47 protein-coding genes and 1 pseudogene (2 of these 48 cut by a window edge) are annotated in these 57,671 nt (G+C 64.8%); 24 read left to right on the forward strand and 24 right to left on the reverse strand.

The features are described 5' to 3' along the window. Window positions 1-605 carry the end of an MFS transporter gene (locus AWB67_RS02055; protein ID WP_087654583.1) on the forward strand. 610 nt of this gene lie to the left of the window's left edge, so 605 of the gene's 1,215 nt are visible here — the last part of the coding sequence; its start codon lies beyond the left edge, outside the window; the stop codon is at window positions 603-605. Between the two features lie 474 nt (window positions 606-1,079). Beyond that, window positions 1,080-1,379 (forward strand): RNA chaperone Hfq, encoded by a 300-nt coding sequence (gene hfq, locus AWB67_RS02060; RefSeq protein WP_087654584.1) that lies wholly within the window; start codon window positions 1,080-1,082, stop codon window positions 1,377-1,379. A gap of 49 nt (window positions 1,380-1,428) precedes the next feature. On the opposite strand, the gene AWB67_RS02065 is transcribed toward hfq, so the two are convergent. The 4 genes and pseudogenes from AWB67_RS02065 to aspT (AWB67_RS02080) form a co-directional block, all read right to left on the reverse strand. Beyond that, a complete protein-coding gene (locus AWB67_RS02065; RefSeq protein ID WP_087654585.1) occupies window positions 1,429-1,692 on the reverse strand; it encodes a hypothetical protein in 264 nt (87 codons plus the stop codon). Between the two features lie 156 nt (window positions 1,693-1,848). Next, window positions 1,849-2,694, reverse strand: coding sequence for an aldo/keto reductase (locus AWB67_RS02070; protein ID WP_087654586.1), 846 nt, complete (start codon window positions 2,692-2,694; stop codon window positions 1,849-1,851). Between the two features lie 67 nt (window positions 2,695-2,761). After that, window positions 2,762-4,444 (reverse strand): aspartate-alanine antiporter, encoded by a 1,683-nt coding sequence (gene aspT, locus AWB67_RS02075; protein WP_087654587.1) that lies wholly within the window; start codon window positions 4,442-4,444, stop codon window positions 2,762-2,764. Between the two features lie 111 nt (window positions 4,445-4,555). Beyond that, a pseudogene (gene aspT / locus AWB67_RS02080) lies at window positions 4,556-6,232 on the reverse strand (aspartate-alanine antiporter). A gap of 561 nt (window positions 6,233-6,793) precedes the next feature. On the opposite strand from aspT (AWB67_RS02080), the gene AWB67_RS02085 reads away from it, so the two are divergent. Continuing rightward, window positions 6,794-7,804 carry a LysR family transcriptional regulator gene (locus AWB67_RS02085; protein ID WP_087654588.1) on the forward strand — a complete coding sequence of 337 codons (1,011 nt, stop codon included), beginning with the start codon at window positions 6,794-6,796 and terminating at the stop codon, window positions 7,802-7,804. A 217-nt stretch (window positions 7,805-8,021) separates the two neighbouring features. Here the strand turns inward: AWB67_RS02085 and AWB67_RS02090 are convergent, their stop codons facing one another. Then, a complete protein-coding gene (locus AWB67_RS02090; RefSeq protein ID WP_087654589.1) occupies window positions 8,022-8,528 on the reverse strand; it encodes a plasmid fertility inhibition factor family protein in 507 nt (168 codons plus the stop codon). Between the two features lie 162 nt (window positions 8,529-8,690). On the opposite strand from AWB67_RS02090, the gene AWB67_RS02095 reads away from it, so the two are divergent. Genes AWB67_RS02095 through pdeM form a run of 4 tightly spaced genes read left to right on the forward strand, consistent with a single transcriptional unit; the run spans window position 8,691 to window position 14,635 of the window. Beyond that, complete coding sequence (locus tag AWB67_RS02095) at window positions 8,691-9,743, forward strand: ligase-associated DNA damage response exonuclease (RefSeq protein WP_087654590.1); 1,053 nt, start codon at window positions 8,691-8,693, stop codon at window positions 9,741-9,743. After that, a complete protein-coding gene (locus tag AWB67_RS02100) occupies window positions 9,740-11,407 on the forward strand; it encodes an ATP-dependent DNA ligase (RefSeq protein WP_087654591.1) in 1,668 nt (555 codons plus the stop codon). The genes AWB67_RS02095 and AWB67_RS02100 overlap by 4 nt, the downstream gene beginning before the upstream one ends. After that, entirely contained in the window at window positions 11,391-13,976 is a 2,586-nt protein-coding gene (locus AWB67_RS02105) for a ligase-associated DNA damage response DEXH box helicase (protein WP_087654592.1), read from the forward strand. Before AWB67_RS02100 ends, AWB67_RS02105 begins: the two co-directional genes overlap by 17 nt. Beyond that, window positions 13,973-14,635: a ligase-associated DNA damage response endonuclease PdeM gene (pdeM, locus tag AWB67_RS02110; protein ID WP_087654593.1), complete on the forward strand. Its 663-nt coding sequence runs from the start codon at window positions 13,973-13,975 to the stop codon at window positions 14,633-14,635. The genes AWB67_RS02105 and pdeM overlap by 4 nt, the downstream gene beginning before the upstream one ends. Before the next feature lie 10 nt (window positions 14,636-14,645). Here pdeM and AWB67_RS02115 read toward each other — a convergent pair whose 3' ends face one another. Next, complete coding sequence (locus tag AWB67_RS02115; protein ID WP_087654594.1) at window positions 14,646-15,080, reverse strand: hypothetical protein; 435 nt, start codon at window positions 15,078-15,080, stop codon at window positions 14,646-14,648. Between the two features lie 333 nt (window positions 15,081-15,413). Between AWB67_RS02115 and AWB67_RS02120 the strand changes: the two genes are divergently transcribed. Together AWB67_RS02120 and AWB67_RS02125 are read left to right on the forward strand one after the other, a co-directional pair. Next, the gene (locus tag AWB67_RS02120; protein ID WP_087654595.1) at window positions 15,414-16,586 is read left to right on the forward strand and encodes an MFS transporter; all 1,173 of its coding nucleotides are present in this window, start codon (window positions 15,414-15,416) and stop codon (window positions 16,584-16,586) included. 118 nt (window positions 16,587-16,704) lie between these two features. Beyond that, complete coding sequence (locus tag AWB67_RS02125) at window positions 16,705-17,883, forward strand: MFS transporter (RefSeq protein WP_087654596.1); 1,179 nt, start codon at window positions 16,705-16,707, stop codon at window positions 17,881-17,883. A gap of 355 nt (window positions 17,884-18,238) precedes the next feature. Here the strand turns inward: AWB67_RS02125 and fahA are convergent, their stop codons facing one another. Together fahA and hmgA are read right to left on the reverse strand one after the other, a co-directional pair. Further along, window positions 18,239-19,543: a fumarylacetoacetase gene (gene fahA / locus AWB67_RS02130; protein ID WP_200822151.1), complete on the reverse strand. Its 1,305-nt coding sequence runs from the start codon at window positions 19,541-19,543 to the stop codon at window positions 18,239-18,241. Beyond that, a complete protein-coding gene (gene hmgA / locus AWB67_RS02135; protein WP_087654598.1) occupies window positions 19,540-20,877 on the reverse strand; it encodes a homogentisate 1,2-dioxygenase in 1,338 nt (445 codons plus the stop codon). Before hmgA ends, fahA begins: the two co-directional genes overlap by 4 nt. A gap of 231 nt (window positions 20,878-21,108) precedes the next feature. Here hmgA and AWB67_RS02140 point away from each other — a divergent pair, with 231 nt between their 5' ends. The 7 genes from AWB67_RS02140 to AWB67_RS02170 all read left to right on the forward strand — a co-directional run bounded on the left by AWB67_RS02140 (window position 21,109) and on the right by AWB67_RS02170 (window position 28,621). Next, window positions 21,109-21,930, forward strand: coding sequence for an EAL domain-containing protein (locus AWB67_RS02140; protein WP_087654599.1), 822 nt, complete (start codon window positions 21,109-21,111; stop codon window positions 21,928-21,930). A gap of 243 nt (window positions 21,931-22,173) precedes the next feature. Next, on the forward strand, window positions 22,174-23,565 hold the full coding sequence (gene dalD / locus AWB67_RS02145) for a D-arabinitol 4-dehydrogenase (protein ID WP_087654802.1): 1,392 nt from the start codon (window positions 22,174-22,176) through the stop codon (window positions 23,563-23,565). A gap of 108 nt (window positions 23,566-23,673) precedes the next feature. Continuing rightward, on the forward strand, window positions 23,674-25,155 hold the full coding sequence (gene xylB / locus AWB67_RS02150) for a xylulokinase (protein ID WP_087654803.1): 1,482 nt from the start codon (window positions 23,674-23,676) through the stop codon (window positions 25,153-25,155). Between the two features lie 129 nt (window positions 25,156-25,284). Next, complete coding sequence (locus AWB67_RS02155) at window positions 25,285-26,232, forward strand: sugar-binding transcriptional regulator (protein ID WP_087654600.1); 948 nt, start codon at window positions 25,285-25,287, stop codon at window positions 26,230-26,232. Window positions 26,233-26,403: 171 nt separating this feature from the next. Next, window positions 26,404-27,936 carry a catalase gene (locus AWB67_RS02160; protein WP_087654804.1) on the forward strand — a complete coding sequence of 511 codons (1,533 nt, stop codon included), beginning with the start codon at window positions 26,404-26,406 and terminating at the stop codon, window positions 27,934-27,936. A 1-nt stretch (window position 27,937) separates the two neighbouring features. After that, complete coding sequence (locus tag AWB67_RS02165; RefSeq protein ID WP_087654601.1) at window positions 27,938-28,153, forward strand: hypothetical protein; 216 nt, start codon at window positions 27,938-27,940, stop codon at window positions 28,151-28,153. An 18-nt stretch (window positions 28,154-28,171) separates the two neighbouring features. Continuing rightward, window positions 28,172-28,621: an ankyrin repeat domain-containing protein gene (locus AWB67_RS02170; protein ID WP_087654602.1), complete on the forward strand. Its 450-nt coding sequence runs from the start codon at window positions 28,172-28,174 to the stop codon at window positions 28,619-28,621. 31 nt (window positions 28,622-28,652) lie between these two features. Here the strand turns inward: AWB67_RS02170 and AWB67_RS02175 are convergent, their stop codons facing one another. The 6 genes from AWB67_RS02175 to AWB67_RS02200 all read right to left on the reverse strand — a co-directional run bounded on the left by AWB67_RS02175 (window position 28,653) and on the right by AWB67_RS02200 (window position 34,725). Further along, the gene (locus AWB67_RS02175) at window positions 28,653-29,774 is read right to left on the reverse strand and encodes an ABC transporter ATP-binding protein (RefSeq protein WP_087654603.1); all 1,122 of its coding nucleotides are present in this window, start codon (window positions 29,772-29,774) and stop codon (window positions 28,653-28,655) included. A 51-nt stretch (window positions 29,775-29,825) separates the two neighbouring features. Further along, window positions 29,826-30,494 carry an HAD family hydrolase gene (locus AWB67_RS02180; protein WP_087654805.1) on the reverse strand — a complete coding sequence of 223 codons (669 nt, stop codon included), beginning with the start codon at window positions 30,492-30,494 and terminating at the stop codon, window positions 29,826-29,828. A gap of 64 nt (window positions 30,495-30,558) precedes the next feature. Then, window positions 30,559-31,407, reverse strand: a complete 849-nt coding sequence (locus AWB67_RS02185) for a carbohydrate ABC transporter permease (RefSeq protein WP_087654604.1) — start codon at window positions 31,405-31,407, stop codon at window positions 30,559-30,561. Next, complete coding sequence (locus AWB67_RS02190) at window positions 31,404-32,339, reverse strand: carbohydrate ABC transporter permease (protein ID WP_087654605.1); 936 nt, start codon at window positions 32,337-32,339, stop codon at window positions 31,404-31,406. The genes AWB67_RS02185 and AWB67_RS02190 overlap by 4 nt, the downstream gene beginning before the upstream one ends. Before the next feature lie 94 nt (window positions 32,340-32,433). Continuing rightward, the gene (locus tag AWB67_RS02195) at window positions 32,434-33,792 is read right to left on the reverse strand and encodes an ABC transporter substrate-binding protein (RefSeq protein ID WP_087654606.1); all 1,359 of its coding nucleotides are present in this window, start codon (window positions 33,790-33,792) and stop codon (window positions 32,434-32,436) included. A 159-nt stretch (window positions 33,793-33,951) separates the two neighbouring features. Then, window positions 33,952-34,725, reverse strand: coding sequence for an L-iditol 2-dehydrogenase (locus AWB67_RS02200; RefSeq protein WP_087654607.1), 774 nt, complete (start codon window positions 34,723-34,725; stop codon window positions 33,952-33,954). 301 nt (window positions 34,726-35,026) lie between these two features. On the opposite strand from AWB67_RS02200, the gene AWB67_RS02205 reads away from it, so the two are divergent. From AWB67_RS02205 to AWB67_RS02220, 4 genes are read left to right on the forward strand one after another with little or no spacing between them, the layout of a single operon-like run. Beyond that, a complete protein-coding gene (locus AWB67_RS02205; protein ID WP_087654608.1) occupies window positions 35,027-35,485 on the forward strand; it encodes a Fur family transcriptional regulator in 459 nt (152 codons plus the stop codon). Window positions 35,486-35,528: 43 nt separating this feature from the next. Beyond that, window positions 35,529-36,413: a metal ABC transporter solute-binding protein gene (locus AWB67_RS02210; protein WP_087654609.1), complete on the forward strand. Its 885-nt coding sequence runs from the start codon at window positions 35,529-35,531 to the stop codon at window positions 36,411-36,413. Further along, window positions 36,401-37,315 carry a metal ABC transporter ATP-binding protein gene (locus tag AWB67_RS02215; protein ID WP_200822152.1) on the forward strand — a complete coding sequence of 305 codons (915 nt, stop codon included), beginning with the start codon at window positions 36,401-36,403 and terminating at the stop codon, window positions 37,313-37,315. Before AWB67_RS02210 ends, AWB67_RS02215 begins: the two co-directional genes overlap by 13 nt. Further along, window positions 37,308-38,090, forward strand: coding sequence for a metal ABC transporter permease (locus AWB67_RS02220; RefSeq protein WP_087654611.1), 783 nt, complete (start codon window positions 37,308-37,310; stop codon window positions 38,088-38,090). The genes AWB67_RS02215 and AWB67_RS02220 overlap by 8 nt, the downstream gene beginning before the upstream one ends. A 20-nt stretch (window positions 38,091-38,110) precedes the next feature. Here AWB67_RS02220 and AWB67_RS02225 read toward each other — a convergent pair whose 3' ends face one another. The 5 genes from AWB67_RS02225 to AWB67_RS02245 form a co-directional block, all read right to left on the reverse strand. Beyond that, window positions 38,111-39,196 (reverse strand): IS630 family transposase, encoded by a 1,086-nt coding sequence (locus AWB67_RS02225; protein ID WP_087654612.1) that lies wholly within the window; start codon window positions 39,194-39,196, stop codon window positions 38,111-38,113. A 69-nt stretch (window positions 39,197-39,265) separates the two neighbouring features. Further along, window positions 39,266-40,114: an S-formylglutathione hydrolase gene (fghA, locus tag AWB67_RS02230; protein WP_087654613.1), complete on the reverse strand. Its 849-nt coding sequence runs from the start codon at window positions 40,112-40,114 to the stop codon at window positions 39,266-39,268. A 14-nt stretch (window positions 40,115-40,128) separates the two neighbouring features. Further along, a complete protein-coding gene (locus AWB67_RS02235; protein ID WP_087654614.1) occupies window positions 40,129-41,235 on the reverse strand; it encodes an S-(hydroxymethyl)glutathione dehydrogenase/class III alcohol dehydrogenase in 1,107 nt (368 codons plus the stop codon). Window positions 41,236-41,271: 36 nt separating this feature from the next. After that, window positions 41,272-42,504 carry an AGE family epimerase/isomerase gene (locus AWB67_RS02240; RefSeq protein WP_087654615.1) on the reverse strand — a complete coding sequence of 411 codons (1,233 nt, stop codon included), beginning with the start codon at window positions 42,502-42,504 and terminating at the stop codon, window positions 41,272-41,274. An 80-nt stretch (window positions 42,505-42,584) separates the two neighbouring features. Beyond that, the gene (locus AWB67_RS02245) at window positions 42,585-43,997 is read right to left on the reverse strand and encodes a xylulokinase (protein ID WP_087654616.1); all 1,413 of its coding nucleotides are present in this window, start codon (window positions 43,995-43,997) and stop codon (window positions 42,585-42,587) included. Window positions 43,998-44,332: 335 nt separating this feature from the next. On the opposite strand from AWB67_RS02245, the gene AWB67_RS02250 reads away from it, so the two are divergent. The 3 genes from AWB67_RS02250 (at window position 44,333) to AWB67_RS02260 (ending at window position 49,026) form a co-directional block, all read left to right on the forward strand. Continuing rightward, window positions 44,333-45,706, forward strand: a complete 1,374-nt coding sequence (locus AWB67_RS02250) for a nucleobase:cation symporter-2 family protein (protein WP_087654617.1) — start codon at window positions 44,333-44,335, stop codon at window positions 45,704-45,706. Window positions 45,707-45,907: 201 nt separating this feature from the next. Beyond that, window positions 45,908-46,702: a hypothetical protein gene (locus AWB67_RS02255; RefSeq protein ID WP_087654618.1), complete on the forward strand. Its 795-nt coding sequence runs from the start codon at window positions 45,908-45,910 to the stop codon at window positions 46,700-46,702. Between the two features lie 215 nt (window positions 46,703-46,917). Continuing rightward, window positions 46,918-49,026 carry a PhoX family protein gene (locus AWB67_RS02260; RefSeq protein WP_087654619.1) on the forward strand — a complete coding sequence of 703 codons (2,109 nt, stop codon included), beginning with the start codon at window positions 46,918-46,920 and terminating at the stop codon, window positions 49,024-49,026. 69 nt (window positions 49,027-49,095) lie between these two features. Here the strand turns inward: AWB67_RS02260 and AWB67_RS02265 are convergent, their stop codons facing one another. Genes AWB67_RS02265 through AWB67_RS02275 form a run of 3 tightly spaced genes read right to left on the reverse strand, consistent with a single transcriptional unit; the run spans window position 49,096 to window position 55,210 of the window. Then, entirely contained in the window at window positions 49,096-50,733 is a 1,638-nt protein-coding gene (locus AWB67_RS02265) for an efflux transporter outer membrane subunit (protein WP_087654620.1), read from the reverse strand. A 1-nt stretch (window position 50,734) separates the two neighbouring features. Next, on the reverse strand, window positions 50,735-53,923 hold the full coding sequence (locus AWB67_RS02270) for an efflux RND transporter permease subunit (RefSeq protein ID WP_087654621.1): 3,189 nt from the start codon (window positions 53,921-53,923) through the stop codon (window positions 50,735-50,737). 15 nt (window positions 53,924-53,938) lie between these two features. Beyond that, the gene (locus tag AWB67_RS02275) at window positions 53,939-55,210 is read right to left on the reverse strand and encodes an efflux RND transporter periplasmic adaptor subunit (RefSeq protein WP_087654622.1); all 1,272 of its coding nucleotides are present in this window, start codon (window positions 55,208-55,210) and stop codon (window positions 53,939-53,941) included. A gap of 442 nt (window positions 55,211-55,652) precedes the next feature. Here AWB67_RS02275 and AWB67_RS02280 point away from each other — a divergent pair, with 442 nt between their 5' ends. Further along, window positions 55,653-56,300 (forward strand): TetR family transcriptional regulator, encoded by a 648-nt coding sequence (locus AWB67_RS02280; protein ID WP_087654623.1) that lies wholly within the window; start codon window positions 55,653-55,655, stop codon window positions 56,298-56,300. Here AWB67_RS02280 and AWB67_RS02285 read toward each other — a convergent pair. After that, window positions 56,283-56,909, reverse strand: coding sequence for a cysteine hydrolase family protein (locus AWB67_RS02285; protein WP_087654624.1), 627 nt, complete (start codon window positions 56,907-56,909; stop codon window positions 56,283-56,285). The genes AWB67_RS02280 and AWB67_RS02285 overlap by 18 nt on opposite strands. 71 nt (window positions 56,910-56,980) lie before the next feature. Further along, on the reverse strand, window positions 56,981-57,671 hold the 3' portion of the coding sequence (locus AWB67_RS02290) for an SRPBCC family protein (RefSeq protein WP_087654625.1). Its footprint extends 131 nt past the window's final position; the window shows 691 of its 822 coding nt (coding positions 132-822); its start codon lies beyond the right edge, outside the window — the gene reads right to left on this strand; its stop codon occupies window positions 56,981-56,983.

The raw sequence follows: 57,671 nt of genomic DNA on the forward strand, positions 1-57,671 counted from the left end.
CGGTCGTGCACGGTGAGCGGCTGTCGTATCGCAGCGTGTTCTTCCGCGTGCTGCCGCACGGCATCGGTCTCGCGCTCGGCTCGGCGGGCTTCGGCGCGATCGCGACCTTCATCACGCTCTTTTACGCCGCGCACAACTGGCCGAACGCAGCGCTCTCGCTCACCGTTTTCGGCACGATGTTCGTCGGCGCGCGGCTGCTGTTCGCGAACACGATCAAGACCTACGGCGGTTTTCGCGTGGCGATCGTGTCGTTCGCGTTCGAATGCGCGGGCTTGCTGATGCTGTGGCTCTCCGCCGATCCCGCATTCGCGCTGGCCGGCGCCGCGCTGACGGGCTTCGGTTTCGCGCTCGTGTTCCCGGCGCTGGGCGTCGAGGCAGTCGGTCTCGTGCCGCCTGCGAGCCGTGGCGCGGCGCTGTCGGCTTATTCGGTATTCCTCGATTTGTCGCTCGGGCTGACCGGGCCGCTCGCGGGCTATCTCGCGGGCGAGTTCAGCTATGGCTCGGTGTTTCTGTTCGCCGCGCTGGCGGCGGCGCTGGCGGTGGCGCTGTCGATCGCGCTTTATATGCGCACCGGACGCGGCGTCGGCGGACCGGCGACGGTTTGATTGCTTGTGACTGACAAAAACGCTCGCTTCGGCGAGCGTTTTTGTTGGAGCGCGCGATTCGCATGTCGAAGCATCGGATTTCTATCCTTCACACGAATAGCGGCAGCGCAAACACGCTGGACAGGGATTTGTATCGATGAAACTATAGACGTGTAGTGGTCGCGTCGAGACCAGCGATTGACGTTTTACGAAACGATGCTTCGAACGAGCGCGCTTGCCCGTCGCGCAACGCGCGCAACGCATTGCTTAGTCAAAAACGAAGTGAACATTTGAGTGATCGCCGGGTCCGAATGTGAAATTCGAACGAGTAGCGCAAGCCGCGCGCACGGCATTGAGATACCCTCTTGTAATTGGCTGGTGAATTGCCCCGTGCGAAGAGGGACCCTATCCGGCGGCGCCGCCGCTTCGGACAGCGCCCACGGCGTTCGCCGGATACGGCATCGACAACAACACATTCAAAACAGGTGAGCGCAAATGGTTCAGAAACCCGACGAACCTCAGTACGATCTGCTCAACGCCGCCCGGGAAGAGCGCGTGCGCGTGGCCGTATTTCTCGTCAATGGCATCCGCTTGGTCGGCTATATCGAATCGTTCGACCGGCATGTCGTGATCCTGCGCGCGCCGACGGGCGTGCAGGTCGTCTACAAGCACGCCATCTCGACAATCCAGCCGGACACCGGCAAGCCGCCGACCAATCGCCGCCACGACACGCCGCATGGCGACGACCGGCCGCCAAGGCGCACGGGCCCCGGCGACGGACATCGACAAGGGTGAATTGCAGGCAAGCGCGCGCTGTCATCCGAGTGACACGCGCGTGTCATGGCTAGTTTGTTTTGACGGTCTCGATCCACGGACGGCGCGACAGTACTTCGCGCAGCACCGCCACCAGTTCCTTTTCGCCCGGATGGAAGCCCCATTTGCTGGTGCCGGCCGCCATCGAAATCATGCTCCACGAGTGCGGCGGAAACCATTCGAACAGCACGGCGCCATTCTCGATGACGCGCAGGCGTGCTGTATCCCGATCGAAATCCGCGCTTACGGTGGTTCCTTTGTGTTGCGTGCTTGCGCGAGTCAGGCGGTTCAGCATCGATCGCTCCTTGGTCTTACCGCGCGCGTCTGCATGGCGGTATTCGCGCCGGAAAGCCAACGGTCGTCGTGAAGACTTTCGGCGCGTACCGTCATCAGACACGCGACGCAAATTCGCGTCGGTGCGCTAAAGGACATAGCGCGAAATGGTGGGTATTTAGAGCATTTCGAGCGAACGTTTGGCTTTCGGCGGCTTGAATTGAGCGTCGATTTTGGCGAGTTCGTCGACGGATAGTTCTAGTTCCGCCGCCGCGCGATTTTGCTTCAGATGCGCCACGTTCGACGCCTTCGGAATCGAGCACACCTGCGGCTGTTGCATCAGCCACGCGAGCGCAATCTGGAACGTCGATACACCGCGCGCCGCCGCGATGTCATCGAGCACGCTCTTCTTCGGCAGACGCGCATGATCAACGGGGCTGTACGCCATTGCGGGCAATCCGCGTTCGCGCAGCCACGGCAGCAGGTCGAATTCCGGTCCGCGGCGCACGACGTTATACAGAACCTGATTCGTCGCACAGGCGTCGCCGCTCGCGAGATCGAAGAGTTCTTCCATGTCGTCGGTGTCGAAGTTGCTCACGCCCCAGTGGCGGATCTTGCCGTCGCGCTTGAGCTTTTCGAAGCCCGCCACCGCGCCTTTCAGGTCTTCGCCGCCACGCCAGTGCAGCAGGTACAGGTCGATCCGGTCGGTTTTCAGGCGCTTCAGGCTGCGCTCGCACGCCGCCTGCACGCCGCGTTCCGTGCCGTTGTGCGGATACACCTTGCTGACGAGAAAGAGGTCGTCGCGCACGGACCCCAGCGCCTCGGCGATCAGCTTCTCGCTTTCGCCGTCGCCATACATTTCGGCGGTATCGATGAGCGTCATGCCGAGTTCGACGCCCGCGCGCAGCGCCGCGATTTCTTCCTGCCGCGCGTTGGGCCGCTCACCCATTTCCCAGGTGCCCTGCCCGAGTTTCGGAATCGCCTCGCCGGTGGGCAAGGTGACGGTTTCAATCGATCGAGTCATCGTGAGTCCTCCGTTGAACGGCTATCGTACTTCGGCCGCAACGGGGCGCATTGGTTCGCTCAAGTCGCTAAACCAGCCCGACGACGAGCGGCCCGAGCAGAGTCAGCAGGACATTGGCGAGCGCATAGGTGATCGCGAAGGGAATCGTCGGCACAGCGTTGCCGGCCTTGTCGAGCACGGCGCCGGACGCGGGATTCGCGCTGCGCGAGCCGGTGAGCGCGCCGGCGAGGATCGCCGCGTTGTCGTAGCGGAGCACGTAGCGGCCGAACAGCATCGTCAGCAGCAGCGGAAAGAGCGTGACGAACACGCCGAGCAGGAAGATCGTCATGCCGCTCTGCTGCACCGTGACGACCGCCTGCAGCCCCGAACTGATCCCGACGACCGCGACGAACGCAGCGAGCCCGAAGTCCTTCAGCAATTGCGACGCCGCCGACAGCATCACGCCGTACATCGGATGCTTGCCGCGCATCCAGCCGAACAGAAGCCCCGCCAGCAGGCATCCACCGCCCGAGCCGAGCGTAAGCGGAACGCCGCCGACATCGACCACGACGAGCCCCATCAGGAGCCCCAGCACGATGCCGACGCCCATGTAGATGAAATCCGTCTTGTTGGTGTACGGCAGCTCGTAGCCGGCGGCATCGACGGCGCGTTTCGTGTGCTGCGGCGAACCGAAGAAGGTGATCACGTCGCCGTGCTGGAGTTCGGTCTCGGGCAGCACCGGCAGCGGCCGGTCGACGCGCCGGATCTCGTGGATGAACACGCCGTGCCGCAAGTCGCAATCGACGGTGGCGCGCACGGCGGCGATCGTCGTATGGTTCATGCCTTTGCGCGCGAACACGCCCTGGCGGCGCTGCATGACGATACTCATGCCGTCGGTGTCGCCGACTTCCTCGCCGAGCTGCGACGCGGCGCCCACCATCACCTCGTGCCGCCCGACGACGAGCACGATATCGCCGGCTTCCAGCGTCAGGTCGGCACGCGGCTCGATCGCCTTGCCCGCGCGGCGGATGCGCTCCATCGTGATGAAATCGGCTTCGGCCGTCTCGACCTGTGCGACGGTGCGCCCTTTCGCGCCGAGCACGCGAAAGGCCCGGCCGACGAGCACCGGCAGCGTGGACACCTGCCCCTCGCCAGGCCCAGACGCGCCCGCGAGGGACTTTTCCGCTTCGAGCGCCGCGTCGCGCAGATTCTGGCCCATGAACTTCGGCAAGATGTTCACGCACACGATGATCGCGCCGAGCGAGCCCAACACGTACGTCACGGCGTAGGCGAACGCGACGTCAGATTGCAACGCCTTCGTCTCGGCGGCCGGAAGACCCAGGCGCGCGATCGCATCGCCCGCGGTGCCGATGATCGCCGATTGCGTGAGCGCGCCGCCCGCCAGCCCTGCCGCGAGGCCCTTGTTCAAGCCGAAGACGCGCGCGCAGACGATCACGGTGATGAGCGCCGACGCGGCAAGGAACACGGCCATCGCGATCTCGCGCAACGTCTTGCGGTTGAGCGAGTTGAAGAACTGCGGGCCCGAGTCGTAGCCGACCGCGTAGATGAAGACGGCGAACATCACGGATTTCACGCCGTTGTCGATCTGCACGCCCGCCTGGCTGATCACGACGGCCGCGAGCAGCGACCCGCCGACGCCGCCCAACTGGAACTTGCCGAAATTGATCTGGCCGATCAGATAGCAGATCGCGAGCGCGAGGAACAGCGCGACTTCGGGAGACTTCTGGAAGATCTGGCGTAGCCAGTCCATCGGGTCCTCGATATATGTCGACCAGTTGGCGCTGTCCGCCAGCGTTTCAGCGCTTACACTGGCCCCATGCGCTTGCTTTGATCCCGTGCAACATAGGTGCGGCAGGGCCGTTCAGCCCATCTTGCTCGCCAGCCCCACCATCAGCGGGCCCATTAGAGGCAGCAGCACGTTCGAAAGCGCATAAGTAATCGTGTAACCGATGACGGGCGTCGAGTTGCCCGTCACCCCGACGAGTGCGCTGATCGCCGGCGTGCTGCACTGCTGCCCGGCAATCGCGCCGAGCAGCATCGGCACTTCGAGCTTGAGCAGCCACCGCCCGATCACGAGCGACACGAGCGCCGGCCCGAGCGTAATCACGATGCCCGCGATCGGCAGCGCGACGCCGTATTCGCGGATCAGCCGGATCGCGTCCGCGCCGGCCGACAGCCCGACCGCCGCGATGAACGTGCAAAGACCGAAGTCCTTCAGAATCTGCGCGGCGGCCGAAGGCAGCGAGCCGATCAGCGGATAGCGCGAACGAATCCAGCCAAACAGCAGCCCCGCGAGCAGACACCCGCCGCCGGTCCCGAGCGTCACGTCGATACCGCCGACGCGCGCGCTCAGCCGCCCGAACGCGATCCCGACCAGCGCGCCGAGCCCGAGGAACACGAAGTCGGTTTTCTGCGTCGCGCGCACGACGTAGCCGAGCTTCGCCGCGCCGCGCGCCACGTCGTCGCGCGCGCCGACGAGCGTCAGCACGTCCCCGCGATGCAGTTGCGTGCCGGGCAGCGCCGGAATCGTGCTGTCGAGGCGCGTGACGGTCGAGATGAACACGCCGCGCGCATCGGCGGGCGCCGCGCGCTCGCGCACTTGCGCGACGGTCAGGCCGTCCACGCCGCGGTGCGTGAGCATGACGTCGAGCTTGTCGGCGTAGGCATCGGCGATATCGGCGCTGAACACTTCCTCGCCGATCTCCGGAATCGCCTGCACCACGGCTTCGCGCCGCCCGCCGATCAGAATGCGGTCGTCCGAGCACGACCGCTGGCTGCGCTTTGATCACCGAGCGGCTGCGCATCACGCGCTGCACGCTGACGTTGTGCCCGTAACGCTTTTCGATGTCGCCAATGCTCTGTCCCGCCGCGACCGTCACCTTCAGCTCGCGTCCGACGAGCGGCTGTGCGGCGAGGCTTTGCCCCTCGCCGAGCGCGCCGTCGCCGCCCAGCTTGCGCCAGATGCGTTCGGCTTCCTCGCGCAGCTTCACGCGCAGGATGAGCGGCGCGAACTGGCTCGTGAACAGCACGATGGTGACGAGCCCGACAGGTAGCTCACGCTGTAGGCGGTGACGATGTTCGCCTGCAGGCACGCGGTATCGGCAGCGGAAAGCCCCAGCCGGCCGATCGCTTCCGACGCCGTGCCGACGACCGCCGATTCCGTCGCGGCGCCCGCGAGCAGGCCCGCCGCGGTGCCGGGGTCGAGCCTGAGCAGCGCCACGGCCCCGAGCACGAGCCCGATCACGACGACCATTTCCACGATGGACAAGAAGCCGTAACGCCAGCCCCGGCCGATGTTGGCGAAGAATTGCGGGCCGCCGGTAAAGCGAAGGGCGAAAATGAAAAGGGCAAAAGCGATATTTTTTAAATCAGGGGACATACGGGCGCCGCTTTGTCCGAGTATAAGCGCGACAATCAGCGTTCCGCACACGCCGCCGAGTTGAATCGGACCGATTTTGAAGGAGCCGAATAAATAGCCGATGGCAAGGCTGGCAAACAATGCGATTTCGGGCTGCGCCGCGAGCAGATGCCAAAGCATTACTTATTCTCGGTGGTGAACGGAACCGACGTCATTGACGGTAAGGTTATTGCTTGTCTCCATAATGGTGCAGATTCGTAAGGCGACTTATCCGTACATGATCGTTTAATGTTATGAGGCACCCTCTCGCGATAAATAAAATCATCTTGAAAATGACCGTCGGGCGTTTTCGCGGCTCGACGGTTATCCTGCGACGCAGAGCCGAATACGTAACAGCACTGCTTTTCAGCTATCTCGCTCGCGTTGAAGTGCACGCTCGTGTTTTTAACGTTCACCTTACCGAACAAGCACGTTCATGATTTGTTAAACGCATAAAATGGTTTTTAGAATAACAATTTCGCTGGTTCAGCCGAGTAACGCAAATACTGACAGGGGTGTCCCCGCGCACTTCGAGAAAAATGTCAAACACGTTTCAAGCCAAAGTTGATAATGTCCCTCGAAAATTAAATATTGTAATTTGACCCGGGTGTCAATATTATTTCCATGCCGACGCGAATAGTAAGAAGTTTGCGCGGCAGTGCCTGAGAGCACGATTTGCACATATATCCGAGGGCCTCAAACATGAATCAGATCCATGCAATGCGCGTATTTGTCCGTGTTTCCGAGACGGAAAGCTTTCGGCGTGCAGCCCAGCAGCTCGATGTCTCCAATGCGCTGGTGACCCGATCCATTGCCATGCTGGAAGCGCATTTGCGCACCCGCCTGATCAACCGCACCACGCGTAATTTTTCTTTAACCGAAGCCGGCACGCGTTATCTGGAGGGCTGCCGGGCACTGCTGGAAGAACTCGATAATCTCGAAACCGCTCTCGCCCACACCGAGGGCGAGCCGAGCGGAACGCTGCGTGTCGTTGCATCGAGTTCGCTGTCGCTGTTGACGCTGACACCGCTCATCGACGGCTTTCGCAAGCTTTATCCGAAGGTCAATGTGCGCCTGACGCTCGCCGAGCGCCACGTCGATCTCGTCGAGGACGGCTTCGACGTCGGCATCGTGACCGCGTTCATGGTGTCCAGCACGGCGCTCGTGGAACGGCCTGTAGGCACCAACGCGCTGATCCCCGTCGCGACCCCGGCCTTCCTAGCCGAGCACGGCACGCCTGGCGCGCCGCCCGAGCTGCAAGGCTATCCGGCGGTCGGCCTGCCAAACGAGATTCGCAGCTCGACGTGGCATTTCCGCCATCGCCACGGCGCCTCCGACCAGGTCACGCTAGCGCCGGTGTACACCGTGAACAACGCGTTGATGGTGCGCTTGGCGACGCTCGCCGGCATGGGCTTCTCGATCCTGCCCGAAGGCATCGTGAGCGCGGATCTCGAAGCAGGCACGCTGGTGCGCGTGCTGCCGGAGTACAGCATCGACGATCCGGACATGAAGGTGTCCGTCGTCTATCCGGGCCGGCAGTACCTGCCCGCTAAGACGCGCCTCTTCATCGACTACACGCTGGAGAAGCTCGGGCCGCAGGTGAAGAACGGCATCGAGCGACCGGACGAGATACTGACGCACGTGCCCAGCATGATGCCGATGTCGAGCGGCAACGGACAGCAGACGCATCACGTCCAGCGCTCCACGCATTAGCCCTGCAAACCGGCGGAACGCGCCTCTTCATCGACTACACGCTGGAGAAGCTCGGGCCGCAGGTGAAGAACGGCATCGAGCGACCGGACGAGATACTGACGCACGTGCCCAGCATGATGCCGATGTCGAGCGGCAACGGACAGCAGACGCATCACGTCCAGCGCTCCACGCATTAGCCCTGCAAACCGGCGGAACGCGCCCGCGTTCCGCTTCTATTCTACGTCTCCCCGTACTCCGCCGAAGCCTCGCCCGCCGCCGCGCACATCTGCCGCAGCAGGTTCGCCTCGCGCTCGTGCACTTCCACCGGCATGCACAGCGCGCCCGCGTGCGCGAGATAACGCGCGCGATGCTGGCCATTGCGAAACGCGACCACGCCCTCGCGATTCACGCCGAGCAAACCCAGCAGACCCTGCCCCCGCCGCGCCGAGATCGTCACGTGGGGCATTTCGGGCACGCGCGGATTGTCAGGATCGAGGAATTCGCGGATGCCTTTCACCTTGCCCGCATGCCAGTCGTTGACGGCTTTGAGCACGTAATCGGTATCGTCGCGATTGGCGCATTCGAGCAGCTTCTTCACATCGACGAGCACGACCTCATGACGTGAGCCGGGATCGTGAAAGACGCGCTTCAGGCGCACGAAATCGTAATGTGCGTGACCTTGCAGCCGCACGATATACACCGTTTCCGCGAGTGTCGGGGCAACCATCGAAGCGTTGTTCGCCATAAGGAAGAGCCTGGCTGCGCGCGCTCGATGCGCACGCTTCACGAGTAAAACTTGTACACCCTAGCGGCCGATCGTGAAAGACTCATGACGGGCACGGTGCGTGCTCTGTTGCAAGAATCAAACTACGCAAGCCGTAGAGCACGTAGAGCAGCCGGAGCGAGGTTGAACACACAAGCCGATCTCATCATCGCGCGTCCGGAAGGGCTGTTTTGCCCGCCGGGCGACTTCTATATCGACCCCTGGCGGCCCGTCGAGCGTGCCGTCATCACGCACGCGCACGCCGATCACGCGCGCTTCGGGCATCGGCATTACCTGGCGGCCGAGCCGGGCATGGGCGTGCTGCTGTCGCGTCTGCCCGGCATCGACTTGCAAGGCGCCGCTTATGGGGAGCGCGTCGTCATCAATGGTGTGACGGTCTCGCTGCATCCGGCGGGGCACGTGCTCGGGTCGGCGCAAGTGCGCGTCGAGCACGGCGGGCGCGTGTGGGTCGCTTCCGGCGACTACAAGATCGAGCCCGATCCGACTTGCGCGCCCTTCGAACCCGTGCGCTGCGATACGTTCATCACGGAGTCCACGTTCGGCTTGCCGATCTATCGATGGGAACCGTCGCAGGTCGTGTTCGACGGCATCGATTCATGGTGGCGGCACAACGCGTCCGAGGGGCGCGCCTCCGTCCTCTTCTGCTATTCGTTCGGCAAGGCGCAGCGCGTTCTCGCGGGCGTCGACAGCGGCATCGGGCCGATCTTCTGCCACGGCGCCGTCGAGCCGCTGAATCGCGCGTACGCGCAGTCCGGCGTCGCGCTGCCGCCGACGCGCCCCGTCTCTGACATCGCCGCCCGTGACAAGGCCGCGTTCAAGGGCGCGCTGATCGTGGCGCCGCCGTCCGCGCAGGGCAGCGCGTGGATGCGCCGCTTCGGCGACTACAGCGACGCGTTCGCGTCGGGCTGGATGCGGCTGCGCGGCACACGGCGGCGTCGCGGGCTGGATCGCGGCTTCGTCCTCTCCGATCACGCCGACTGGCCCGGCTTGCAAACCGCGATCGGCGCGACGGGGGCCGAGCGCGTGATCGTCACGCACGGACAGATCGAGCCGATGGTGCGCTGGCTGCGCGAGCAAGGTCTGGAAGCGGGCGCGTTCACGACCGAATACGGCGACGACGCGATCGAAGCGGATGCGGCGGAAGCGCCCTCAGCAGTTGCGAGCGACGCTCAATGAAACGGTTCGCCGCGCTCTACACCGCGCTCGATGCCACGACGTCGACGAACGACAAGCTCGAAGCGTTGAAGGCCTATTTCTCGGTCGCGGAGCCAGAAGACGCGGCGTGGGCGTCGTACTTTCTGGCAGGTGGCAAGCCGCGCCAGTCGGTCCCGACGCGCATCCTCACGGAACTCGCCCGCGAGCGCGCGGGCCTGCCCGAGTGGCTCTTCGAGGAGTCGTATCAGGCGGTCGGCGATCTCGCCGAAACCATCGCGCACATCCTGCCGCCCGCCGCGCGCGCATCCGAGCTCGGGCTCGCGCAATGGATCGAAGACCGCGTGCTGACGCTGCGCGGCGCGAATCCGGCGGAGTTGCGCGAGCGGCTCCTCGGCTACTGGGACGAACTGAACTGGGGCGAGCGCTTTCTGCTGACGAAGCTGATCGGCGGCGGTTTTCGCGTCGGCGTGGCGCGGCAGCTCGTCGTGCGTGCGCTCGCGGATGTCGCGGGCGTCGATCACAAGCGCATCGCGCAACGCATGGTCGGCTGGACCGACTCGCGGCAGGCGCCGAGCGCCGCGCGTTACTTGCGCCTCGTCGCGCCCGAGAGCACGGGCGACGACGTCGATACGCCGCACGAAAGCGACCTCGGCCTGCCCTATCCGTTCTTTCTAGCGCATCCGTTGCAGATCGATCCGGCGACGCTCGGCGCAACGGCCGACTGGCTCGTCGAATGGAAGTGGGACGGCATTCGCGCGCAGCTCGTGAAGCGCGGCGGCCGCGTGTGGCTGTGGTCGCGCGGCGAGGATCTGATCACCGAGCGCTTTCCTGAACTGGCGTCGCTCGGCGCGGCGCTGCCGGACGGCACCGTGATCGACGGCGAGATTCTCGCGTGGGAGCCCGGCGCCGACGCGCCGCTGCCGTTCGCGCGCCTGCAGCCGCGCATCACGCGCAAGTCGCTGACGAAAAAGGTGCTCGCCGATTCGCCCGCCGCGCTGCTTGCCTACGATCTGCTCGAAGCCGATGGCATCGACCTGCGCACAGAGCCGCTCGCCGAGCGGCGCGCGCGGCTCGATGCGCTGGCGTCGGAGATCGGGCAGACGCTCGCCGTCGATTTGCTGCGCGTGTCGCCGCTGGTTCAGGCTGACGATTGGAACGCGCTCGCCGTCTTGCGCGACGAGAGCCGGGCGCGCGGCGTCGAAGGGTTGATGGTGAAGGAGCGGCATTCGATGTACGGCGTCGGGCGCACGAAGGCGTCGGGGACGTGGTGGAAGTGGAAGATCGACCCGTATTCCGTCGATGCCGTGCTGCTCTACGCGCAGCGCGGCCACGGCCGGCGCGCGAGTCTCTACACGGATTTCACCTTCGCCGTCTGGGACGAAGCCGACGGCGTGCGCACGCTGGTGCCGTTCGCGAAGGCCTACTCGGGCCTGACCGACGAGGAAATGCGCCAGGTCGATGCGATCGTGCGCAAGACGACGCTTGAGAAGTTCGGCCCGGTGCGCAGCGTCACGCCGACGCTCGTCTTCGAAATCGGCTTCGAAGGGATTCAGGCGAGTCCGCGTCATAAATCGGGGATTGCGGTGCGCTTTCCGCGCATGCTGCGCTGGCGCACGGACAAGCAGATCGACGATGCGGACACGCTCGACATGCTCAAGGGATTTCTAGATGAATGCGCCGGATGACGCGAAGCGGCGCGCGCCTCGCCCGCGTCGCGTTCCGAAGACCCGCGAGGCGCAGGCCAAGGCCGACGCCCGCGCCGAGCTGTTCCGCCCCGCGCCCTTCGCCGTCGATCCCGAACAGGCCAGCCAACCGTTCGACGTGCGCCTTAACCACTGGTTCGTCGACCGAGGCTGGCAGCCGTTCGACTTCCAGCGCGAAGTGTGGCGCGAGGTCGCGCACGGATCGAGCGGCCTGCTCCATGCGACGACCGGCGCCGGCAAGACGTGGGCTGTCTGGCTCGGCGCGCTCGCGGCGTTCGCGGAACCGAAGGCGCGCGCGCTGCCCGCGCCGCTCACGGTGCTCTGGATCACGCCGATGCGCGCCCTCGCCGCCGATACCGCCCGCGCGTTGCAGGCGGCCGTCAGCGCGCTCGCCGTGCCGTGGAGCGTCGGCCTGCGCACCGGCGACACGCAATCGTCCGAACGCGCGCGGCAGAATCGCCGGATGCCGTCGGCGCTCGTCACGACGCCCGAGAGCTTCACGCTGATGCTCACGCGCGCTAACGCGCAGGAAGAACTCGCGCACGTGCGGATGGTGGTCGTCGACGAATGGCATGAGTTGCTCGGCAACAAGCGCGGCACGCAGACGCAGCTCGCACTCGCACGCCTCGCGCGCTGGCGTCCCGAAGTGCAGGTCTGGGGCCTCTCGGCGACGCTCGGCAACCTCGCGCTCGCGCACGACGCGCTGCTCGCCTCCGTCAAAACGCCGCGCGTCACCGTGCGCGGCGCGCAGCCGAAGACGCTGATCGTCGATACGCTGATTCCCGACACGATCGAGCGCTTTCCGTGGGGCGGCCATCTCGGCGTACGGCAGGTCGTCCCGGTCGCCGACGAAATCGAGCAGGCGCGCAGTTCGCTCGTCTTCACCAACACGCGCTCGCAGTCGGAAATCTGGTATCGCGCGCTGCTGGAACTGCGCCCCGACTGGGCCGGGCTGATCGCGCTGCATCACGGCTCGCTCGATCAGGAAGTGCGCGAATGGGTCGAACTCAGCTTGAAGAACGGTCAGTTGAAGGCGGTCGTCTGCACGTCGAGCCTCGATCTCGGCGTCGATTTCCTGCCGGTCGAGCGCGTGTTCCAGATCGGCTCGCCCAAAGGCGTCGCGCGCCTGATGCAGCGCGCCGGGCGCTCCGGCCACGCGCCCGGCCGCGCCTCCCGCGTGACGATCGTCCCGACGCACGCGCTCGAACTCGTCGAGGCGGCGGCGGCGCGCTGGGCGGTCGAGGAGAAGCGCATCGAAGGCCGCGAGATGCCGTACAAGCCGCTCGACGTGCTCGTTCAACACCTCGTGACGGTGGCGATCGGCGGCGGTTTCCGGGCGCCCGAACTCTTCGACGAAGTCCGCACGGCGTACGCCTATCGCGACCTGACGCAGCAGGAATTCGACTGGGCGCTCGCGTTCGTCGAGCGCGGCGGGAGCTCGCTCGCGGCGTATCCGGATTACCACCGCGTCGCGCTCGGGGACGACGGCATCTACCGCGTGCCGCGCGAGGACCTGATCCGGCGGCATCGGAACAACGTCGGGACGATCGTCGCGAACGCGACGATCAACGTCGCGTACATGACAGGCGGGCGCATCGGCGCGATGGAGGAATCGTTCATCTCGCGCCTGAAACCCGGCGACGTCTTTACCTTCGGCGGCCGTGCGCTTGAACTCATCCGCGTGCGCGACATGACCGCCTACGTGAAGCGCGCGACCTCGTCGCGCGGCGCGATGCCGCAATGGGCCGGCAGCCGCATGCCGCTTTCGTCCGAACTCGCGGGCGCCACGCTGATGATGCTCGCGCGCGCGAACGTCGGCATTTATGACGAGCCGGAGATGCGCGCCGTGCGCCCGCTGCTGGAATTGCAGGCGAAGTGGTCGGCGCTTCCCGAACCCGGCGTGCTGCTGGTCGAAGCGATCCGCTCGCGCGAGGGGCATCATTTCTTCTGCTATCCGTTCGCGGGGCGCACCGCGCATATCGGGCTCGGCTCGCTGATCGGCTGGCGCGTCGCGCGCGACCAGCCGAGCACGTTCTCCATCTCGATGAACGACTACGGCTTCGAACTGCTCTCCGCGCGCCCGTTCGACTGGGAGACGCTGATCGAAAACGGTCTGTTCTCGCCCGAGAACCTGGAGCACGACATCCTTGCGAGCCTCAATTCGTCGGAACTCGCGGCACGGCGTTTTCGCGAGATCGCGCGGGTGTCGGGGCTCGTATATCAGGGGCATCCGGGGCAGCAGAAAAGCGCGCGGCAGTTGCAGGCTTCGAGCGGACTGTTCTACGAAGTCTTTCGCAAGCACGACAGCAGTAACCTCCTGCTCACGCAGGCCGAAGAGGAAGTGATGCTGCAGGAACTGGAACTCGACCGCATCCGCGTGGCGCTACAGAGCATGAGCGCGAGCCGCCTCGCGCTGACGCATCCCAAAAAGCCGACGCCGTTCGCATTTCCGCTCATCATCGGGCGGCTGCGGGAAAAAGTGAGCACGGAGAAGCTCTCGGATCGCGTCGAACGGATGCTGGCCGATCTCGAAAAGGCGGCGCGCACATGACGACGGAGTCGCTGACCGTCGATATCGATGGGCACACGCTGCTGCTCTCGGCCGAGCGCGCGGCGTTCGATCCGCTGCTGGGCGCGCTTTTCATCGCCGACGCGCATTTCGGCAAGGACGCGGTGTTCCGCGCGCGCGGCATTCCGGTGCCGGCCGGATCGACCGGGGAGACGCTCGCGCGGCTCGATGCGCTGATTTCGACGCATCGGCCGGAGTCGGTCGTGTTTCTCGGCGATCTGCTGCACGCGCGCGAATCTCACGCCGATGAGACGCTGAGCGCTTTGTCCGCCTGGCGCGCGCGGCATCGCGAACTGGCGCTGACGCTCGTCGAAGGCAATCACGACAGGCACGCGGGCGCGCTGCCGGATGCGTTCGGCGTGTCGCTCGTGAAGGAGCCTTACGCGCTCGGGCCGTGGGCGCTTTGCCATCATCGGCAAACGGTGGCTGGCGCTTATGCGCTCGCCGGGCACGAGCATCCGGTGTATCGGCTGGCGACGCGCGTTGATCGCGTGCGGCTGCCGTGCTTCCGGTTTGGCGCGCGCTCAGGCGTGCTGCCGGCGTTCGGCAGTTTCACCGGCGGCTTCGAAGTCAACGATAGCGCGCGCGGCGAAGCGATCTACGTCGTCGCGGGCGAGCGCGTGTTCGGCGTGCGGCCGTGATTGCTGCAGTTCAGTGGTAAATCGTCTTCGATGACGTGAGCTTCGTCAGCTTGCCGCGCTGGAACTTGTACCAGCCGTCCGTACTTTTGAGCACGGCTTCGTCCGGCTGCCAGTACACGCCGACGAGTTTCAGCCGTCGCCCGATTTTCTCGACCACCGGCGGATTCCGGCGAAAGTCGTAAAGCACGAGATCGTCGCCCGTCTCGACGATCATCCGCGCGACGGTTTCGCGCGGTCCGGAGGTGTCATCGAAATGACGCAGTCGGCTCGCTTTCACTCGATCGAACTCGCGTCCGTCGATCTGCGCGATCTGTGCGCCATCGTTAGAGACGAACTGCAGCGCGCCACCCGAAGTCGCGATCGGCCCGGCCGCGCTGCTCTGCGCATGCGCCGCACCGCTCAAAATGAGGGCCGCTAATCCAATCCACCATCGACGACCGGCCATAAAACCGCCTCTTTGGGAAAGGACGCCTTCAACCGAAAGACGCGGCATTTCTCCAACACCTTGAATGCGCAACGTTCCCGATTTTGTCGTCTCATAATTAAAAGAACCATTCATAGCGAGGGAATCGGCGGAAAGACTTCTGCATCATCCCGGGCTTTCGAGGTGATAACGCTTCACGCGAAAGCCGTGCCCAGACCAGATGAATTAGGGTTTCCACCAGCACGCGCTGCGACCCTTCGGTACAATTCAAGCCTTCACTCGCCGCTGACGCCTGCGTCATTCACTCCGAAAACGCGCGCCGCAACGAGACTTCCCGCCGCCTCCGCTCCCGCCATGCCCTTGCCTCTTCTCGCTCTCGCTATTGCCGCGTTCGGCATCGGCACGACCGAATTCGTCATCATGGGCCTTCTGCCCAACGTCGCCCGCGACCTCGATGTCTCGATTCCCGCCGCCGGCATGCTCGTCTCCGGCTACGCGCTCGGCGTGACGATCGGCGCGCCGATCCTCGCGATCGTCACCGCAAAAATGCCGCGCAAGAAGGCGCTGATGAGCCTGATCGGTGTGTTCATCGTCGGTAATCTGCTGTGCGCGATCGCGCCGGGCTACTGGATTTTGATGGGCGCGCGCATCGTGACGGCGTTCTGCCACGGCGCGTTCTTCGGCATCGGCTCGGTGGTCGCCGCCGATCTCGTCGCGCCGAACCGCCGCGCACAGGCGATCGCGCTGATGTTTACCGGCCTCACGCTCGCGAACGTGCTCGGCGTGCCGCTCGGCACCGCGCTCGGCCAGGCGGCCGGCTGGCGCGCGACGTTCTGGGTCGTGACGGTGATCGGCCTCGTCGCCGCAGGCGCACTCGCTGTCTGCCTGCCGAAACATATCGAGATGCGCGAAACCAGCATCCTGCGCGAATTCGACGTGCTCAAGAACCCGCAAGTGCTGATGGTGCTCGGCATCAGCGTGCTGGCGTCGGCGAGTCTCTTCTCGGTGTTCACCTACATCACGCCGATCCTCGAGGACGTCACCGGTTTCTCGCCGCACGCGGTCACGCTCGTGCTGCTGCTGTTCGGGCTCGGGCTGACGGTCGGGAGCACGCTCGGCGGCAAGCTCGCCGACTGGAAGGTGCTGCGCTCGCTGCTGTCGTTTTTGCTCGCGATCGTCGTGATCCTCACGATCTTTGCCGCGACGATGCATTCGCCGGTCCCCGCGATGGTCACGATTTTCCTGTGGGGCGTGCTCGCGTTCGCGATCGTGCCGCCGCTGCAGATCCTGATCGTGAACCGCGCGAGCGATGCGCCAAATCTCGCCTCGACGCTCAATCAGGGCGCGTTCAACCTCGGCAACGCGACGGGCGCGTGGCTCGGCGGGATGGCGATTGGTGCGGGTGCGCCGCTTACGTCGCTGCCGTGGGTCGGCGTGCTGATGGCGTGTGGAGCGTTCGGGTTGACGCTGCTGTCGGCGTCGATGGAAAGGCGGTCGCGGCGATCGGCGATTGGGCAGGCGGCTTGACCTGATCTCGCGCCTCGCGCACCCCGGTCGCGACCACGCGATCGAAAAGGCACAATCACGGCTTTCCAGCCACACGCGCTGCTGGCGATACGCTCGCCACTAGCACGCGCGTTCTTCGATGAAACGCATTCTCTCGCGTGATTTTCTTGCACTGATATTGAGCGTAGCGGTGGTCGGGCTCGGCCTCGGCGCGACGCTGCCGCTCACCGCGCTCGCGCTGACGCAAGCCGGCTACGGCACCGACGTCGTCGGCCTGATGACGGCTATGCAGGCGGGCGGTGGCCTCGCCGTCGTGCCGCTCGCGAGCCGTGTCGCGACGCGGTTCGGCGCGCGGGAGACGATCGTCGGCACGGTGCTCTTGGTCGCGGGCGCGACGGTATTGATGCAGTTCACCGTCAACCTGTGGCTCTGGGCCGTGCTGCGCTTTCTGTGCGGGGCGGCGCTGATGCTGCTGTTCACGATCGGCGAAGCATGGGTCACGCAACTCGCCGACGATTCCACGCGGGGACGCGTCGTCGCGATCTACGCGACCAATTTCACGCTGTTCCAGATGGCGGGGCCAGTGCTGGTGAGTTTTATCGGCGACTGGCAGGCAGGGCGCTTTGCTTTATGCGGCGCGATTTTTCTGTTCGCGCTGCCCGCGCTCGCGCTGATCCGCGCCGCGCCGCCTATGCACGAATCGCACGAATCGCAAGACGCGCCCGCAAACTGGCGGCACGTTCTGCCGCGGATGCCGGCGATCATCGTCGGCACCGGGTTTTTTGCGCTGTTCGATACGCTCGCGCTCTCGCTGATGCCGCTTTTCGCGATGTCGCACGGGGTATCGCCGGAGGTGGCGGTACTGTTCGCCTCGGCGCTCCTCCTCGGTGACACGACGATGCAGTTCCCGATCGGCTGGCTCGCCGATCATGTCGGGCGCAGACGCGTGCATATCGGCGCGGCGGTGGTCGTCGTGGCGTTGCTGCCGCTTTTGCCGTGGGCGGCGGCGCGGCCGTGGGTCTGCTGGCCGTTGCTGTATGTGATCGGTGCGGCGGCGGGGAGCATCTACACGCTGTCGCTGGTCGCGTGCGGGGAGCGGTTTCGCGGTGCGGCGCTCGTCTCGGCGACGTCGCTCGTCGGCGGATCGTGGAGTATCGCAAGCTTCGGCGGGCCGATGATCGCGGGCGCGCTGATGCGGCAGAGCGGCCCGAACGCGCTGATCGCGGTGCTGGTGGCGAGCGCCGCTGCGTTTCTGTTCGCGGCGGGGTGGGAAGCGCGCTCGGAGCGCGCTCGAGACACGGTGGCCCGAATGCGCTGATCCCGGGGTGGCGGGATGCATCGCCGCGTATCTACTCGGGGCAGCGCGGGAATGGCGCGCGGAGCGCGCGCGAGACAGGGCGGCCCGCATGCGCTGGCCCCGCCCGAGGTGGCCGGATGCATCGTCGCGCTTTTGCTCGCGGCGGGCTGAGAATCGCGCTCGGAGCGCGCTTGAGACAGAGCGGAATGCGCTGATCCCGGAAAGCGGGAGCGCCGCCGCGCTTCTGCTCGCGGCGGGTCGACGTATGCCCGGCCGCGTTCGGGGCGCGTTGTAAACATTCAAATGTCGGGCGGTTTAACCCATTTGGCGGTTCTTGCCGTCCGGCGAGCTTAATCAGCCGAGCCGCGCCGACCTCTCACTTCGCCGCCGCACGCCGCGCCGCCAGAATTTGCCCGGCGCACTGCCCGAAGCCGATCCGATAGCCGTCGCCCTGGCACCATCCGGCGAGGGTCAATTCATCGCCGTCTTCGATAAACCCGCGCTCGCCGCCCTCGTCCAGGGCAAGCGGCCGCTGTCCGTTCCACGTGCTTTCCAGCAAACTCCCGCAGGAATCCGGCGTCGGACCGCTGATCGTGCCCGAGCCCATCAAGTCGCCCACGCGCGTGTTGCACCCCGCGACCGTGTGATGCGCGAGTTGCTGCGCCATCGACCAGTACATCAGCTTGAAATTGGTCCGCGAAATGCGCGTCGCCTTCGACGCCCCTTCCGGCCGCAACGTCACTTCCAGCTCGATATCGAACGCGTGATCGCCGTCGTGGCGCAGGTACGCGAGCGGCTGCGGTTCCTGCGGCGGCGTCGCGGTGCGAAACGGTTCGAGCGCGTCGAGCGTCACGATCCACGGCGAGATCGTCGTCGCGAAACCCTTTGAATTGAATGGCCCGAGCGGCACGTATTCCCACTGCTGGATGTCGCGCGCGCTCCAGTCATTGAGCAGAACCATCCCGAAAATATGCTGCTCCGCGTCGTTACAGGCAATCGGGTCGCCGAGTGCATTCCCCGCGCCGACGATGAACCCCATCTCCAGTTCGATATCCAGCTTGCGGCACGCGCTGAACACCGGCCGCTCGTCGTTCGGCAGCTTGATCTGGCCGTTCGGACGACGCACCGGCGTACCGCTCACGATCACCGACGACGCCCGCCCGTTGTACCCGATCGGCATCTCCGACCAGTTCGGCAACAGCGCGTTCTTCGGATCGCGGAACATGCAGCCGACGTTCGTCGCGTGCTCCTTTGACGAATAGAAGTCGGTATAGCCGGGAATCTCGACCGGCAGATGCAGCGTCGCGTTCGATTGCGGCACGAGCGCGCGCTGGCGCAAGGCGGCATCGTCGCGCAGCGTGGGGTTGTCGTGCGCGAGCAGGCCGCTCAGCGCAATACGCACCTCGCGCCACGCGTCGCGCCCGAGCGCGATGAAGTCGTTTAGACGCGGCTTGCCGAAGACATCGGGCGTTTTCAAGAGCCCGGCCTGCTCCAGCGCTGCCAGATCGACGATCCATTCGCCGATCGCCACACCCGCGCGCCGCGCCGGGTTCGCGTCGTTGCTGAAGACGCCGAACGGCAGGTTCTGGATCGGGAAGTCGCTCGCCGGGTCGTTGGCGGAATCGATCCAGCTTTTGAGCGACGGGTTCAGGGTCGCCTGGAAGGGTGCGGGCGTGCTCATCGTTGCTCCGGGTTGAAATGTTTGGTGAGGCCTTGCCAGCACTCGTAGTAATGCGCCTGCAATTGCGCGGTTTCGAGCGCGAACTGCGTCGGCTTGATCAGCGTGCGGGTTTCGAACATGAACGCCATCGTGTCGCCGACCTTCGCCGGCTTCGACGTATCGCTCGCCGACGCCTTCTCGAACGTCCCGGCATCCGGACCGTGCCCCGACATGCAGTTGTGCAGGCTCGATCCGCCCGGCACGAAGCCTTCGGCCTTCGCGTCGTATTCGCCATGCACGAGGCCCATGAACTCGCTCGCGACGTTGCGATGGAACCAGGGCGGGCGGAACGTGTCCTCGGCGGCGAGCCAGCGCGGCGGGAAGATCACGAAGTCGATCGTATCGACGCCCGGCGTGTCGCTCACCGACTGCAGCACGAGGAAGATCGACGGATCGGGATGGTCGAAGCTGATCGAGCCGATGGTATTGAAGTGGCGCAGGTCGTACTTGTACGGCGCGTAGTTGCCGTGCCACGCGACGACGTCGAGTGGCGAGTGGCCGATGTCCGCGCGCCAGAGCACGCCGTTCATCTTCGCGACGAGTTCGAACGCGCCTTCGCGGTCCTCGTAGGCAGCTTGCGGCGTGAGGAAATCGCGCGGATTGGCGAGGCCGTTCGAGCCGATCGGGCCGAGATCCGGCAATTGCAGCAGCGCGCCGAAGTTCTCGCAGATATAGCCGCGCGCCTGATCGTCCGGCAGCGCGACGGAAAAGCGCACGCCGCGCGGGATCACCGCGATCTCGAACGGCGCGACGTCGAGCTTGCCCATTTCCGTAGAGATCGAAAGGCGCCCTTCCTGCGGCAGGATCAGCAATTCACCGTCGGCGCTGTAGAAGAAGCGGTCCTTCATCGAGCGGTTCGCCGCGTACAGGTGGATCGCGCATCCCGTCATCGATTCGGCCGCGCCGTTGCCGGCCATCGTCACCCAGCCGTCGACGAAATCGGTCGGCTCGGCGGGCATCGGCAGCGGGTCCCAGCGGAGCTGGTTCGGCGGCGTCGGCGGGACTTCGGCGAAATTCGCGACGAGTTTCGCGCGCGAGGCGTCGCCGGTCACCTGCGTGAACGGCATGTGGACAGCCGCCGGACGAATCCGATACAGCCACGAACGCCGGTTATGCGCGCGCGGCGCGGTGAACGCCGTGCCGGACAACTGCTCGGCGTAGAGGCCGTAAGGCGCGCGCTGCGGCGAGTTGCGGCCAATCGGCAGCGCGCCCGGAAGCGCCTCGGTGGCGAAGTCGTTGGCGAAGCCGGACTGATAGTGAAGGCTCGTGTCCGTATGGGTCTCGAACGTCGGCATGGTGTGATTCCTTCGATTGAATTCGCGGTCGTCGCGCGACGGCGCTTTTCGAGATACGCGACAGGATTTACGAATAGTAAAACCAATTACGTTTAGTTAAATCGTTGTAAACCCTAAGATGTGTATCGACGAGGCATATCAATATGTGAATATTGTGCAAAGCGCGGGATCGCGCGCTGCTACCATCGACGCATGCCGCATCGCGCCAAGCCCCCACGAGCCTTCTAATCCATGATTGCGCCGACTGTCCCCGACCTCGTCTCGAAAGCCGCCGAGCATCCGTTCCTCGGCGCGCACATCGCCCTGGGCGACGGCGAGCACGAGGGCACGGCGCTCGCGAAGTTCCATGGCGTCACGCTCGGGAGCGCCTACGAACCGATCTTCGACGTCGGCACGCACAGCTTTCCTCAGACGCTCACGGCGTCACCGGAAAGCGCCGAGCGTTTCGGCGACGAACTCGGCGTGCAGGCGCTGACGCTCCTGACCGACGGTCCGTCCTACGACCCCTTCGCGCAGATGAACGACGACCGCCAGCTTGTCGAGCTGGACCGGCTGTCGCGGGCGCTGCATGCGTTCAATTTTTTCGGAGCGCAGCGGCCGGGGCTGTTGTTTCTGCGGGTTCACGAGCGGCTGCTCAAAAGCGTGAAGTACGACCACGGACGGCATTTTTCATCGGTGCTGATCGACTTTGGGCTGAATCCGTCGCGGATCGTGATCGAGTTGCCCGCAGCGGCGGTCGCGCATAAGACTTTTCTCGGCTATCTGACGAAGAGCTATCAGCACTATGGCTTCAAGGTCGCGGGCAACCTGCCGAACGCAGGACAGATCATGTCGGTCTCGGAGATGGCGCGGCTCGATTTCATCAAGATGGATGCGGGCGCCGCGCTGCGCGATTCGGTCGTGAAGCATCTCGTCGGCTATGCGAACCGGCTCAGAATTCCCCTCATCTTCGACCACGTCACCGACGAAGCGCAGTTCGACGCGCTCCAGCAGTTCGACGTGCGCTTCGTGCAAGGCCCGGTGTTCGACGCGCATCCGGTCAATTCGCGCTGACATTGTCGTTGTGCGCTGCAGCGTCGACCACTTTCCTTTCCATCAAGCCATAACGTTCCCTCAGCGCGATTCCCTGCCGCATCGCAGCGTATAAGCCGCTGTCACGCGCCTTGACTTTCCACGATCCGGATACGATCATTCGCTCACAACGAGAGCAATTGATCGCGGCTGACACTAATGGCCGCGTCGACGCAAAAACAGCGGACGTCATCGAGCGCACGCTTCCATTCAGAGGACGACAACATGACTAGCGAACGCAATGCGGCCGCCGATGTGATCCTGCACATCGGCGCGGGATCGTTTCATCGTGCGCATCAGGCGTGGTATCTGCACCGGCTGATCGAATCCGGCGACACGCGCTGGTCGCTCTCCGTCGGCAACATTCGCGGCGACATGAACGCGGTGCTCGAAGCGCTTGCCTCGCAGAGCGGCGAGTACACGCTCGAAACGGTGACGCCGCAAGGCGAACGCGCTTACGAGCGCGTCAAGTCGATCACGAAGGTTGTGCCGTGGGCCGCCGATCTCGACGCGCTGGTCGAAGCGGGCGCGGCGCCGGAATGCAAGATCGTGTCGTTCACGGTCACCGAAGGCGGCTATTACCTCGACGAGCACGACAAGCTCGACACGGCCAACCCGGATATCGCAGCCGATCTGAAAGGCGGACGCACGACGATCTACGGTGCGCTCGCCGCGATCCTCGATGCGCGCGCGAAGCAGAACGCAGGCAAAGTCACGCTGCAGAACTGCGACAACCTGCGCAGCAACGGCGACCGCTTCAAGGCCGGCATGCTCGAATTCCTGCAACTACGAGGCGAGTCGGCCGTGCGCGACTGGATGATCGCGAACACGTCGTGTCCGAATTCGATGGTCGATCGCATCACGCCGCGCCCGACGCCCGACGTGCGGGATCGCGTGAAAGCCGCCACCGGTGTCGACGACCAGGCGCCCGTGATGGGCGAGGCGTTCATCCAGTGGGTGATCGAGGATCACTTCTGCGCGGGGAGGCCGGCTTGGGAGAAGGTCGGCGCGGAGCTGGTCGAATCGGTGCTTCCTTACGAGGAGGCCAAGATCCGCATTTTGAACGCGAGCCATAGCTGCATCGCGTGGGCGGGGACGCTCGCCGGTCTGCAATATATCCACGAAGGCACACTCGATCCGGAGATACGCGCGCTCGCCGAGGCTTATGTGACGGAAGACGTGATTCCGTGCCTCACGCCGAGCCCGCTCGATCTCGCGAAGTATCGCGACGTCGTGCTCGACCGCTTCAGCAATCCCTATATTCAGGACACGAACCAGCGCGTCGCCGCCGATGGCTTTTCGAAGCTGCCCGGCTTCATTGCGCCGACCCTCTCGGAATGCTTCGCGCGACAAGTCGATCCGAACGCGACGGCCGTCCTCCCCGCGCTCTTCTTCCGCTTCCTCGAACGCTGGCACGAGGGCAAGCTGCCTTACACCTATCAGGACGGCGTGATGGACCCGGCCGTCGCGCACGGCTTCTTCACGTCGTCCGATCCGCTGAAGGCGTTCGCCAGCGACAAGCTCCTGTGGGGCAGCATGGCCGCGAGCGACGCGCTCGAACGCGTGCTGCGCGCGGCTGTAGCGCGGGTCGACGGGTGGCTCGAAAAGCGCGCCTAAGATTTCGCTCACGAGCGCTCCGTTCTTCTGCTCATGGCGCAAGAGCGGGCGCGGCGCTACATTAGCGGCTCCCGGCTTCCGCCAACGCCTTCGACCAAAGGTTCGTTCATGTATCTGGGTATCGACCTCGGCACATCCGAAGTAAAAGTCCTGCTGCTCGCAAGCGACGGCAGCGTCATCGGCACGGCGGGCACGCCGTTCACCGTCTCGCGGCCGAAGCCGCGCTGGGCGGAACAGAATCCGCTCGACTGGTGGGAAGGCACGCGCACCGCGCTCTTCGCGCTGCGCGCCAAATTCCCCGACGAGTTCGCGCAAGTGCGCGGCATCGGCCTCTCCGGGCAGATGCACGGCGCCGTGCTCCTCGATTCGAGCGACCGCGTGCTGCGCCCCGCGATCCTCTGGAACGACATGCGCAGCGACAAGGAATGCGCCGAACTCACCGAACGCGCGCCGGAGTTGCATCGCATCGCCGGGAATCTGGCGATGCCGGGCTTCACCGCGCCGAAGCTGCTCTGGGTCGCGCACAACGAGCCCGAGATCTTCAAACAGACCGCGTGCGTGCTGCTGCCGAAGGATTATCTGCGGCTGCATCTGACGGGCACCAAGGTCTCCGATCCGTCCGATGCGGCCGGCACGCTCTGGCTGGACGTCGCGCGCCGCGACTGGTCCGACGAACTGCTCGCCGCCTGCGACATGACGCGCGCGCAGATGCCCGCGCTTGCCGAAGGCAGCGAGCCGTCTGGCACGCTTCGACCCGAACTCGCGCGCGAACTGGGATTGCGAGAGGGCGTGGTCGTCGCGGCGGGCGGCGGCGACAACGCGGCGAGCGCGATCGGTATCGGCGCGACCGAACCGGGCGATGGCTTTTTGTCGCTCGGGACGTCGGGCGTGCTGTGCGTCGTCGGCGACCGCTTCCGGCCGAATCCGGCGTCGGCGGTGCATGCGTTCTGCCACGCGATTCCGGATCGCTGGCATCAGATGAGCGTGATTCTGTCGGCGGCGAGCTGCCTGCGCTGGGTCTGCAAGCTCACCTCCACCGACGAACCGACGCTGCTTGCCGAAGTCGCCGAACTCAAGCCCGAATCGACCGCGATCGCCCCGCTCTTCCTGCCGTATCTGAGCGGCGAGCGCACGCCGCACAACGATCCGTTCGCGCAAGGCGTGTTTTTCGGCATGACGCACGCGACCGATCGCGCGCTGCTCGGCTACTCGGTGCTCGAAGGCGTGACGCTCGCGCTCACCGACGGCCTCGACGCGCTGCGCTCGGGCGGCACGGAGGCGCACGCGCTCTCGCTGCTCGGCGGCGGCGCGCGAAGCGCATACTGGGGCCAGATGTTCGCCGACGCTTTCGATACGACCACGCGCACGCACGGCGGCGGTGAAACCGGCGCGGCGCTCGGCGCGGCGCGGCTCGGATGGCTCGCGGCCGGCGGCGATCCCGCGACGGTGCTCGCAAAACCGCCTGTCAAGGACGAATTCATCCCGAATCAGGAGCGTCACGAACTGTTGCGCCAGCGTCTGAAAGGCTTCCGCGAGTTGTATCAGCACGTGCGGCCGCTCTTCGATCCGGCGCGGCCCCGGCTCGCCTGACGCACGCGGCAAGTGTAGGCAAGTTTGGAAATGGCCGCCATTTCAGGGCGGCCGACCGGCAATACAGAGGCACAATAACGAGACAACGCGTGCTACGGCACAGCGAGCGCAACGATAACGACCACCACCGTGCCCAAGTCCAACGAAAAACTCGATCTCGCCACGCGAGCCGCCTGGCTTTACTACGTCGCGGGCAACACCCAGAACGAGATCGCCGAGAAACTCCAGATCTCGCGGCCGGTGGCCCAGCGGCTCGTCGCGTTCGCGGTCGAGAAGAACCTGATCCGCGTGCGCGTCGATCACCGGATCGCCGATTGCCTGGCGCTGGCCGCGCAATTGTCGAAGCGCTACGGGCTGTCGATGTGCGAGGTCGTGCCCATCGACGGAGATACCACCGAGCAGGTCGACCGCAAGCTGGCCGTGGCGGGCGCGCAGGTGATGGAGCGCTTTCTCGTCGACGAGAAGCCGCTCGTCGTGTCGATCAGCAGCGGGCGCACGCTCAAGGCCGTCGTCGCGCAGATCGGGCAACTGGAGCGGCCGCAGCATCGGCTGGTTTCGATGGTCGGCGCGATCGCTCACGACGGGTCGTCGAACCGATATGACGTCGCGCAGCATCTTTCCGAGAAAACGGGCGGCAAGCACTTCATGCTGCCCGCGCCGCTCATGGCCGACAGCGAAGCCGAGCGCGCGCAGTGGTGCAACCACCGGCTGTATCGCATCGTCGATGCGCTCGCGCAGAAGGCCGATGTCGCGTTCGTCGGGATCGGAAACGTGGGGATCAACTGTCCGCTGCACGAGGACGGGTTCATTACGTCGGCCGAGGTGGAGGAGTTGATGCAGGCGGGCGCGGTGGCCGAACTGCTCGGGCTTCCGATCGATGCGGATGGCGCCAGCGTGAATTCGGAGACGGGGGCGCGTGTCACGAGCTTGCGGCTCGACGCGCCGCCGAAGCGCCCGACGATCGGGTTCGCCGGCGGGCAGAGGAAGCGCGAGGCGCTGATCGCGACGTTGAAGGGCAAGTGGCTGTCGGGCCTCGTCACCGACGAGTTGTGCGCGCGGGCCGCGCTCGAAGCGTAAAGCCATTTCTCGCCGCCGGATGCTCTTCCGGCGCATGGACCCCGCCCTGCTCGCGGCGGTCTATCTCAATGAAATAGTCTCCACCCCCCGCCTTAATAGTCTTACTTAATTAGACATCCTCATTCGTGTGATGGAATCATCCTAATCCCCAATAATAAGGATTCCGAAATGATGAGGATGCGGACAAAACTCTCCCAACTCGCCTGCGCGGTTGCCTTCTCGGCAGCAGCCTGTGGCTCGCTCAGCGCCGCCACCATTACGCGGGACAACGGCTCGCCAGTCGGCGACAATCAGAATTCACAAACGGCCGGCCCGAGCGGCCCCGTTCTCCTGCAGGATTCCCAACTGATCGAGAAGCTCCAGCGCTTCGACCGCGAACGCATTTCCGAGCGCGTCGTGCACGCACGCGGCACGAATGCATTCGGTTCGTTCGTGACGAGCGCGGACTTCTCCGACATCACGCGCGCCGACCTTTTCCGCGCAGGCAAGACCACGCCGGTGTTCGTGCGCTTTTCCACGGTCGCGGGCGCCTCGGGTACGCCGGAAACGCTGCGCGAGCCGCGCGGCTTCGCGGTGAAGTTCTACACGGAGCAGGGCAACTGGGATCTGGTGGGCATCAACTTCCCGATTTTCTTCATTCGCGACGCAATCAAGTTTCCCGATTTCATCCACTCGCAAAAGCCCGATCCGGTCACGAACGTCCAGGATCCGAACCGCACGTTCGACTTCTTCGCGCACGCGCCGGAAAGCACCGCCATGCTGACCTGGCTGTACTCGAACCGCGGCACGCCGGTTTCGTACCGCAAGATGGACGGCTTCGGAAATCACGCGTTCAAGCTGGTCAACGCGAAGGGCGAAGTGCACTACGTCAAGTTTCACTGGAAGAGCCGCCAGGGCATCGAGAACCTGACGCCGGACCAGGTCCCGCAAATGATCGCGACGGACTGGAACTACCTGACGAACGATCTCTATGGCGCGCTCGGCAAGGGCGAGAACCCGCAGTGGGACCTGATGGTCCAGGTGCTGAAGCCGGACCAGATCGACCGTTTCGACTATGACGCGCTCGACGCTACCAAGGAATGGAAGGACGTGCCCGAACGCATGGTCGGCACGCTCACGCTGAACAAGGTCCCGGCCAACTTCTTCGAATCGACGGAGCAGTCCGCGTTTGCGCCTTCGCATCTGGTACCGGGCATCGAGCCGTCGGAAGACCGCATGTTGCAGGGCCGCCTCTTCTCGTACGCCGACACGCAGATCTACCGTCTCGGCGCGAACGGCATCAACCTGCCGATCAATCGTCCGCGCGTGCCCGTGACGAACAACAACGAGGGCGGTGGCGGCAGTGCGCTCAACCGCGCGGGCCGCACCGACTACGATCCCACGACGCTCGCCGACCTGAAGCAGGACCCGGCCTATCGCCTGATCGAAACGCCGCTCGCCGGCACCACGCAGCAGCGCGCGATCAAGAAGAAGCTGGAGTTCCGGCAGGCAGGCGAGCGTTACCGGTCGCTGTCGGCGGCGGGTCAGTCGGACCTCGTCGGCAACCTCGCGGGCGACCTGAAGCGGGTCCGCAACCAGGACAACCTGTACGCCGTGTTGTCGTATCTCTACAAGGCCGATCCGGAATTGGGATCGCGTGTGGCGAAAGACGCGAATGCCGACGTGGCGCGTGTCAAGCAACTCGCCGCCAAGCTCGAGGGCTGACATGAAGCGCTCGTCCGCCGATGGCCGCATCATGCGGCGACTCACGGGCGCGCAGCGCGCGGCGGCTGCGAGCCGCGCGCTGTTCACGGGCGCGGCGCTTGCCGTCGCCTGCGCGGCGCATGCCGCGCAGGCGGACGCTGCGGGCATGCCGGCACGGACGCCTGTATCGTCCGGGATCACGGATGCGCCGCAAGGCAATTCGCCCTATGATGCTTAATGGTTCGACGCGGCCCGAATGGGACGCCTCGACATCCTTCAGCTATTGATCGACGCCCGTCAGCCACTGGATGGCAAGAACGGCGGCGGTTACACCGCGCTCATGCTGAGCGCGTACCACGGCCATCGCGATGCCGTGGCGCTGCTCCTGAAAAATGGCGCCGACGCCTGCGTGGCCGACAGCCGCGGCAACACCGCGCTGATGGGCGCCATCTTCCAGGGTGAACTCGACGCCGCCCGAGCGCTGCTCGAATCGCCGTGCGACCTGAACTACGCGAACGCGTCAGGTGCGACGGCTATCGTCTTCGCAGTGCTGTTCGGCCGTATCGATTTCGTGCCGGAACTGCTGGCCCACGGCGCCGATGTGAATTTCACCGACCCTCGCGGCACCACCGCGGTCAATGTCGCGCAGTCGCAAGGAAATGCGCGCGCCGTCGAGGCGCTGAAGCGCTACGGCGCGAAGTACTAACGGGCGCCTGTAGCAACGTCAGCGGCAGCGCTCAAGCCGCCGACAACACCTCGATGATCTTCCGCTTGAACGCCTGCCCTTCCGCGTTGAACAGATGGCAATGCTCAGGCGTCGCGCCGAGCTTCAGCGTCTCGCCGCGCGCGTGCCGCTCCAGCGGCGGAATGCGCGCGATCAATCCATCCGGCGCAACCGGCGTCTCGGCGTACAGGTAAGCCGCGTCGCCGAGCGATTCGACTGCCATCGTCGTGCTCGACACGCCGTGCTCGATCGTCGCCGCCGTGCCCGCATGCAGATGCTCGCCCCGAATCCCGACGGTCACCGCATCGCCGACCTTCACCGGCCCCGGCTCGACAGCAACGAGTTGCGTCTCGCCGGTCGCGTACTTCACGAGCACACCGTCGGACATCACCTGCGTAACGGTGCCGTTCAAAAGGTTCATCTTCGGCGACCCGATGAACCCCGCCACGAACTTGTTCGCCGGCGCGTGATAAAGCTGGTTCGGCGTGCCTACCTGCTCGACGTTCCCCGCCGACAGCACGACGATCTTGTCCGCCAGCGTCATCGCTTCGACCTGATCGTGCGTCACGTAGATCATCGTCGTCTTGAGCTCGTCGTGCAGGCGCGCGAATTCGAGGCGCATCTTCACGCGCAGCGCGGCGTCGAGGTTCGAGAGCGGTTCGTCGAAGAGAAACACCTTGGGCTTGCGCGTAATCGCGCGCCCGATCGCCACCCGCTGGCGCTGCCCACCCGACAACTGCTTCGGCTTGCGGTCCAGCAAGTGATCGATGTGGAGGATCTTCGCCGCCTGCTTGACGGCGGCATCGATTGCGGGCTTTTTCTCGCCCGCGAGCTTCAGGCCGAACGCCATGTTGTCGTAGAGCGTCATGTGCGGATAGAGCGCGTACGACTGGAACACCATCGCGATGCCGCGCTTGGCGGGCGGCAGTTCGTTCACACGCGTGCCGTCGATCATCAGGTCGCCCGCGCTGATGTCCTCGAGGCCCGCGATCATGCGCATCAGCGTCGACTTGCCGCAGCCGCTCGGCCCGACGAACACGACGAACTCGCCGTCGTTGATGTCGAGGTTGACGCTCTTCATCACCTCGGTTTCTTCGTAACGCTTGTTGATGCCACGTAATGTCAGGCTAGCCATGATGTGTCTCCGTGCATCCGGTGCTGGATCGGGCCGATGGCCTTCCAGTCATTAACGAATTTCAAAGGTTGCGCTCTGCAGCCATTCGCCGACGAGCGCGGGCAGCCGCGTCATGTCGTCGAAGACGACGCTTGCGCCCACGCGCCGCAGCGCTTCGATTTGCCCTTCCGTCGCGTGCCCGCCGCCGATGAAGCCGAGCACCGCCATTCCCGCCGCCTTCGCCGCGGTGACGCCGGTCACGCTGTCCTCGACCACGAGGCAGTGTTCCGCCGACACGCGCAGCGTGCGCGCCGCCGCCAGGTACACGTCGGGCGCGGGCTTCGGGTTCGCGACCATGTCGGCGGTGAAGCGCCGTTCGCCGAAGAAGCGCACGAGGCCGGTGCGCTTCAACACGGTCTCGACGTATGGCGCGAAGCTGTTGCTCGCGCACGCCTTGCGCACGGGAATCGCAGCGAGCGCCTCGGCGATGCCCGCGACCGCCGGCGCCTGGACCGCCGCCGCTTCGACCGCGCGCCGGATCGAGTCGATCTGCGCGGCATCGATGGTGCGGTTGAGGGTTTCCGCCGTGCTGCCAAGCACCGCTTCGATCCGCAAGCCGAGCAGCGGCATCACGACCGGCTCGACATCGACGCCCGGCCACAGCGCATGCAGTTCCTCGATGAGCACGCGCGCCGCGACGGCTTCGCTGTCGATCAGGACGCCGTCGCAGTCGCAGATCATCAGGCGGTCGGCGACGTCGGGCGGGCTCGAGGCGAGGTTCAGGTTGAGGTTCACAAGCATCGCCTCACTTCACCGCGCCGAACGTCAGGCCACGCACGAGCTGCTTCTGCGACAGCCAGCCGACGATCAGGATCGGCGCGACCGCCAGCAGCGACGCCGCCGAGAGCTTCGCCCAGAACAAGCCCTCCGGACTCGAATAGGACGCGATGAACACCGTCAGCGGCGCGGCGTTCGACGACGACAAATTGATGCTCCAGAACGCCTCGTTCCACGAGAGGATCACGAGCAGCAGACCCGTCGATGCGAGCCCCGGCAACGCCATCGGCATCAGCAGGTAGACGATCTCCTGCCAGGTCGACGCGCCGTCGATGCGTCCCGCCTCCAGGATGTCGCGCGGCACTTCGTTGAAGTACGTGAACGCCATCCACACGGCAATCGGCAAGTTGATCAGCGTGTAGACGATGATGAGGCCCGTCACGGTGTCGAGCAGGCCGCTGTTCTTCCACAGCAGGTAGATCGGCACCAGCACGCCGACCGACGGCATCATCTTCGTCGAGAGCATCCACAGCAGCACTTTCTGCGTCTTCTTCGTCGGGAAGAAGGCCATCGCGTAGGCGCACGGCACCGCGAGCAACAGGCAGATCACGGTGACGCCGAGCGAGATCAGGATCGAATTCCACGCGAAGCCGAAGTAGTTGCTGCGCGCGAACACCTCGCGGAAGCTGTCGAGCGTCGGCGTGAAGAAGAGCGACGACGCATAGGCCTGCTGCTCGGTCTTGAACGCCGTGATGGTCATCCAGAAGATCGGGAAGAACAGCAGGATCGCGAAGAACCACGCGAAGATGCCGGGCAGGACGCGCTTGACCGTATCGAGGACAGGCACGGACGTGGTTGCGGTAACGGGATGGCTCATGAGTCGTACTCCCCTTTGAGGTTTTTCGCGAGCATCCGCACGAGGAAAAACGCGACGATGTTCGCCAGCACGACCGCGAGAATGCCGCCAGCGGACGCGAGGCCGACGTCGAATTGCTGCAGGCCGAGCGCGTAGATCAGGTACGACAGGTTGGTCGTCGCCGTGCCTGGGCCGCCGCCGGTGGTCGTGTAGATTTCAGCGAAGATCGACAGCAGGAAAATGGTTTCCATCATCACCACGACCGCAATCGCGCGTTTCAAATGCGGCAGTGTAATGAAGAAGAACATTGCGAATGGACCCGCGCCGTCGATGCGCGCCGCTTCCTTCTGCTCCTGGTCGAGCGACTGAATCGCCGTGAAGAGGATCAGGAACGCGAACGGCAGCCACTGCCACGCGACGATCATGATCACCGCGAAGAGCGGATACTCGGCGAACCAGTCGATCGGCTGCATGCCGAGCGCGAGCATGCCCTGCGCAATCAGACCGTAGACCGGATGCAGGATCATGTTCTTCCAGATCAGCGCGCTAACGGTCGGCATCACGAAGAACGGCGCGATCACCAGAAGCCGCGCGATGCCCTGCCCGATGAACTTGCGGTCAAAAAGCACCGCGAGCAGCACGCCGCCGATCACCGTGATCGCAAGCACGGAGCCGATCAGCGTCAGCGTGTGGCCGATGGACGGGCCGAACGCGGGATCAGTAGCGAGGAAGTGATAGTTGTCGAAGCCCGCGAAGCCCTTGACATCGGGATTGAGCAGGTTGTAGCGCGAGAACGAATACCAGATCGTCATCGCGAGCGGGATCGCCATCCACAGGAACAGCAGGCCGGTCGACGGACTGATAAGCCAGCGGACCGACTTCGCGCGGCGCTTGTCGCGTTCCGCCGCGGACTCGGCGTAGTGCTCGGTCAGCGGGGGATTCAGTTGACTCATGATCGTGTCACCTCTCTGAAGCGCGGGCCGCGCCGCGTTCACCAGCCGCGCGGCCCGCTTTACTGCGATGGGTTACAGCGCCTGCATCCTTGCCTTACTTCTGATACCCCGCCTGCTTGACCGCGCGATCGGCGGCGGCGTTGCCGGCCTTGAGCGCGGCATCGACGTTGGTCTGCCCGGCGACCACGCCCGCGATCGACTGCCCGACGACTGTGCCGAACGACTGGAACTCGGGGATGCCGACGAACTGGATGCCGCTATACGGCACCTTCTTCAGCGACGAATCGTTCGGATCGGCGGATTCGATCGCCTTCAGCACGAAGTCGCCGAACGGTGCAGCCTGCTTGTACTCGGGGCGCGCGTAGGTCGATTTGCGCGTGCCCGGCGGCACCGACGCCCAGCCTTCGTCCTTGCCAACCATCTCGATGTACTGCTTGCTCGTCGCCCACGTGACGAACTTCTTCGCGGCGTCCTGCGACTTCGACGTCTTCGGGATCGCGAGCGACCACGACCACAGCCAGTGCGAGCCCTTCGGCGTCACGGCGACAGGCGCCGCCGCGAAGCCGATCTTGTCGGCCACCTGCGATTGCGACTTGTTGTAGAGCATGCCGGCAGCGACCGTCGCGTCGATCCACATCGCGCATTTCCCCGACGACATCAGCGTCAGGTTCTCGTTGAAGCCGTTCGAGCTGGCTCCCGGAGGGCCGTCGCTCTTCAGCAGGTCCGCGTAGAAGCCGACCGCCTTGTGCCACTCGGGCGTGTCGAGCTGGGCCTTCCAGTTCTCGTCGAACCAGCGGCCGCCGAACGTGTTCACGACCGTCGATACGAACGCCATGTTCTCGCCCCAGCCCGCCTTGCCGCGCAGGCAGATGCCGTACTGTCCTTTCGACTTGTCGGTGAGCTTGTCGGCGAACTGCTTGATCTGGTCGTAGGTCGGCTGGTCGGGCATTTTGAGGCCCGCGGCCTGGAAAAGGTCCTTGCGGTAATACGTCATCGAGCTTTCGACATAGAACGGCAGCGCGTACAACTGGCCGTTGTAGGAGAGGCCGTCGCGTGCGGTCTTCACGACGTCTTCGAGATCGTAGTCGGCGGGCAGGTTCGTCATCGGGATGAGCCAGCCGCGCTTGCCCCACTGCGGCGCCTCATATGTGCCGATCGCCATCACGTCGAACTGGCCGCTGTTGGTCGTGATGTCGGTCGTCGCGCGCTGGCGCAGCACGTTCTCTTCCAGGATCACCCATTTCAACTGGATGTCGGGATTCGCCTTCTCGAACGCCGGCGAAAGCTTCTTCAGCTCGATCATGTCCGGGTTGTTGAGCGTGGCGATCGTAACGGTGGCGGCGTGCGATGCCACCGGCGCAAGCGCGGCAGCGGAGAACGCGGCAAGGGCGAGCGTGCGTGCAGCCGATGCGCGGAGGGGCTGGACTCGTAGGTTGAGGGGGGCGCGTTTCATGTTGTTTCGTCTCCTTTTTCGTGAGCACGGCACTCGTGCTGCGTGGCTTGCTGATTGTTGGTGTGATGCGCTTCCTGCGATATCTGCGCCAATCCAATATAGACGGCGCCCGATGGCATTTAAGTGACCGTTGTGAAGTGACCGGACCTGAGCGTGCGCTCAGCTCATCCAGTTGCCACCGTCGACATTCAATGTCTGCGCGGTGATGTAATCCGAATCCACCGATGCGAGGAAGAGCGCCGCGCCCGTCAGGTCAGCAGGCAGGCCCATGCGGCCGAGCGGCACTTCCTCGCCCACGAGCCGCTTCTTCTCGCCGAGCGGCCGGTTCTCGTACTTCGCGAAGAGTGCGTCAACCTGCTCCCACATCGGCGTATCGACGACGCCCGGCGCGATGCCGTTCACGTTGATGCGTTCCTTCGCGAGCGCGAGCGCCGCCGACTGCGTATAGCTGATGACGGCGGCCTTCGTCGCGCAATAGTGCGAGACAAGCGACTCGCCGCGCCGGCCCGCCTGCGACGCCATGTTGATGATCTTGCCGCCGCGGCCCTGCTCGACCATGCGAAGTGCCACCGCCTGCATCAGGAAGAACATGCCCTTCACGTTGACCGCGTAAAGGCGGTCGTAGACGTCCCAGGATTCGTCGAGGATCGGGCGCATGTCGAAGAGCGCCGCGTTGTTCAAGAGGATGTCGATACCGCCGAAGCGCTCGACCGTCGAATCGGCGATGCGCTGGATGTCTTCGCGCTTCGTCACGTCTGCGCGCAGAGCCAGCACACGGTCCGCGGTCGCGGTGTAACGCTGTGCGAGTTCGCCCTCGTCCTTCACGTCGACGACGACGACTTTCGCGCCTTCGTCGAGATACCGCTTCGCTACCGCCTCGCCGATGCCGCTCGCGGCGCCAGTGATGATCGCTACCTTGTCTTGCAGTTTCAAGGCTGTCTCCGGGTTCGTTTTCCGCTTCGCCGCCCTGAGCGAACGCTCTGCGTGCGAACAATTGCTCTCTCTTTGATCGAATGATCGGCGACGCATCGAGCGCTGTCAAGGCGCGTTGCGATCTTTCGATGCTGCGCCGCGCCATGCGGCCCGACTCCGGGAAAACCCCTGCCGGCGCGGTTGACAGCGAAATCGAAGGGAATTGAAATGCGTGCAGTCGATTGGAAATCGGATGAGCAAAAGGCAGTGATACGTTATATCATCTCGTAAATTTCCGAATCACGAAAACCCGCGAGAACCCATGTCCGCGTCATACGAACACATGCTGTCCCGCGCCGAAGCGCTCGCCGCCGAACGCGGCATTGCGCTCACGCCATTGAGGCGCCAGGTCTACGAACTCGTCCTCCGCGCGCAAAAGCCGATCGGCGCCTACGACCTGATCGACGCGATGGAGCCGCATCGGGGCGGCCGCGTGCCGCCCACGACGATCTATCGCGCGCTCGACTTTCTCGTCGAGAACGGCTTCGTGCACCGGATCGCCTCGAAGAACGCGTTCTTCGCGTGCTGCGACGTCGGCCAGCCGCACGAAAGCCAGTTCCTCATCTGCGACGAATGCGGCGCGACGCTCGAAATCCCCGGCGACGAACTCGCCTCCACGCTCTCCGCGAGCGCACCTGCGCACGGCTTCGAGGTACGCCATCAGGTCGTCGAATTGAGCGGCCTGTGCAGCGAGTGCCAGCACAAGCAACGCGACTCTTGACCCTTCCGACAACGATCCCAAGAACAATCCGGTCGATACGAACATGAAGAACATCCTGATGGCCGCCGCGCTTTTGCTCGGCTTGTGCAGCGTTGTCGTGGCGCAAAGTCAAACTCAACCTCAACGCATCGCCGTGGTCGCGGCAGAGAACTTCTACGCCGATGTCGTGAAGCAGTTGGGCGGCGACCGCGTGCAGGTGACGAGCATCCTCAACAATCCCGACGAAGACCCGCATCTCTTCGAAGCCAGCCCGAAGACGGCGCGCGCGTTGCAGCACGCGGCGCTCGTCGTCTACAACGGTGCCGACTACGATCCGTGGATGGACAAGCTGCTCGCGGTATCGAAGGGTGAGAAGCGCACGACGATCGTTGTCGCCCAACTCGTCGGCAAGAAGTCCGGCGACAACCCGCATCTCTGGTACGACCCGGCGACGATGCCCGTCGTCGCGAAGGCCGTGAGCCGCTATCTCGTTGAGGCCGATCCGGCGCACAAGAGCGACTACGACGCGCGTCTTTCGACCTTCCTCGCGTCGATGAAGACGATCGACAACCGCGTCGCCGTGCTCAATTCGCACTACAAGGGCGTGCCCGTGACCGCGACCGAGCCGGTCTTCGGCTACATGGCGGACGCGATCGGCTTCGAAATGCGCAACCAGCGCTTCCAGCTCGCCGCGATGAACGAGACCGAACCCAGCGCCGCCGATATCGCCGCCTTTGAAAAAGACCTGCGCGAACGCCGCGTGCACGTGCTGATCTACAACAGCCAGGCGACGGAAGCGCTCACGAAGCGCATGCTCAAGCTCTCGAAGGACTGGCGCGTGCCGAGCGTGAGCGTCACCGAGACGCTGCCCGCCGGCAAGACCTATCAGCAATGGATGACTTCCCAGCTCGACGCCCTGTCCGGCGCGCTGCAAGGATGGCAACGATGAGCGGTGCTTCTGACAACGCGATCGAAGTCGAGCACGTCACGCTCGAACTCGGGGGGCGCGCGATCCTCAACCATGCGAGCTTCACCGTGCGCACGGGCGAGTTCATCGGCGTGCTCGGGCCGAACGGCGCGGGCAAGACCACGCTGATGCGCGCGCTGCTCGGGCTTTTGCCGCTCTCGGGCGGGTCGATCCGCGTGGGCGGCGAGGCGGTCGTGCGCGGCAATCCGTCGATCGGGTATATGCCGCAGATTCGCAGCGGCCTAGCGGGCCGGCGTGTGCGCGGTCGCGATTTCGTCACGATGGCCGCCGATGGTCACCGCTGGGGTGTGCCGCACGCGGGAGCCGCGATCCGCGCGGACGTCGATCGCGTGCTCGATCTCGTCGATGCTCATGCGTTGGCGGCGCGGCCATTGTCAGAGCTGTCGGGCGGCGAGCGGCAGCGGCTTCTGCTTGCGCAGTGCCTGCTCGGCAACCCGAAGGTACTGCTGCTCGACGAACCGCTCATCAGCCTCGATCCGCGGCATCAGACGGGCGTGGTCGATCTCGTGCGGCGCGTGCAGCGCGAGCTCAACATCACCGTGCTGTTTTCAGCGCACGAGCTCAACCCGCTCCTCAATTCGCTCGATCGCGTGCTGTATCTCGGCAACGGGCGCGCGGCGCTCGGCACCGTCGATGAAGTCATCACTAAGCCGGTGCTCTCGCAACTCTACGGCTCACCGATCGACGTCATGCGCGTGAACGGCCGCATCTTCGTGATGTCAGGCGACGTCGAGATCGACAAGCTCGATCACGCGCACGAAGAAGGCGACGATGGCCACGAGCATGAACATGAGCACGATCACGGGCATGACCACGGACACGATCACGCTCACAAGGCCAAAGGAAAGCACACCCATGTTTGAATACGACTTCATGGTGAATGCGTTCGCGGCGTCGGGGATCGTCGCGGTGCTGGCGGGGATCGTCGGGTACTTTCTCGTGCTGCGCGGGCAGACCTTCGCCGGTCACGCGCTCTCGCACGTCGGCTTTACCGGCGCGACGGGCGCGGTGCTGGTCGGCGTGTCGCCGCTCTGGGGCATGGTCGGCTTCACGCTCGCGGCGGGCGTCGGCATGGGCGCGCTCGGCGAAAAGCTGTCGGGACGCGATGTCGCGATCGGCGTGATCTTGTCGCTGTCGTTGGGTCTCGGGCTGCTGTTCCTGCACTTCTTCACCGCCTACGCGACGCAGGCCACCGCCCTTCTTTTCGGCAACGTGCTCGGCGTGAGCCACGAGACGCTCGCCGTGCTGGCGGGGCTCGCGGTTGTGAGCCTCGTCGCGCTCGCGGCGATCATGCGGCCGCTGCTGTTCGCTTCGCTGCAGCCTGAATTGGCAGAAGCGAAGGGCGTGTCGCTGCGTTTCGTGTCGGTGCTGTTCCTGTCGATCACGGCGCTCGCGGTGGCGGCGTGCACGCAGATCGTCGGCGTGCTGCTCGTGTTCGCGCTGATGGTCGGACCGGCCGCGGCCGCGCAGAACGTGACGACGCGGCTCTGGACCGGGCTCCTGCTCGCCGCCGTGTTCGCGTTGGGGCAAGCGTGGGCGGGACTCACGCTCGCCTACTACACCGACTGGCCGACGAGCTTCTGGATCACGATGCTCGCGGCGCTGGTCTATGGCGGGAGTCTGGTGACGCGCCGGTGAGCGTCTGCTAGTGGTCTGCGTCAAACGGATTGCATCTTATTCAGCTTGGCCCTGGCACGCGTCACTTTCGCGAGGATGTCGGAAGCCTTTGCTGTCCAGATGAACGGTTTCGGATGACGATTGTGCTTCTGCACGTACTGTTCGATCGTGCCGATCAATTCGGGTACCGAGTGGAACGCCGCACGTCGCAACTGGTTCTCTGACAAGTCACGAAAGAAGCGTTCAACCATGTTGAGCCAAGAGGCACTGGTGGGCGTGAAATGCATGTGGAACCGCGGGTGCTTGGCGAGCCACGCCTGCACCTCCGGGTGCTTATGGGTTGCATAGTTGTCAGCGATCAAATGCAGCTCTTTGTTCTTAGGCGTATTGCAATCGATCTGGCGCAAGAAGCTCAGCCACTCCTGGTGACGATGTTTTGCCTGGCACTGGCCAATGACACTGCCATCGAGCGTGTTCATCGCGGCAAACAGTGTGGTTACACCATTGCGCTTGTAATCGTGCGTCATCGTTTGACCGCGACCTCGCTTCAGCGGCAATCCGGGCTGGGTCCGGTCAAGCGCCTGGATCTGGCACTTCTCATCGCAGCACAAGACCAAGGCGTGCTCCGGGGGATCGAGATACAGCCCGACGATGTCCTCGAGTTTCTCGGCGAAGTGCTTGTCGTTTGATACCTTGAAGCTCTCTAACCGATGCGGCTTAAGGCCGTGCGCTTGCCAGATGCGCCGCACGCTCGCCGCACTTACACCGGCCACCGCCGCCATGCTGCGTGTGCTCCAATGCGTGGCGTTATCCGGACGCTGCTGCGTCGTCAGCGCCACGACGGTCTTGACCTTGCGCGCGGAGATCTTCGGCTTGCGCCCGGGTCGAGTCTCATCCCGTTCGATCCCCGTCACCCCGTCAGCGATAAAGCGACCACGCCAGCGCGCCACCGTGCCTCGCCAGATAGCAAGGTCTGCACCGATCTCTTTGTCTGTCTTGCCCTGTGCTGCGAGCAAAATCATCTTGGCGCGCTCGGCCAGTCGAACCGGAATCGTTCGGCCAGTAGCCCACGTCTCTAACTGTTTGCGCTGTGCTTCGCTTAACTCAACTTTCGCCGCGATTCTCATGAGTTCTCCCTCCATGCAAATGGAGACTCACAAATCGTCATTAAGTTGCATTACTTGTGACGCACTGCACTAGGCGCACAAGACCCGCGCGTGATGCGCGATGTGCTCGCCGACGAAGGTCGAAATGAAGTAGTACCCGTGGTCGTAGCCTTCGTGCCGGCGCAGCGTCAACTTCTGCCCGGCTTCAGCGGCGGCCGCTTCGAACACCTCGGGAAAAAGCTGCTCGGCGAGAAACTGATCGGCGAGTCCCTGATCGATCAGGATGCCCTCAGCAAAACGCCCCGCCGAAGCGCTCTTCACCAGTTCGCTCGCGTCGTACTGCCTCCACGCTTCGCGGTCGTCGCCGAGATAGCCTGAGAACGCCTTCACGCCCCACGGACAGCGCGAAGGCGCGGCAATCGGCGCGAACGCCGACACCGATCGATACACCTCCGGATTGCGCAGCGCGAGCACGAGCGCGCCGTGACCGCCCATCGAATGCCCGAAGATGCCGAGCCGGTCGCCGTTCACCGGCAGCTCCGCAAGCACCGCTTCGCGCAAGTCCTGCGTCACGTACGAATACATCCGATAGTGCTTCGACCACGGTTCCCGCGTCGCATCGACGTAAAAGCCTGCGCCCACGCCGAAGTCCCACGCGGCGCTTTCGTCCGGCACGTTCGCGCCGCGCGGACTTGTATCGGGCGAGATCAGCGCGATGCCGTGCTCCGCGGCGTAGCGCTGTGCACCGGCCTTGATCGCGAACGTCTCTTCGGTGCAGGTCAAGCCAGCCAGATAGAACAGCGCCGGCACTTTCCCCGACGATGCCTCTTCCGGCAGAAACACCGAAAAGCGCATCGGCAGACCGATCGACTTCGAATCGTGCCGATAGGTCCGCTGCACGCCGCCCCACGAGCGATGTTCTTCCACGAGTTCAAGCATCGTCGCAGTCTCCGTTAGTACAGCACGACCGAGCGGATCGACTCGCCCTTCTTCATCAGATCGAAGCCTTCGTTGATGCGTTCGAGCGGCAGATGGTGCGTGATGAGATCGTCGATGTTGATCTTGCCTTCCATGTACCAGTCGACGATCTTCGGCACGTCGGTGCGTCCGCGCGCGCCGCCGAACGCCGAGCCTTTCCACTCGCGGCCCGTGACGAGCTGAAACGGCCGCGTCGAGATTTCCTCGCCCGCCGCCGCCACACCGATGATGAACGACTGCCCCCAGCCCTTGTGCGTGCATTCGAGCGCCTGGCGCATCAGCTTCACGTTGCCGACGCATTCGAACGAATAGTCGGCGCCCCCATCGGTGAGTTGCACGATGTGGTCGACGACGTTCTCCACTTCCTTCGGGTTGATGAAGTGCGTCATGCCGAACTTCTTCGCGAGTTCGACGCGCCCCGGATTGATATCGACGCCGATGATCTTGTCCGCGCCGACCATCTTCGCGCCCTGAATCACGTTGAGCCCAATGCCGCCGAGCCCGAACACGACCACGTTCGCACCCGCCTCGACCTTCGCCGAATACACGACCGCGCCGACGCCCGTCGTCACGCCGCAGCCGATGTAGCAGATCTTGTCGAACGGCGCGTCCTCACGCACTTTCGCGACCGCGATCTCGGGAACGACGATGTAGTTCGAAAACGTCGACGTGCCCATGTAGTGAAAGAGCGGCTTGCCGTCGAGCGAAAAGCGCGAGGTTGCATCGGGCATGAGGCCGCGGCCTTGCGTCGAGCGGATCGCCTGACAGAGGTTCGTCTTGCGCGACAGGCAGAACTTGCACTGGCGGCACTCCGGCGTATAGAGCGGAATGACGTGATCGCCCTTCTTCAGCGTGCCGACGCCCGGCCCCACGTCGACGATCACGCCCGCGCCTTCGTGCCCGAGGATCGCCGGGAAAATCCCCTCGGGATCAGCGCCCGAGAGCGTGTAGTAATCGGTGTGGCAGATGCCCGTCGCCTTCACCTCGATCAGCACCTCGCCGGCGCGCGGCCCTTCGAGATCGACCTCTTCGATCGTCAGCGGCTTGCCTGCTTCCCATGCGATGGCGGCTTTGGTTTTCATCGTTGCGTTCCTCGTATTCGTGACAGAGTGTTCCGTTCAGCGCGCGACGCTCAACACTTCGTAGCACGCGCCCATCGTGTGATAGTCGACTTTGCCAGCCGGGCTTTTCTCGTCGCTGTACTGGCGGTTGTCGCGCGACAAAATGCGATACCACGCACCGTACTTGTGATCGACGAAATGCACCCAGCTATAGGCCCAAAGCCGCTCGTAATCGTTCCAGTAGCGTTGCGCAGCGGCTTCGTCGCCTTCTTTCGACATGCGGTCGGCCAGCAGCGCGGCTGTCGCCAGCGATTCGGCCTGCACCCAGAAGTACTTGTCTTCGTCGTAGAAGCGGCCTTCGGGGTCGAAGCCGTAGACCATGCCGCCGTGCTCGTCGTCCCATGACAGTTCCAGCGCACGGTCGAACAGTTCCCGCGCGCGGGTCAGATGCCACGGTTCCGGGCGATGCCGGTCCAGGATAAGCAAGAGCTTTGCCCACTCCGTCTGATGCCCCGGCTGAAAGCCCCACGGACGAAAGATGTTGCTGCGATCGCCCTTGTTGTATTCCCAGTCGATCGACCAGTCCGGCTTGTAGTGCTCCCACACGAGCCCGCCCGCGAGCGATGCCTGGCGGTTCACCATGTTGTCGGCAAGGAGCGCGGCGCGATCGAGATAGCGTGTGTCGTGCGTGGCTTCATAGGCGGCGAGCAGCGCCTCGCACGCGTGCATGTTCGCGTTCTGTCCGCGATAGTCGGACACCTGCCAGTCGGCGGTCGCTTCGTCTTTATAGAGGCCGTGTTCGGCGTCCCAGAAGCGCGTTTCCAGCAGGTCCCACGTCTCTTCCAGATAGCCGCGCGCTTCCTCGAAGCCCGCTTCCAGCGCCTTCGCATACGCCAGCACGACGAACGCGAGGCCGTAGCAATGATTCGTGCCATCGGTGACGTCGCGGCCGTTCAGCGTCCACGCGTAGCCGCCCGTCGCGGGATTGCGGTGAAAATCGCGCAGGTACGCGAGGCCGTGCGCGACGCCACCGCGATACTCGTCGAGGCCGAAGTGCTTGTACGCCATCGCGTAGGTGAAGATAAAGCGCGTGCTCGATACGAGATGCCGCGTCTTGCGGTCGTAGACAGACCCGTCGTTCTTGTAGAAGTGGTAGAAGCCGCCCGCCGGGTCCATGCAGTACGGGTGATAGAACGTCATCGTGCGCAGCGCGTGGTCCAGCAGGAATTCGCGCGAGCGGAAATCGGGTTTTGCAGGTGTCGTGGGCGTAGAGGATTCGATGGCGGGCATGGGCATGGTCGAGGGGTTTGTCACAGACGCCGCGCCCTCAGGACGCGGCCGACAAGTGTAAGCGTTCGTCAAAAATTGCGTTAGAACCAGTCGTGCACGCGGCCGTACAGATCGATGAAGCGCGCGGGCCGTTCGTCGAGTGCGGCATCGGGGCGCGGCGTGGCGGCGAGCGTGGCCGTCGGCGCGAGCGAGGCGAGATCGCCCGCGTGCCAGTGACCGAGCGCAAAACCGCCGAGGAGCGCCGCGCCGCGCGTCGCGGCGTTCGGGCAATCGACGGCGTGCAGTTCCACCTTGAGCGCATCGGCGAGCAATTGCCGCCACCGCGGATCGATCGAGCCGCCGCCCGCGAGACGCATCGTGCCGATATTGCCGCCGCTCGCTCGGATCGCATCGAGTCCGGCGCGCAGCGAAAACGCGACGCCTTCGAACGCCGCGCGCATCAGCGTGCCGCGCGTGTCGCCGAGACCGAGCCCGAGCCAGCCGCCGCGCGCCGACGGGTTCATCCACGGCGAGCGCTCGCCGCTCAGATACGGCAGGAACGTCACGCGTTCCGACGATTGCGCCGCGAACGCTTCCTCATAGGCGCGCGGCCACGCATCGAACGCGAGCCAGCCGCGCACGGCTTCGAGCGCCACGCCGACGTTCTGCATCGCCGCCATGCGATACCACTCGTCGGTCGCCGCGCGATACGCGTGCAAGCCTTCCACCGATGCCGGCGCATCGTGCGCCATCACGAGAATCTGGCCGCCGGTGCCGGTCGTGAGGAGCGCGTCGCCATCGGCGATGAGGCCGCTGCCGAGCGCGGCGCACGGCGTATCGCCCGCGCCGACCGCCATCACGATGCCCGCCTTCAGCCCGAGCGCGTCCGCCGCGTCCGGAGACAGCGTCCCTGCCGCCGCATACGATGGCGCGAGCTGCGCGAACCACGCGCGCGGCAAGCCGAGCCGTTCGATCAGCGCGTCGTCCCAGAGGCCGGACGGATCGGCGAGCGCGGTCGCGCAGGCATCGGACGGATCGGTCGCGATCTCGCCGCCCAGCTTCGTGCGCAGCCAGTCCTTCGGCTGCAGCGCCCAGCGCGCGCGTGCCGCGAGCGCCGCTTCGTTCAGCGCGATCCAGCGCAAGAGCGGCCCCGCCATGCCGGGCGCGACGGGATTCTTTTGCGGCGACGGCCATGCGTCGAGCAGATCGCGAGCGCGCGTGTCGGGCCACAGCATCGCGGGACGCAGCGCACGGCCTTCTTCATCCGTCAGCACGACGCCGTGCATCTGCCCGGAAAAGCCGATCCCGCGCACCGCTTCGCGTTCGTTCGACGGCAATTTCGATGCCGCCGCGACAAGCGCGCTCCACCATGCATCGACGGATGTTTCGGCCCAGCCGGGATGATCGGTCGCCACCGGATAAGCCGCGTTCGAGAACGCGACCTCGCGTCCGTCCTCATCGACGATGGCGAGTTTCAGCGAAGCCGTACCGAGATCGATGCCGAGAAATCGCATGGGAAGGGCCGCCGGAAAAAGGTAAGGGAAAACACGAATTACAGCGGGTAAACCCGCCATCGCCGCACGAATGATCGAAAAAGGACTATGTCGTCGCGCGGATAAACATCATAACGACGCACGCAGGATCGTGGCCTCATGCCGCGCGACAAAAATCACGCGATGTGCGCCACGGCCCTTCCAGCAAGGCGCGCAGCGGATCGAAGCCTCCCGAAAGCCACATCCGGCATATCGCCCCGCGAACGCGACGTATAGCGCCCCGCAGTCTTGTTGCGCCTATTTAAGCCGCTTACCTTTGAGGCCACACAATCGGAATGAATAGAAGGAGACACGACATGGCATCAACCACCGTACATCCCTGCGACGAGCGGCTACCCACCGGACAATTGCTCACCCTGGGCATCCAGCACGTCCTCGTGATGTACGCGGGCGCGGTCGCCGTCCCGCTGATCCTCGGCGCCGCGATGAACCTGCCGAAGGACCAGATCGCGTTCCTCATCAGCGCCGATCTCTTCTCGTGCGGCATCGCGACGCTCATCCAGACGCTCGGCCTCTGGATCTTCGGCATTCGCCTGCCGGTCATCATGGGCTGCACGTTCGCCGCCGTCGGCCCGATGGTCGCGATCGGCACGAACCCGAGCCTCGGCATCCTCGACGTGTTCGGCTCGACCATCGCGGCGGGGGTCGTCGGCATCGTGCTCGCGCCGATGATCGGCAAGCTGCTGCGGTTCTTTCCGCCGATCGTGACCGGCACCGTGATCGCGGTGATCGGCCTGTCGCTGATGGGCGTCGGCATCAACTGGGCGGCGGGCGGCGTCGGTAACCCGGACTACGGCAATCCCGTGTACCTGCTGCTGTCGTTCGTCGTGCTGATGCTGATCCTCTTGATCAACAAATTCCTGCGCGGCTTCGTCGCGAACATCTCGGTGCTGCTCGGCATGGTCGCGGGCTTCGCGATCGCGGCGGTCCTCGGCCTCGTCAACATGGACGGCGTGGCGCATGCGCCGTGGGTCGGCATCGTGCTGCCGTTCCACTTCGGGCTGCCGCACTTCGACCCGCTCTCGATCGCGACGATGATCATCGTCATGTTCGTCACCTTCATCGAATCGACCGGCATGTTCCTCGCGGTCGGTGATCTGGTGGAGCGCCCGGTCGACCAGAAGGCGCTCGTGCGCGGACTGCGTGTCGACGGGCTCGGCACGCTGATCGGCGGCGTCTTCAACTCGTTTCCGCATACGTCGTTCTCTCAGAACGTCGGGTTGATCGGCGTGACGGGCGTGAAGAGCCGTTTCGTCTGCGCGACGGGCGGCGTGATCCTCGTGCTGCTCGGCCTCTTTCCGAAGATGGCGCAGGTGGTGGCATCGGTGCCGCCGTTCGTGCTCGGCGGCGCGGGCATCGTGATGTTCGGGATGGTGGCGGCGAACGGCATCAAGGTGCTGTCGAAGGTCGATTTCGTGAAGAATCATCACAACCTGTTCATCGTCGCGGTGAGTATCGCGCTCGGGATGGTGCCGGTCGTCGCGCCGAAGTTCTTCTCGCAACTGCCGCACGCGCTCGAACCGATTCTGCACAGCGGGATTCTGCTGGCGTCGGTGACGGCGGTGGTGCTGAACGTGATCTTCAACGGCGTGCGCGAGGAACGCGATGCGCGTCGCGAGATTCGAAACGCAGGGCATGACTTCGATGGGACGGCGAGCGAAGCGAAGTAAGACGTCGCCGTTTTTGCAAGGCGCTGCGGCGAAAGCCGCAGCGCCTTTTTTTTTGCGTTTGAATCGCGCGCGCGCGGTTTGCGTTTCGCTGTTCGTGCTTATCCGATTGGACGTGACGTCATATTCTGTAGTGCGAGCGGAGGGGCGCGCGGGCTAGCCTTTAGCATGACGCGGCTCAAAGACAACCACGCGAGACACCTCATGAAACACCTCCTACTCGCCGCGACGGCCCTCTTCGCTACCGCCCACGCCAGCGCAGCCCAAAGCGATGCCGAACTCGCCAAGCAGTTAAGCAACCCGATCGCCGCGCTGATCCAGGTGCCGTTCCAGTTCAACTACGACACCAACATCGGCCCGAATCGCGACGGCGACAAGTTCTACGTGAACTTCCAGCCCGTCGTCCCGATGCAGATCAACGCCGACTGGAACGTCATCTCGCGGACCATCGTGCCGATCGTCTCGCAAAACGACATCGCGCCGAACTCCGGCTCGCAGACGGGCGTCGGCGACGTTTTGCAGAGCGTCTTCTTCTCGCCGACCACGCCGACGGCGAACGGGCTGATCTGGGGCGTCGGCCCGGCCTTCCTGTTGCCGAGCGGCACCGATCCGCTCTTGTCCCAGCGCAAATGGGGCGCCGGCCCGACGGCGGTCGCCCTGATCCAGGCAAATGGCTGGACCTACGGCATGCTCGCGAATCACATCTGGTCGTTCGCGGGCGAAGGCAGCCGGCCCGGCATCAGCTCGACGTTCCTGCAGCCGTTCGTCAGCTACACGACGAAGGACCTCTGGACCTTCGGCCTCAACACCGAATCGACCTATGACTGGAAGCACGACCAGTGGTCGACGCCGATCAACGCCTTCGCCTCCAGGCTCGTGAAGTTCGGCAAGCAGCCGGTGAGTATCGGCGGGGGGCTGCGCTACTGGGCGGCGAGTCCGGACAGCGGCCCGCACGGCTGGGGCGGCCGCGTCATTCTCACGTTCCTGCTGCCGAAGTAGGTCGAGTCGAGTCTGTCAGGGGTTCCTGAAGAGCCGGCCGCCCCTATCGTTTCTGGTCGCGTCCCGTTCGAGGAATGACTTCAAAGCCATCGCCGAGCGAGGTCTTTTTTTTACGCGCTTTCACCGGCGTAATCCGACGAGAAGGCACGCTGTAATAAAACTGGCATACAAGATCCTTACATTGTCGGTCTTTCACCTCCTCGGAAAAACCCACAATGAGCAAGAACCGCTACGCCCACAAGCCCGAGACCTACACCGAACCTGACGACGACAACCCCAGCGCGAACTCGCACTTCACCGACATCCTGCAAGCGCGCCTGACGCGCCGGCAGACGGTGCTGGGCGGTTTGTCTGCGACGGCTGCGGCGCTTTTCGGCGCACTCCCGCTCACCGCATGCGGTGGCAATTCCGACGACAACGACAACAGCACGCCGACCCCGCCGCCCGTCACCAAGGCGACGCTCAATTTCGCCGCCGTGGGCCACAGCCTCGACGACATCGTGAAGGTCCCGGCGGGCTATAGCGTCGGCGTGCTGTACGCGCTTGGCGATCCGCAGCAGTTCGGCGACGCGAGCTGGTCCGGCAACGGTTCCGAGACGGCCGAATCCTACGACCGCCGCGCAGGCGACCATCACGACGGCATGCACTTCTTCGGCCTCGCCGACGACGGCACCTACGCCGCGTCGCGTTCCGATCGCGGCGTGCTGTGCCTGAATCACGAGAACATCACGCAGGCGTACCTGCACCCGGCCGGCCCGACGACCGCCGCGGGGGCGCGCCCCGCAGCCGAAGTCGACAAGGAAGTGAACTGCCACGGCGTCACGGTGCTGGAACTGAAGCGCCCGACGGGCAACGCGTTGCAATACGTGCGCGGCTCCGCGCTCAACCGGCGCCTGACCGCCGCGAGCCGCTTCGCGATCGAAGGCCCGGCGGCAGGATCGGCGCGCATGAAGACGCTCTACTCGACCGACGGCACCGCCACGCGCGGCACGGTCAATAATTGCGCGAACGGCTACACGCCGTGGGGCACGTACCTGACCTGCGAAGAAAACTGGGCCGGCTACTTCAAGCGTGCCGCCACCGACGCCGCCCGCGCCGACACCGCGAGCCTCGACCGCTACGGCGTGAAAGCCGGCCAGTCAGGCAACTACGGCTGGAGCACGCCGACGGGCGACCTGTACCGCCGCTGGGACACCTCGACGACACCCGCCGCCGACGCCTCCGCCGACTATCGCAATGTCGCGAATACATTCGGCTGGGTGGTCGAGATCGATCCGTTCGATCCGGCCTCGACGCCCGTCAAGCGCACCGCGCTCGGCCGCTTCGGACACGAAGGCTGCCAGCCGGCGAACCCGGTCGAAGGCCAGCCGCTCGTCTTCTACATGGGCGACGACAGCCGCAACGAATACATCTACAAGTTTGTGTCCAAGGCGCCGTATTCCGCCGCCGACAAAGGGCTCGCGGCCGGCGCGAAGTATCTGAACGAAGGCACGCTTTACGTCGCGAAATTCAACGCCGACGGCACCGGCAACTGGATCGCGCTGGCCAAGTCGAACGCGGCGCTCGCCGCCTTCGCCAGCGACGCCGACATCCTCATCGACACGCGACTCGCGGCTGATCTCGTCGGCGCGACGAAGATGGACCGGCCGGAGTGGACGGCCGTGCATCCGGCGAACGGCGAGGTCTACGTGACGCTGACGAACGGCACGGCCGCCGTGCGTCCGCAAGGCGCGACCGATGCCGCGAATCCGCGTCCGGGCAACGTGAACGGCCACATCGTGCGCTGGCGCGAGGCGAACTCGCGCGCCGATGCGACGCAGTTCCAGTGGGACGTGTATCTGTTCGGCTCGCCTTCAGCGCAAGAGCCGGGGTACAACCTCTCGGCGCTCACGGACAACAACGACTTCTCGAGCCCCGACGGCCTGTGGTTCGACTCGCGCGGCGTGCTGTGGATCGAAACCGACGACGGCGCATACACGTCGACGACGAACTGCATGCTGCTCGCGGCGACGCCGGGTCAAGTCGGTGACGGCGGCGCGGCCACGGCGGGCGGCGGTACGCAGACGTTCAAGGGCGCGAATCCGGGCGAGCAGAACCTGCGGCGCTTCCTGGTCGGGCCGAAGGAATGCGAGCTGACCGGCATCGCGATGACGCCGGACAACAAGACGCTGATGGTGAACATCCAGCATCCGGGCGAAGGCGGGACGGCGTCGAAGCTGACGAGCCACTGGCCGGAGAGCCAGACGAACAGTGCGAACACGGCGCGTCCGAGATCAGCGACGATTTTTATTACGAAGGATGATGGCGGGGTGATCGGGGTTTAAGCGATCGCCCTTTCGAAAAAAACGCAGCCTCTTTCAAGGCTGCGTTTTTTTATTCAGTCGTTTGGTACTTCAACCCGGCGCGTTGCTCCTCGCCGTCGTCTCGGCTTGCGGCGCCGACGGCATCAAATGCTCGATCGGCGTCAGCTTCGAAACTGACGCAGCCGACGCAGCCGACGTACCCGAAGCCGCAGCCGGAGCCGCCGGCGCCGCCGAACCGTAGTCGACCGGCGCATCCGCCGGACGCGGCTGATCGCCCGCACGCTCGATCCACCCGCCGCCGAGGAACTGGTACAGATCGACGAGGTTATTCAGCCGCTGCAGCCGCGCGTTGATCAACAACTGCTGCGCGGAATACAGATCGGTCTGCGCGGTCAGCACCGCCAGATAACTGTCGACGCCATTCCGATACCGCAAATCCGACAGTTCCAGCCGCCGGCTCTGCGACTCCACGAATCGCTGCAGCGCGACGATCTGATCGTCGAACGTGCCGCGCGCCGCCAGCCCGTCCGCCACTTCACGGAACGCGTTCTGAATCGCCTTCTCGTAATTGGCGATCTCGATACGCTTTTGCACCTGCGCCAGATCCAGATTGGCGACGTTCGCGCCGCCCTCGAAGATCGGTATCGAAATCTGCGGCGCGAACGACCACGCCGCCGACCCCGGCTTAAACAAACCACCCAACGTCGGCGACAGCGTGCCGAAGCTGCCCGTCAGCGAGACGCGCGGGAAGAACGCCGCACGCGCCGCGCCGATGTTCGCGTTCGCCGCGAGCAGCGACTGCTCGGCGGCGGCGATGTCCGGCCGGCGCGTGAGCAGGTCGGACGGCAGGCCCGCCGGGATGTCGGACAGCAGGTTCTGGCTGTCGAGCGGTACGCCCTGCGGCAAGTCGTCCGGCAGCGGCTCGCCGACGAGCAGCACCAGCGCATTGACCGCCTGCGCCCGCAGACGCATCTCCGTTTGCAGGTTCGCGCGCGCCTGTTCGACCACGCCTTGCGCCTGCCGCACGTCGAGTTCTGAACCCACGCCGTTGTCGTACTGCAGCTTGGTGATGCGATACGACTCGTCGGCCGTTTTGAGCGTGTTGCGCGTGACGGTGAGCAGGTCGTCTAAGGCGAGCACTTGCAGATACTGGTCCGCCACCGACGACACCAGCGAAATCTCCGCCGCCTTGCGCGTCTCGGCAAGCGACAGATACTGCGCGAGCGCCTGGTCCTTCAGGCTGCGGATGCGCCCGAAGAAGTCGATTTCCCACGACGCGTTGACCCCGACCGAATACGTGTTCGAGATCGTCTGGTTGAAAAACGACAGGTTCTTTGGCGTGCGCTGCTTGCTCTGGTCCGCGACGGCATCGATTGTCGGGAAAAGGCCCGCGCGCGTGATCTGGTACTGCGCGCGCGCCGCTTCCATGTTCAGCACCGAGACGCGCAGGTCGCGATTGTTCTTCAGCGCGATCTCGACGATGCGCTGCAGCCGCGCATCGGCGAAGAAATCGCGCCAGCCGATGTCGGGCGCGGCAAGCGAATTCGCCGAGCGCCCGTTGCTCGCCGTCGACGACGCGTCCGGCTGGTTCGCGTAGATGCCGCCCTCCGGGAACGTCGATGTGACAGGCTCAGCCGGCCGCTCATACTTCGGCTGCAACGTGCAGCCGGCCACGAGCACCGTGAGTGCCGCGCCAACGGCTGTCGCCATCAATGATTGTCTAAGCATCTCAGTGTCCTTCCTTGGCCGCGCCGCCGTCAGTGCCGCCGCCGTGCGGGCCTTCGATGTTGCCGGACGTACCCGGCGTCGGCGTGTCCGTGCCCTTGCTGAACTTGCTGATCACGACAAAGAACATCGGGATCAGGAAAATCGCCAGGAACGTCGCCGTGAGCATCCCGCCGATCACGCCCGTGCCGATCGCGTGCTGGCTCGCCGAGCCCGCGCCGTTGCTGATCGCGAGCGGCAGCACGCCGAGAATGAACGCGAGCGACGTCATCAGAATCGGGCGCAGCCGCAGACGCGACGCCTCGATCGCGGCCTCGACCGTCGACATGCCCTGCAAGCGCAGTTCGCGGGCGAATTCCACGATCAGAATCGCGTTCTTCGCCGACAAGCCCACGGTCGTCAACAAGCCGACCTGGAAGAACACGTCGTTTTCCAGACCGCGCAAGGTGGCCGCGAGCAGCGCACCGAGCACGCCGAGCGGCACGACCATGATGACCGAGAACGGAATCGACCAGCTTTCATACAGCGCCGCGAGACACAGGAACACGACGAGAATCGAGATGCCATAGAGAATCGGCGCCTGCGAACCCGACTGGCGTTCCTGATACGACAGTCCCGTCCACTCGTAGCCGATGCCCGCCGGCAGCTTCGCCGCGATCGCTTCGATCGCCGTCATCGCCTGGCCGGTGGACTTGCCCGCCGCCGCCGCACCCTGGATTTCGACCGCCGAAATACCGTTGTAGCGCTCGAGCTTCGGCGACCCGAAGATCCACGTGCCCGATGCGAACGCGGAGAACGGCACCATCCCGCCCGCCGAATTGCGCACGTACCACTTGTCGAGGTCTTCCGGGTTCATTCGGAACTTGGCTTCGCCCTGCAGGTAGACCTTCTTGATCCGGTTGTCGACGTCGAGGAAGTTGTTCACGAACTGCGACGCCCACGCGATCGAGAACGTCTGGTCGACGTCCGCCGTCGCCACACCGAGCACGTTCGCCTTCTCCCGGTCGATGTTGACCTTGAACTGCGGCGTGTCGCTCAGGCCGTTCGGGCGCACCTGCGCGAGCATCGGGTCCTTCGCTGCCATGCCGAGCAGCATGTTGCGCGCTTCCATCAGCTTCGCGTGGCCGAGACCCGCGCGGTCCTGCAACTCGAAGTCGAAGCCCGACGCCGTGCCGAGTTCAGGAATCGACGGCGGATTGACCGGGAACACCATCGCGTCCTTGTAGCCCGCGAAATGCCCGAACATCCGGCCGACGAGCGCCTGCACCTTGTCCTTCGATGCCTGACGCTGCGCGTAGTCCTTCATCCGCACGAACACGAGACCCGAGTTCTGGCCACGGCCCGCGAAGCTGAAGCCGTTCACCGTGAACACGGATTCGACGATCGCCTTCTCGTCGTTCAGCAGATAGTTCTGCACGTCGAGCAGCACCTTGGCCGTACGCTCCTGCGTGGAGCCGACCGGCGCCTGCACGAGCACGAACATGGTGCCCTGGTCTTCGTCGGGCAGGAACGACTTCGGCAGCCGGATGAAGAGCATCCCCACCGCCACGATCACCACCAGATAAATGATGAGCCAGCGGCCCGAGCGCCGAATTACGTGCTGCACGCCGCCGTGGTACTTCTGCTGGCTCTTCGCGAACGTGCGGTTGAACCAGCCGAAGAAGCCCTTCTTCTCTTCGTGATGCCCTTGCGGAATCGGCTTGAGGATGGTCGCGCAGAGCGCCGGCGTCAGAATCAACGCGACGAGCACCGACAAGATCATCGCCGCGACGATCGTGAGCGAGAACTGCCGGTAGATCGCGCCGACCGAGCCGCCCGAGAACGCCACCGGCACGAACACCGCCGAGAGCACGAGCGCCACGCCGATCAGCGCGCCGGTAATCTGCTCCATCGCCTTGCGGGTGGCATCTCGAGGCGACAAGCCCTCCTCCGCCATCACCCGCTCGACGTTTTCCACCACCACGATCGCGTCGTCCACCAGCAAGCCGATCGCGAGCACGAGCCCGAACATCGAGAGCGTATTGATCGAGAACCCGACGATCGACATGACCGCGAACGTGCCGAGCAGCACCACCGGCACGGCGATCGTGGGGATCAGCGTGGCGCGCAGGTTCTGCAGGAACAGGTACATGACCAGGAACACGAGCACGATCCCTTCGATCAGCGTCTTGACCACTTCCTCGATCGAGAGCTTCACGAACGGCGTCGTGTCGTACGGGTACTTCACGACGAGTCCGTGCGGGAAATACCGCGACAGATCGTCGATCTTCGCGCGCACCAGCCTCGCCGTCTGCAGCGCGTTCGCGCCCGTGGCGAGCTGGATACCGAAGCCGGCCGTCGGCGCGCCGTTGTACTTCGTGTCGAAGTTGTAGTTTTCGCCGCCGAGCTCGATGCGCGACACGTCCTTCAGGCGCACCTGCGAGCCGTCCGGATTCACCTTCAGCAGGATGTTGCCGAACTGCTCGGGCGTCTGCAAAAGCGTGGCTTCCGTGATGGTCGCCTGCAGCATCTGCCCAGGCACCGACGGCGTGCCGCCCAGACTGCCGCCCGCCACCTGCACGTTCTGATTCGTGATCGCCGTTTTCACGTCGACCGGCGTCAGGCCGTAGTTGGTCAGCTTGACGGCGTCGAGCCAGACCCGCATCGCGTATTGCGAGCCGAAGAGCGTGACCGTGCCCACGCCGTCGATCCGGGAGAGCGGGTCCTGCACCTTCGACGCCACGTAGTTCGCGAGGTCGTACTTGTTCATGCTGCCGTCTTCGGAGACGAACGCCAGCACGAGCAGGAAGCTGCTGCTCGACTTCGTCACCTTCGTGCCGAGCTGCTGCACGGCTTGTGGCAGAAGCGGCGTCGCGAGCTGCAGCTTGTTCTGCACCTGCACCTGCGCGATATCCGGATTCGTGCCCGCCGCGAACGTGAGCGTGATGGTGGCCGTGCCGGAGTCGTCACTTGTCGAGGACAGGTACAGCAAGTGGTCGAGGCCGCTCATCTGCTGCTCGATCACCTGCGTCACCGTGTTTTCGACGGTCGTGGCCGACGCGCCCGGGTACGTCGCGCTGATCTGGATGGCTGGCGGCGCAATGGTCGGGTACTGCGCGACCGGCAGGTTGAAGATCGACGCGATCCCCGCCAGCATCAGGATGATCGCAATCACCCAGGCGAAAATCGGACGATCGATAAAAAACTTTGCCATGAAACAGGCTCCCTGTTATTTCGCGCCGGAGGCGGCAGGTGCGCTCGCCGCGGCCTGCGCACCGCTCGCGGCGGCGGGTGCAGCCGATGCGCCAGATGCAGCGTACGCTGCCGATGCTGCCGACGCGTCCGAGGCCGAGCCCGGCTGTGCGGGCAATTGGGCTGCGACCGGCTTGACCGTCATGCCGGGCTTCGCTTTCTCGACGCCGTTCACGATCACGCGATCGCCCGGATTGAGGCCGCTCTCCACCACCCAATTGGAGCCATACGTGCCGGACGTGACGAGCGAGCGCAATTCGACCTTGTCGCCCTGGCCGACCACGAGCGCGACCGCCTGGCCCTTCTGATCGTGCGTGATGCCGATCTGCGGCACGACGAGCGCGCGGTCGTTCACGCCTTCCTCGATGCGCGCGCGCACGAACATGCCCGGCAGGAGCACGCGCTCCTTGTTCGGGAAAATCGCGCGCACGGTGACGGAACCCGTGCTCTGGTCGACGCTCACGTCGGAGAACTGGAGCTTGCCGGGCTCGGAGTACGTGCGGCCGTCTTCGAGCACGAGCGTGACCTTCGCTGCGTGGATGCCCTGCGTCTGCAGGCGCCCTTCCTGAATCTGGCGGCGCAGCTTCAACCCATCGACGCTCGATTGCGTCAAATCGACGTACACCGGGTCGAGCTGCTGCACGGTGGTGAGCAGCGTCGCCGCGCTCGCCTGCACGTACGCGCCCGGCGTCACTTGCGACAGCCCGGTGCGGCCGGAAATCGGCGAGATGACGTCGGTGTAGCCGAGGTTGATCTGCGCGGTATCGACGGCGGCCTTGCCCGACGCGACATCCGCGACGGCCTGGCCCTGCGCCGCTACGGCGTTGTCGTAGTCCTGCTTGCTGACCGCGTTCGCCGCGACGAGCACCTTGTAGCGCTGCGTGAGCGCGTTTTGCGTGGCGACGTTCGCCTGCGCCTTCGCAAGCGAGGCCTTCGCGCTGTTCAACGTCGCGATGTAGGGCGCCGGGTCGATCTTGTAAAGGCGCTGGCCGGCCTTCACATCGGAGCCTTCGACGAACTCGCGGCGCAGCACGATGCCGTCGACCCGCGCGCGGACCTGTGCATTCAGGAACGCGCTCGTGCGGCCCGGCAGTTCGGCCACGACGGGCACGGTGGTCGGCTGGACGGTGACGACGCCGACTTCGGGCGTTTGCGGCGGAGGCGCCGATTGTTTTTGTCCGCAGGCTGCAAGGATGATGGCAGCCGTCGCGGCACTGATTAAGCGGAATGGAACCCGTTCGACGCGCATGGAAGCGACCTCTGTCTAAGACTGAGTTTGAAATATAAGTGCGCGGCCGCCTTCTACGGGCAGGCCGCGCACGAGCGTCTCGACGACGCTGACCGATCGCCGGCAGACGCAGATGAAACCGGTCGCCGACTCGTCATTCGATATCCGCGCGGGGCGCTCTAGAGGCGTCGATGGCCGGAGGGACGGCCTTGGTACGGGCGGGCTGACTGAAATCTGTGTCGGATATTAACCGGTCGATGCTGCTTGGGCTATCGATCGACGGGTGGTATTGTATATACATTCACGAATGAATGTAAAAGTGGCGAAAGTTTTTTGGTATGGCATGTGCGAGCGGATTCCGCTCCGTGGCATCGATTACTGTCGACAAATATTTGACGCCGTCGTCTGAATGGCGATAACGAAGCAAAAGCAGAGAAGGAGCAAGCGGCTACGGCCGGAGCATATGGTCAGACGAACCAAGGAAGAGGCGCTGGAAACGCGCAACCGCATTCTCGATGCCGCGGAGCGCGTGTTTTTCGACAAAGGCGTGTCGCGCACGTCGCTCGCGGACATCGCGCACGAAGCGGGCGTCACGCGCGGCGCGATCTACTGGCATTTCGCGAACAAGGGCGATCTGTTCACAGCGATGTTCGACCGCAGCCTCATGCCGCTCGACGAACTGATCGCGGCGACGCTGGACACGAAGGAACCCGATCCGCTCGGCCGGATGCGCGATATCTTCATCTGGTGCATGCGCAATATCGCGCTCGACGAGCAGCGCCGGCGCGTCTTCGACATCCTTTTCCTGAAGTGCGAGTTCGTCGAGGAGATGGGGCCGGTGCGCGAGCGGCATCAGAACAACATGCGCGAGGGGATCGAGCGGATCGAGCGCGGGCTGCGCAACGCGATCGATCAGGGACAGTTGCCGGCCGATCTCGATACGCGGCAGGCGACGACCCTGCTTCATGCGCTTTTCACCGGCATCCTGCACGACGCGCTGATGTTTCCCGAAGGCGTCGATCTCGATCGCGACGCCGAGCGCCTCATCGACGCGTGCTTCGACTCGCTCCGATACAGCCCCGCGCTGCGCTCGTCATACAGCGTGGCCTGAAGAACGCGCTCGCTGGTTCGACGCGTAGATCGAGTCGCGCTCAGGCGCCGCGCCGGTTTCCAGCGCGCTGATCCACTCGCCGGTCGTGAGCACGGCCGCGAAGCGCGACTGCATCACCACGCTGAACACGCGATGGATCTCCTCTGCACTTGCCTTCCCCGCGCGGTTTTCGTACGGCACGGCGCCTGTCGCGTCGGCGAGAAATTCCACCGATAACCCCGCGTGCACCGCGTGTTTCACCGTCGAATCGTCGCAATTGTGGGTCATGTAGCCGGCGATCACGATCGTTTCAATGTCGCGATCGGCGAGCCACGCGCCGAGATCGGTGCCGGTGAAGGCGCTCGGCAATGCTTTTTCGATCAGATGATCGCGCGGCCGGCTCGCGACGGTTTCGTGCAGCGCGCCGCCGTGCGATCCACGCGCGAAGAGCGGCGATGTAGCCGGCGCCATTTGCTGGACGACGACGACCGGCACGCCGCGCTGGTGGGCGGCATCGATCGCCCGGCCGATATTGGCGAGCGACACGTTGATGTCGGGATACTCGATCGGCAGGTTGCCGGTGACGTATTCATTCTGTACATCGATCACGATGAGCGCGCGGCGAGGCATGACCGGGTTCCTTTGAGCGGTGGCGGAAGAACCCATTCTCGCAGGACAGCGCCGAAAGCGCCCAAGCGCCGTCAGTGCAACCCGACGCGCTGCGCAAAAAACGCGAACAGCGCGACGCACACGAGCATCGCCGCCCACGCCCAGCCCGGCAGGCCAAGCGGATGCGGATCGTGCGAATGATCGTGGTCGCGCCGCCCGAGCCCATGCCCCGGCAAGCGGTGATGCAGCACACCGCTTGCGGCTTCGGCGGCGGGCGGGCGGACCGGGCGCGGCGCGTTGAAGAACGGCCGCCGCGAAAACGCCGCCGACATCGTGCTCGGCCGCAGGAAAACGTGGCGCCGGGAGCCAGCTTCCTGCTGGGCGCGGATCGACGGCAGGCCGTGCTTCGCGCGCACTACTTCGCAGAATTCGGAGAAGAAATCGTCGGCGACATCGCGCAGCGAGTTTTCGATCTGCCTCGACGGCAAGCCCGCGAGCGGTCCCGATACCGTCGCCCAAACGGTGTATTCGACCCACGTCGATTCAGCGTCCGCATCGGAATTGAGGTCCACCGCAATCTGCCCGCGCAGCGAGCCGACGCCCTCGCCGCGCGCCTTGAAACTCAGAGTGCGGGCGTAGCCGCCGGAGTCCGGCTCCGGCTTTGGCTCGACTTTATGCGCTTCCCCTTCCTGATGCGCCGCCTGCCGCGTGCGCCCGGCCGTGTGCGCGCGAATCTCGTAGCGCGCGCGCAACGCGCCCAAGGGCACGATCATCGTCAGCGCG

The organism is Caballeronia terrestris (genome assembly GCF_001544515.1).
GTDB classification, from domain to species: Bacteria; Pseudomonadota; Gammaproteobacteria; order Burkholderiales; family Burkholderiaceae; genus Caballeronia; species Caballeronia terrestris.

What these genes read in the sequence shown, in the direction of transcription:
- hfq (WP_087654584.1), top strand. Translation starts at nt 1,080, where the DNA reads ATGGTTCAGAAACCCGACGAACCTCAGTACGATCTGCTCAACGCCGCC.
- AWB67_RS02065 (WP_087654585.1), bottom strand. Translation starts at nt 1,692, where the DNA reads ATGCTGAACCGCCTGACTCGCGCAAGCACGCAACACAAAGGAACCACC.
- AWB67_RS02070 (WP_087654586.1), bottom strand. Translation starts at nt 2,694, where the DNA reads ATGACTCGATCGATTGAAACCGTCACCTTGCCCACCGGCGAGGCGATT.
- aspT (WP_087654587.1), bottom strand. Translation starts at nt 4,444, where the DNA reads ATGGACTGGCTACGCCAGATCTTCCAGAAGTCTCCCGAAGTCGCGCTG.
- AWB67_RS02085 (WP_087654588.1), top strand. Translation starts at nt 6,794, where the DNA reads ATGAATCAGATCCATGCAATGCGCGTATTTGTCCGTGTTTCCGAGACG.
- AWB67_RS02090 (WP_087654589.1), bottom strand. Translation starts at nt 8,528, where the DNA reads ATGGCGAACAACGCTTCGATGGTTGCCCCGACACTCGCGGAAACGGTG.
- AWB67_RS02100 (WP_087654591.1), top strand. Translation starts at nt 9,740, where the DNA reads ATGAAACGGTTCGCCGCGCTCTACACCGCGCTCGATGCCACGACGTCG.
- AWB67_RS02105 (WP_087654592.1), top strand. Translation starts at nt 11,391, where the DNA reads ATGAATGCGCCGGATGACGCGAAGCGGCGCGCGCCTCGCCCGCGTCGC.
- pdeM (WP_087654593.1), top strand. Translation starts at nt 13,973, where the DNA reads ATGACGACGGAGTCGCTGACCGTCGATATCGATGGGCACACGCTGCTG.
- AWB67_RS02115 (WP_087654594.1), bottom strand. Translation starts at nt 15,080, where the DNA reads ATGGCCGGTCGTCGATGGTGGATTGGATTAGCGGCCCTCATTTTGAGC.
- AWB67_RS02120 (WP_087654595.1), top strand. Translation starts at nt 15,414, where the DNA reads ATGCCCTTGCCTCTTCTCGCTCTCGCTATTGCCGCGTTCGGCATCGGC.
- AWB67_RS02125 (WP_087654596.1), top strand. Translation starts at nt 16,705, where the DNA reads ATGAAACGCATTCTCTCGCGTGATTTTCTTGCACTGATATTGAGCGTA.
- fahA (WP_200822151.1), bottom strand. Translation starts at nt 19,543, where the DNA reads ATGAGCACGCCCGCACCCTTCCAGGCGACCCTGAACCCGTCGCTCAAA.
- hmgA (WP_087654598.1), bottom strand. Translation starts at nt 20,877, where the DNA reads ATGCCGACGTTCGAGACCCATACGGACACGAGCCTTCACTATCAGTCC.
- AWB67_RS02140 (WP_087654599.1), top strand. Translation starts at nt 21,109, where the DNA reads ATGATTGCGCCGACTGTCCCCGACCTCGTCTCGAAAGCCGCCGAGCAT.
- dalD (WP_087654802.1), top strand. Translation starts at nt 22,174, where the DNA reads ATGACTAGCGAACGCAATGCGGCCGCCGATGTGATCCTGCACATCGGC.
- xylB (WP_087654803.1), top strand. Translation starts at nt 23,674, where the DNA reads ATGTATCTGGGTATCGACCTCGGCACATCCGAAGTAAAAGTCCTGCTG.
- AWB67_RS02160 (WP_087654804.1), top strand. Translation starts at nt 26,404, where the DNA reads ATGAGGATGCGGACAAAACTCTCCCAACTCGCCTGCGCGGTTGCCTTC.
- AWB67_RS02165 (WP_087654601.1), top strand. Translation starts at nt 27,938, where the DNA reads ATGAAGCGCTCGTCCGCCGATGGCCGCATCATGCGGCGACTCACGGGC.
- AWB67_RS02170 (WP_087654602.1), top strand. Translation starts at nt 28,172, where the DNA reads ATGGGACGCCTCGACATCCTTCAGCTATTGATCGACGCCCGTCAGCCA.
- AWB67_RS02175 (WP_087654603.1), bottom strand. Translation starts at nt 29,774, where the DNA reads ATGGCTAGCCTGACATTACGTGGCATCAACAAGCGTTACGAAGAAACC.
- AWB67_RS02180 (WP_087654805.1), bottom strand. Translation starts at nt 30,494, where the DNA reads ATGATCTGCGACTGCGACGGCGTCCTGATCGACAGCGAAGCCGTCGCG.
- AWB67_RS02185 (WP_087654604.1), bottom strand. Translation starts at nt 31,407, where the DNA reads ATGAGCCATCCCGTTACCGCAACCACGTCCGTGCCTGTCCTCGATACG.
- AWB67_RS02190 (WP_087654605.1), bottom strand. Translation starts at nt 32,339, where the DNA reads ATGAGTCAACTGAATCCCCCGCTGACCGAGCACTACGCCGAGTCCGCG.
- AWB67_RS02195 (WP_087654606.1), bottom strand. Translation starts at nt 33,792, where the DNA reads ATGAAACGCGCCCCCCTCAACCTACGAGTCCAGCCCCTCCGCGCATCG.
- AWB67_RS02205 (WP_087654608.1), top strand. Translation starts at nt 35,027, where the DNA reads ATGTCCGCGTCATACGAACACATGCTGTCCCGCGCCGAAGCGCTCGCC.
- AWB67_RS02210 (WP_087654609.1), top strand. Translation starts at nt 35,529, where the DNA reads ATGAAGAACATCCTGATGGCCGCCGCGCTTTTGCTCGGCTTGTGCAGC.
- AWB67_RS02215 (WP_200822152.1), top strand. Translation starts at nt 36,401, where the DNA reads ATGGCAACGATGAGCGGTGCTTCTGACAACGCGATCGAAGTCGAGCAC.
- AWB67_RS02220 (WP_087654611.1), top strand. Translation starts at nt 37,308, where the DNA reads ATGTTTGAATACGACTTCATGGTGAATGCGTTCGCGGCGTCGGGGATC.
- AWB67_RS02225 (WP_087654612.1), bottom strand. Translation starts at nt 39,196, where the DNA reads ATGAGAATCGCGGCGAAAGTTGAGTTAAGCGAAGCACAGCGCAAACAG.
- fghA (WP_087654613.1), bottom strand. Translation starts at nt 40,114, where the DNA reads ATGCTTGAACTCGTGGAAGAACATCGCTCGTGGGGCGGCGTGCAGCGG.
- AWB67_RS02235 (WP_087654614.1), bottom strand. Translation starts at nt 41,235, where the DNA reads ATGAAAACCAAAGCCGCCATCGCATGGGAAGCAGGCAAGCCGCTGACG.
- AWB67_RS02240 (WP_087654615.1), bottom strand. Translation starts at nt 42,504, where the DNA reads ATGCCCGCCATCGAATCCTCTACGCCCACGACACCTGCAAAACCCGAT.
- AWB67_RS02245 (WP_087654616.1), bottom strand. Translation starts at nt 43,997, where the DNA reads ATGCGATTTCTCGGCATCGATCTCGGTACGGCTTCGCTGAAACTCGCC.
- AWB67_RS02250 (WP_087654617.1), top strand. Translation starts at nt 44,333, where the DNA reads ATGGCATCAACCACCGTACATCCCTGCGACGAGCGGCTACCCACCGGA.
- AWB67_RS02255 (WP_087654618.1), top strand. Translation starts at nt 45,908, where the DNA reads ATGAAACACCTCCTACTCGCCGCGACGGCCCTCTTCGCTACCGCCCAC.
- AWB67_RS02260 (WP_087654619.1), top strand. Translation starts at nt 46,918, where the DNA reads ATGAGCAAGAACCGCTACGCCCACAAGCCCGAGACCTACACCGAACCT.
- AWB67_RS02265 (WP_087654620.1), bottom strand. Translation starts at nt 50,733, where the DNA reads ATGCTTAGACAATCATTGATGGCGACAGCCGTTGGCGCGGCACTCACG.
- AWB67_RS02270 (WP_087654621.1), bottom strand. Translation starts at nt 53,923, where the DNA reads ATGGCAAAGTTTTTTATCGATCGTCCGATTTTCGCCTGGGTGATTGCG.
- AWB67_RS02275 (WP_087654622.1), bottom strand. Translation starts at nt 55,210, where the DNA reads ATGCGCGTCGAACGGGTTCCATTCCGCTTAATCAGTGCCGCGACGGCT.
- AWB67_RS02280 (WP_087654623.1), top strand. Translation starts at nt 55,653, where the DNA reads ATGGTCAGACGAACCAAGGAAGAGGCGCTGGAAACGCGCAACCGCATT.
- AWB67_RS02285 (WP_087654624.1), bottom strand. Translation starts at nt 56,909, where the DNA reads ATGCCTCGCCGCGCGCTCATCGTGATCGATGTACAGAATGAATACGTC.